General features: G+C 57.5%; 59 protein-coding genes (1 of these 59 cut by a window edge). 10 read left to right on the top strand and 49 right to left on the bottom strand.

Translation table 11 applies throughout. The features are described 5' to 3' along the window. Positions 1–366: the 3' portion of an Rcs stress response system protein RcsF gene (gene rcsF, locus ACB042_RS00295; RefSeq protein WP_013723982.1), read on the top strand. The gene continues 6 nt to the left of window position 1, outside the view; 366 of the gene's 372 nt are visible here — the last part of the coding sequence; its start codon lies off the left edge, out of view; the stop codon is at positions 364–366. A gap of 9 nt (positions 367–375) precedes the next feature. Beyond that, positions 376–762, top strand: a complete 387-nt coding sequence (locus ACB042_RS00290; protein ID WP_005338205.1) for a DUF488 domain-containing protein — start codon at positions 376–378, stop codon at positions 760–762. A 159-nt stretch (positions 763–921) separates the two neighbouring features. On the opposite strand, the gene ACB042_RS00285 is transcribed toward ACB042_RS00290, so the two are convergent. Continuing rightward, positions 922–1,920 (bottom strand): NAD-dependent epimerase/dehydratase family protein, encoded by a 999-nt coding sequence (locus ACB042_RS00285; protein ID WP_371177535.1) that lies wholly within the window; start codon positions 1,918–1,920, stop codon positions 922–924. Positions 1,921–2,133: 213 nt separating this feature from the next. On the opposite strand from ACB042_RS00285, the gene tsaA reads away from it, so the two are divergent. Next, a complete protein-coding gene (tsaA, locus tag ACB042_RS00280; RefSeq protein ID WP_236316489.1) occupies positions 2,134–2,838 on the top strand; it encodes a tRNA (N6-threonylcarbamoyladenosine(37)-N6)-methyltransferase TrmO in 705 nt (234 codons plus the stop codon). A 288-nt stretch (positions 2,839–3,126) separates the two neighbouring features. After that, positions 3,127–3,675, top strand: coding sequence for a cytochrome b (locus tag ACB042_RS00275; RefSeq protein ID WP_371177534.1), 549 nt, complete (start codon positions 3,127–3,129; stop codon positions 3,673–3,675). Positions 3,676–3,762: 87 nt separating this feature from the next. On the opposite strand, the gene ACB042_RS00270 is transcribed toward ACB042_RS00275, so the two are convergent. After that, positions 3,763–4,443 (bottom strand): polymer-forming cytoskeletal protein, encoded by a 681-nt coding sequence (locus ACB042_RS00270; protein ID WP_201938331.1) that lies wholly within the window; start codon positions 4,441–4,443, stop codon positions 3,763–3,765. A gap of 199 nt (positions 4,444–4,642) precedes the next feature. Here ACB042_RS00270 and ACB042_RS00265 point away from each other — a divergent pair, with 199 nt between their 5' ends. From ACB042_RS00265 to ACB042_RS00255, 3 genes are all read left to right on the top strand, one after another. After that, positions 4,643–5,317, top strand: a complete 675-nt coding sequence (locus ACB042_RS00265; RefSeq protein ID WP_041201856.1) for a response regulator transcription factor — start codon at positions 4,643–4,645, stop codon at positions 5,315–5,317. Then, on the top strand, positions 5,317–6,702 hold the full coding sequence (locus ACB042_RS00260) for an ATP-binding protein (protein ID WP_371177533.1): 1,386 nt from the start codon (positions 5,317–5,319) through the stop codon (positions 6,700–6,702). Before ACB042_RS00265 ends, ACB042_RS00260 begins: the two co-directional genes overlap by 1 nt. A gap of 246 nt (positions 6,703–6,948) precedes the next feature. Then, positions 6,949–8,160 (top strand): RsmB/NOP family class I SAM-dependent RNA methyltransferase, encoded by a 1,212-nt coding sequence (locus tag ACB042_RS00255; protein WP_257690382.1) that lies wholly within the window; start codon positions 6,949–6,951, stop codon positions 8,158–8,160. Positions 8,161–8,266: 106 nt separating this feature from the next. Here ACB042_RS00255 and ACB042_RS00250 read toward each other — a convergent pair whose 3' ends face one another. The 6 genes from ACB042_RS00250 to ACB042_RS00225 form a co-directional block, all read right to left on the bottom strand. Next, on the bottom strand, positions 8,267–8,656 hold the full coding sequence (locus ACB042_RS00250; RefSeq protein ID WP_108541336.1) for a RidA family protein: 390 nt from the start codon (positions 8,654–8,656) through the stop codon (positions 8,267–8,269). A gap of 69 nt (positions 8,657–8,725) precedes the next feature. Continuing rightward, on the bottom strand, positions 8,726–11,020 hold the full coding sequence (gene pflB / locus ACB042_RS00245) for a formate C-acetyltransferase (RefSeq protein ID WP_371177532.1): 2,295 nt from the start codon (positions 11,018–11,020) through the stop codon (positions 8,726–8,728). A 44-nt stretch (positions 11,021–11,064) separates the two neighbouring features. Beyond that, a complete protein-coding gene (gene tdcD, locus ACB042_RS00240; RefSeq protein WP_371177531.1) occupies positions 11,065–12,423 on the bottom strand; it encodes a propionate kinase in 1,359 nt (452 codons plus the stop codon). Positions 12,424–12,473: 50 nt separating this feature from the next. After that, a complete protein-coding gene (gene tdcC / locus ACB042_RS00235; protein WP_371177530.1) occupies positions 12,474–13,805 on the bottom strand; it encodes a threonine/serine transporter TdcC in 1,332 nt (443 codons plus the stop codon). Between the two features lie 11 nt (positions 13,806–13,816). Beyond that, on the bottom strand, positions 13,817–14,821 hold the full coding sequence (gene tdcB / locus ACB042_RS00230) for a bifunctional threonine ammonia-lyase/L-serine ammonia-lyase TdcB (RefSeq protein ID WP_252655378.1): 1,005 nt from the start codon (positions 14,819–14,821) through the stop codon (positions 13,817–13,819). Between the two features lie 359 nt (positions 14,822–15,180). Beyond that, positions 15,181–15,525: a Grx4 family monothiol glutaredoxin gene (locus tag ACB042_RS00225; RefSeq protein ID WP_005353650.1), complete on the bottom strand. Its 345-nt coding sequence runs from the start codon at positions 15,523–15,525 to the stop codon at positions 15,181–15,183. A gap of 288 nt (positions 15,526–15,813) precedes the next feature. Here ACB042_RS00225 and sodB point away from each other — a divergent pair, with 288 nt between their 5' ends. Then, on the top strand, positions 15,814–16,398 hold the full coding sequence (sodB, locus tag ACB042_RS00220) for a superoxide dismutase [Fe] (protein WP_005334664.1): 585 nt from the start codon (positions 15,814–15,816) through the stop codon (positions 16,396–16,398). A gap of 112 nt (positions 16,399–16,510) precedes the next feature. Here sodB and ACB042_RS00215 read toward each other — a convergent pair whose 3' ends face one another. From ACB042_RS00215 to fliE, 39 genes are all read right to left on the bottom strand, one after another. Then, complete coding sequence (locus ACB042_RS00215; protein ID WP_323887839.1) at positions 16,511–17,323, bottom strand: VacJ family lipoprotein; 813 nt, start codon at positions 17,321–17,323, stop codon at positions 16,511–16,513. 85 nt (positions 17,324–17,408) lie between these two features. Then, positions 17,409–18,677, bottom strand: a complete 1,269-nt coding sequence (gene ccmI, locus ACB042_RS00210) for a c-type cytochrome biogenesis protein CcmI (protein ID WP_371177529.1) — start codon at positions 18,675–18,677, stop codon at positions 17,409–17,411. Continuing rightward, positions 18,674–19,153: a cytochrome c-type biogenesis protein gene (locus ACB042_RS00205; protein WP_017788562.1), complete on the bottom strand. Its 480-nt coding sequence runs from the start codon at positions 19,151–19,153 to the stop codon at positions 18,674–18,676. The genes ccmI and ACB042_RS00205 overlap by 4 nt, the downstream gene beginning before the upstream one ends. Before the next feature lie 11 nt (positions 19,154–19,164). After that, positions 19,165–19,695 carry a DsbE family thiol:disulfide interchange protein gene (locus ACB042_RS00200; protein WP_005353655.1) on the bottom strand — a complete coding sequence of 177 codons (531 nt, stop codon included), beginning with the start codon at positions 19,693–19,695 and terminating at the stop codon, positions 19,165–19,167. Beyond that, complete coding sequence (locus ACB042_RS00195; protein WP_371177528.1) at positions 19,692–21,647, bottom strand: heme lyase CcmF/NrfE family subunit; 1,956 nt, start codon at positions 21,645–21,647, stop codon at positions 19,692–19,694. Before ACB042_RS00195 ends, ACB042_RS00200 begins: the two co-directional genes overlap by 4 nt. A gap of 82 nt (positions 21,648–21,729) precedes the next feature. Further along, the gene (ccmE, locus tag ACB042_RS00190) at positions 21,730–22,221 is read right to left on the bottom strand and encodes a cytochrome c maturation protein CcmE (protein WP_005334685.1); all 492 of its coding nucleotides are present in this window, start codon (positions 22,219–22,221) and stop codon (positions 21,730–21,732) included. Next, the gene (gene ccmD, locus ACB042_RS00185) at positions 22,218–22,424 is read right to left on the bottom strand and encodes a heme exporter protein CcmD (RefSeq protein ID WP_005353657.1); all 207 of its coding nucleotides are present in this window, start codon (positions 22,422–22,424) and stop codon (positions 22,218–22,220) included. The genes ccmE and ccmD overlap by 4 nt, the downstream gene beginning before the upstream one ends. A gap of 2 nt (positions 22,425–22,426) precedes the next feature. Beyond that, complete coding sequence (locus ACB042_RS00180) at positions 22,427–23,167, bottom strand: heme ABC transporter permease (RefSeq protein ID WP_005334687.1); 741 nt, start codon at positions 23,165–23,167, stop codon at positions 22,427–22,429. 170 nt (positions 23,168–23,337) lie between these two features. Then, complete coding sequence (ccmB, locus tag ACB042_RS00175) at positions 23,338–24,006, bottom strand: heme exporter protein CcmB (protein WP_144712268.1); 669 nt, start codon at positions 24,004–24,006, stop codon at positions 23,338–23,340. A 4-nt stretch (positions 24,007–24,010) separates the two neighbouring features. After that, entirely contained in the window at positions 24,011–24,655 is a 645-nt protein-coding gene (ccmA, locus tag ACB042_RS00170; RefSeq protein ID WP_144712266.1) for a cytochrome c biogenesis heme-transporting ATPase CcmA, read from the bottom strand. A 198-nt stretch (positions 24,656–24,853) separates the two neighbouring features. Next, the gene (locus ACB042_RS00165; RefSeq protein ID WP_186301831.1) at positions 24,854–25,231 is read right to left on the bottom strand and encodes a DUF2802 domain-containing protein; all 378 of its coding nucleotides are present in this window, start codon (positions 25,229–25,231) and stop codon (positions 24,854–24,856) included. Between the two features lie 28 nt (positions 25,232–25,259). Beyond that, the gene (locus ACB042_RS00160) at positions 25,260–25,748 is read right to left on the bottom strand and encodes a chemotaxis protein CheW (RefSeq protein ID WP_005298836.1); all 489 of its coding nucleotides are present in this window, start codon (positions 25,746–25,748) and stop codon (positions 25,260–25,262) included. A 69-nt stretch (positions 25,749–25,817) separates the two neighbouring features. Continuing rightward, entirely contained in the window at positions 25,818–26,690 is an 873-nt protein-coding gene (locus ACB042_RS00155) for a chemotaxis protein CheW (protein ID WP_144712264.1), read from the bottom strand. Beyond that, complete coding sequence (locus tag ACB042_RS00150; protein WP_005334696.1) at positions 26,687–27,481, bottom strand: ParA family protein; 795 nt, start codon at positions 27,479–27,481, stop codon at positions 26,687–26,689. The genes ACB042_RS00155 and ACB042_RS00150 overlap by 4 nt, the downstream gene beginning before the upstream one ends. Before the next feature lie 4 nt (positions 27,482–27,485). Beyond that, entirely contained in the window at positions 27,486–28,406 is a 921-nt protein-coding gene (locus ACB042_RS00145; RefSeq protein WP_144712262.1) for a flagellar motor protein MotB, read from the bottom strand. A gap of 2 nt (positions 28,407–28,408) precedes the next feature. Then, positions 28,409–29,146: a flagellar motor protein gene (locus ACB042_RS00140; protein ID WP_064340925.1), complete on the bottom strand. Its 738-nt coding sequence runs from the start codon at positions 29,144–29,146 to the stop codon at positions 28,409–28,411. A 2-nt stretch (positions 29,147–29,148) separates the two neighbouring features. Further along, positions 29,149–30,264, bottom strand: a complete 1,116-nt coding sequence (locus ACB042_RS00135) for a chemotaxis response regulator protein-glutamate methylesterase (protein WP_107683674.1) — start codon at positions 30,262–30,264, stop codon at positions 29,149–29,151. 32 nt (positions 30,265–30,296) lie between these two features. Further along, the gene (locus ACB042_RS00130) at positions 30,297–32,516 is read right to left on the bottom strand and encodes a chemotaxis protein CheA (RefSeq protein ID WP_371177527.1); all 2,220 of its coding nucleotides are present in this window, start codon (positions 32,514–32,516) and stop codon (positions 30,297–30,299) included. An 11-nt stretch (positions 32,517–32,527) separates the two neighbouring features. Further along, complete coding sequence (locus tag ACB042_RS00125) at positions 32,528–33,268, bottom strand: protein phosphatase CheZ (RefSeq protein ID WP_005353668.1); 741 nt, start codon at positions 33,266–33,268, stop codon at positions 32,528–32,530. Positions 33,269–33,280: 12 nt separating this feature from the next. Next, positions 33,281–33,664 carry a chemotaxis response regulator CheY gene (gene cheY / locus ACB042_RS00120; protein WP_013723552.1) on the bottom strand — a complete coding sequence of 128 codons (384 nt, stop codon included), beginning with the start codon at positions 33,662–33,664 and terminating at the stop codon, positions 33,281–33,283. Positions 33,665–33,775: 111 nt separating this feature from the next. Continuing rightward, positions 33,776–34,495: an RNA polymerase sigma factor FliA gene (locus ACB042_RS00115; RefSeq protein WP_019444723.1), complete on the bottom strand. Its 720-nt coding sequence runs from the start codon at positions 34,493–34,495 to the stop codon at positions 33,776–33,778. Continuing rightward, entirely contained in the window at positions 34,488–35,330 is an 843-nt protein-coding gene (locus tag ACB042_RS00110; RefSeq protein ID WP_370510289.1) for a MinD/ParA family protein, read from the bottom strand. Before ACB042_RS00110 ends, ACB042_RS00115 begins: the two co-directional genes overlap by 8 nt. A gap of 34 nt (positions 35,331–35,364) precedes the next feature. Next, the gene (flhF, locus tag ACB042_RS00105) at positions 35,365–36,789 is read right to left on the bottom strand and encodes a flagellar biosynthesis protein FlhF (protein ID WP_371177526.1); all 1,425 of its coding nucleotides are present in this window, start codon (positions 36,787–36,789) and stop codon (positions 35,365–35,367) included. Positions 36,790–36,805: 16 nt separating this feature from the next. Continuing rightward, a complete protein-coding gene (gene flhA / locus ACB042_RS00100; RefSeq protein WP_371177525.1) occupies positions 36,806–38,908 on the bottom strand; it encodes a flagellar biosynthesis protein FlhA in 2,103 nt (700 codons plus the stop codon). 108 nt (positions 38,909–39,016) lie between these two features. Next, on the bottom strand, positions 39,017–40,147 hold the full coding sequence (flhB, locus tag ACB042_RS00095) for a flagellar biosynthesis protein FlhB (RefSeq protein WP_144712254.1): 1,131 nt from the start codon (positions 40,145–40,147) through the stop codon (positions 39,017–39,019). After that, positions 40,140–40,937 carry a flagellar biosynthetic protein FliR gene (fliR, locus tag ACB042_RS00090; RefSeq protein WP_064339691.1) on the bottom strand — a complete coding sequence of 266 codons (798 nt, stop codon included), beginning with the start codon at positions 40,935–40,937 and terminating at the stop codon, positions 40,140–40,142. Before fliR ends, flhB begins: the two co-directional genes overlap by 8 nt. Next, positions 40,934–41,203 carry a flagellar biosynthesis protein FliQ gene (gene fliQ / locus ACB042_RS00085; protein ID WP_076491417.1) on the bottom strand — a complete coding sequence of 90 codons (270 nt, stop codon included), beginning with the start codon at positions 41,201–41,203 and terminating at the stop codon, positions 40,934–40,936. The genes fliR and fliQ overlap by 4 nt, the downstream gene beginning before the upstream one ends. A 27-nt stretch (positions 41,204–41,230) precedes the next feature. Next, positions 41,231–42,004, bottom strand: a complete 774-nt coding sequence (gene fliP, locus ACB042_RS00080) for a flagellar type III secretion system pore protein FliP (RefSeq protein WP_075114865.1) — start codon at positions 42,002–42,004, stop codon at positions 41,231–41,233. After that, on the bottom strand, positions 41,991–42,371 hold the full coding sequence (gene fliO, locus ACB042_RS00075) for a flagellar biosynthetic protein FliO (RefSeq protein WP_144712252.1): 381 nt from the start codon (positions 42,369–42,371) through the stop codon (positions 41,991–41,993). Before fliO ends, fliP begins: the two co-directional genes overlap by 14 nt. Continuing rightward, positions 42,368–42,760, bottom strand: a complete 393-nt coding sequence (gene fliN / locus ACB042_RS00070) for a flagellar motor switch protein FliN (RefSeq protein ID WP_005298791.1) — start codon at positions 42,758–42,760, stop codon at positions 42,368–42,370. The genes fliO and fliN overlap by 4 nt, the downstream gene beginning before the upstream one ends. A 49-nt stretch (positions 42,761–42,809) precedes the next feature. Next, positions 42,810–43,880, bottom strand: a complete 1,071-nt coding sequence (gene fliM / locus ACB042_RS00065) for a flagellar motor switch protein FliM (RefSeq protein WP_005334736.1) — start codon at positions 43,878–43,880, stop codon at positions 42,810–42,812. 7 nt (positions 43,881–43,887) lie between these two features. Then, the gene (gene fliL / locus ACB042_RS00060; protein ID WP_040065335.1) at positions 43,888–44,403 is read right to left on the bottom strand and encodes a flagellar basal body-associated protein FliL; all 516 of its coding nucleotides are present in this window, start codon (positions 44,401–44,403) and stop codon (positions 43,888–43,890) included. A 57-nt stretch (positions 44,404–44,460) separates the two neighbouring features. After that, positions 44,461–46,377 (bottom strand): flagellar hook-length control protein FliK, encoded by a 1,917-nt coding sequence (locus ACB042_RS00055; RefSeq protein ID WP_371177524.1) that lies wholly within the window; start codon positions 46,375–46,377, stop codon positions 44,461–44,463. A 67-nt stretch (positions 46,378–46,444) separates the two neighbouring features. After that, positions 46,445–46,885, bottom strand: a complete 441-nt coding sequence (fliJ, locus tag ACB042_RS00050) for a flagellar export protein FliJ (protein ID WP_005334746.1) — start codon at positions 46,883–46,885, stop codon at positions 46,445–46,447. A gap of 27 nt (positions 46,886–46,912) precedes the next feature. After that, positions 46,913–48,244: a flagellar protein export ATPase FliI gene (gene fliI, locus ACB042_RS00045; RefSeq protein ID WP_005334747.1), complete on the bottom strand. Its 1,332-nt coding sequence runs from the start codon at positions 48,242–48,244 to the stop codon at positions 46,913–46,915. Positions 48,245–48,296: 52 nt separating this feature from the next. Next, positions 48,297–49,121: a flagellar assembly protein FliH gene (fliH, locus tag ACB042_RS00040; RefSeq protein WP_005353684.1), complete on the bottom strand. Its 825-nt coding sequence runs from the start codon at positions 49,119–49,121 to the stop codon at positions 48,297–48,299. Positions 49,122–49,189: 68 nt separating this feature from the next. Continuing rightward, entirely contained in the window at positions 49,190–50,251 is a 1,062-nt protein-coding gene (gene fliG / locus ACB042_RS00035; RefSeq protein WP_005334749.1) for a flagellar motor switch protein FliG, read from the bottom strand. Next, positions 50,244–51,953 (bottom strand): flagellar basal-body MS-ring/collar protein FliF, encoded by a 1,710-nt coding sequence (gene fliF / locus ACB042_RS00030; protein ID WP_005334750.1) that lies wholly within the window; start codon positions 51,951–51,953, stop codon positions 50,244–50,246. Before fliF ends, fliG begins: the two co-directional genes overlap by 8 nt. Before the next feature lie 62 nt (positions 51,954–52,015). After that, positions 52,016–52,333 (bottom strand): flagellar hook-basal body complex protein FliE, encoded by a 318-nt coding sequence (gene fliE / locus ACB042_RS00025; RefSeq protein WP_005353687.1) that lies wholly within the window; start codon positions 52,331–52,333, stop codon positions 52,016–52,018. Positions 52,334–52,487: 154 nt separating this feature from the next. Here fliE and ACB042_RS00020 point away from each other — a divergent pair, with 154 nt between their 5' ends. Beyond that, positions 52,488–53,399 (top strand): GyrI-like domain-containing protein, encoded by a 912-nt coding sequence (locus ACB042_RS00020; RefSeq protein ID WP_371177523.1) that lies wholly within the window; start codon positions 52,488–52,490, stop codon positions 53,397–53,399. A 65-nt stretch (positions 53,400–53,464) separates the two neighbouring features. After that, entirely contained in the window at positions 53,465–55,216 is a 1,752-nt protein-coding gene (locus tag ACB042_RS00015) for an amidohydrolase (protein ID WP_371177522.1), read from the top strand. 91 nt (positions 55,217–55,307) lie between these two features. Here the strand turns inward: ACB042_RS00015 and ACB042_RS00010 are convergent, their stop codons facing one another. Further along, a complete protein-coding gene (locus tag ACB042_RS00010) occupies positions 55,308–56,093 on the bottom strand; it encodes a hypothetical protein (protein ID WP_005353696.1) in 786 nt (261 codons plus the stop codon). Between the two features lie 199 nt (positions 56,094–56,292). Beyond that, on the bottom strand, positions 56,293–57,142 hold an 850-nt coding region (locus ACB042_RS00005; RefSeq protein ID WP_371177521.1), incomplete at its 5' end, for an IS3 family transposase.

Genomic DNA, 57,142 nt, shown 5'->3' with positions numbered 1-57,142 from the left:
CGCCTGATCCTGATGATGCCCCTGATTGCCTCCGGCTGTGCCAACTACGCCTTCAACAGCAATCTGGATAAAGAGAACTTCGACGAATACTTCAAACCCGGTAGCGTGCGCATCTATGAACAAGATGAGCTGGCTGACCTCAACTACCTCTACCTCGGCACCATCGAGGGTGAATCCTGCCAGGCCGATGCCAACCAGCCAGTGCCCAATGCCGGTGAAGCGCGCACCCTGGCCCGCCGCCGCGCAGCCGACATGGGCGGCAACGGCGTCACCATCGACAAATGCGCCGAATTCAGCGACACCCCGGGCTGCCTGAAACAGGTGATCTGCTACGGGCAAGCGCTGAAAGTGGCCGAAGAGAAGTAACTCGCTGTCATGGCCCTCGCTATCGTTCGCCTTGGCAGCCCGCGCCTGCCCGATGAGGGGCTGCGGATCGGCACGGTGCGCCGCCCGCCCCGCGGCGTACCCAAGAGCGAATTTGCCAGCCAGCATTGGTACGATGTCTGGTTTCCCAACCTTGCCCCCAGCAGCGAGACCATGAAGCTGGGGCAGGCAGCCGAGACACCCGCCCAGTGGGCGGCGTTTGGCAAACAGTACAAGGCCGAGATGGCGCAACCTGCCGCCAGGCATGATCTGGCGCTGCTGGCCGCCCTCTCCCACACCACCAACCTCTCGGTGGGCTGCTACTGCGAGCAGGAGTCCCGCTGCCATCGCACCATTTTGAAAGAGCTGCTGGTAGCCGCGGGGGCCGCCATCCGCTAACTAGGTGATCGACAGCGATGGGACGGGGAATCGCGTCAGCCTCTATTCGGCAACCATCAGGCATGGATAGAGAGAGAGGGCATCCCGCGGGATGCCCTCTCTCGTTGTATTCACACCTGCCGCGCCACGCTCGGTAGCAGCGTCACGATGCTCCCTCTCCTATTGCAGACTGGGCTCCAGCAACTGCTGCCGTAGCGAGGTCTCCTGTGCCTCAGTCATGGCATTCGCCGCTACCCCGGCGGCAGGCTCGATGGCCAACCAGTGGGCAAGGTCGGCGGCGGTCTCTTCCAGCGGCCGGAAATTCAACCCGTGGACGATGGCCGCCTCGGCGCTTATAGAGCCGTAACCGGCAAACTCCGCCTGCGCGCAGGGCAGCAGGGTGGGATAGCTCTGCCAGGGCTCGATTCCGGCTGCCATCAGGGTGGGCCAGGGCAACCATTCGGGCTGGATGGGGCGGGCGGGCTGCAACCGGGCGCTCAGCCGCTCCAGCCAGTCGCAGAGGGTAATGCCGGGTTTGAGCAGGTTGAAGATGCCCGATAGCTGCTGCTCGGCCGCGCGCAACACAAACTCGGCGCAGTCGCGCACATCGAGATACTGCAAGCGATCCTCGCCACTGCCCGGCAGCAACCAGGGCCCGCCCTGCTGCACCCGCTTAATCCACCAGGCCATGCGACCGGTAGGATCATGGGGGCCGCACAACACGCCCGGGCGCAGGATGCAAAGCCGCTCACCCCAGCGGGCGCGATACTCCTGCTCGCACAACACCTTGAGCGGGCCATAGTCAGTGGGCATTTCACCTTCGGGGATAGCATGCAGCGGCGCCGACTCATCCATCCCGGGCATTGAGAAATCGCGATAGACGCTGATGGTGGAGATAAAGATCAGCCGCGCGCAGCACCCGAGCAAAGCTGCCGAGAGGCTCGCAGCCTGCTCGGGGCGATAGCAGCAGGTATCGATGACGAGATCCCACTGCAACCCGGCCCCTTGCAGGGCGCTCAGGCTCTTGTCCCTGTCGCCGGTGAGCTGCACCAGATCGCGCCAGTCCGGATGCTGGTGCAGGCCGCGATTGAACAGAGTCACTTCATGGCCCCAATCCAGCGCCAGCGCGGTGAGGTGACGCCCCAAAAAGCCGGTGCCACCGATAATCAGCAGTTTCATCCCTCTCCCTCCCCCTTCGGCGCGAGTGCGCACATTTCATCCTGACACGCCTGTTGCCTCCACCCTACGCAACTCGGCGCGCGGGCACAGCCCCCGACTGGCCGGGATGGGACAGGGATCACGGCAGCGCCGCAGAAAAGGGCGTAATGAGGCCAAACCTGCGTTTTGGGGCCGTCTGTGCTAAATTGCCGGGGTTTTCAGTCAGGATCCGCCATGAAGTTCGAAATCGACACCCTCGGGATCATCCGCTCTCCCTACAAGGAGAAGTTCGCCATCCCCCGCCAGCCCGGACTGGTCAAATCGGCCCGCGCCCGCCTCGAGCTGCTCCCCCCTTACGATCAGCCGGATGTGCTGCGCGGCATCGAGCAGTTCTCCCATCTGTGGCTAAGCTTCGTCTTTCACCAGACCATGGCGCAGGGCTGGCACCCAACGGTGCGCCCGCCGCGCCTTGGCGGCAACGAGCGGGTCGGCGTCTTTGCCACTCGCTCCACCTTCCGCCCCAATCCGCTAGGGCTCTCGGTGGTCGAGCTGCACGGGGTCGGTCGCGAGCGTGGCAAGCTGTGGCTGGAGCTGGGGGCGGTGGATCTGCTCGATGGCACCCCCATCGTCGATATCAAGCCCTACATTCCCTATGCCGACAGCCTGCCGGATGCCCGTGGCGGCTTTGCCCCCGACGCCCCCACCCCGCCGCTAGCGGTGAGCTTCAGTGTCGAGGCCGAGCAGCAGTTGCAACCCTGGCTCAAGGCCCATCCCGAGCTGCGCCAGCTGGTGAGTGAAGTGCTGGCGCAAGATCCGCGCCCCGCCTACAAGAAGGGCAAGCCCGATGAGAAGGAGTACGGGGTGCGGCTGTTTGACTGCAACGTCCGTTTTCGCATCAACGAACCCGCGTGTCTGGTAGTGGCCATCGAGCCCGCCTGAACCTGGGCGGGCCGACATCACTGATGCTATTTCACGCCTTCTTCACGTCACAAGGGGCTTAATGAGCCTGTAAATTGTGTGGCATTGATCAGACTATCCACCCGGTTGCCAGTGATACCATGCAGACAGCAGAGGGCATCTCCTCTCTGACTGAGTCCAGCCGCAGGCTGCCGGTTGATGGCAAGCATGGTAGCTCTGCTATTGCCGCCAAAGGAGCTGGCCTCGCCCCGACACGTTTGAGTGCGGGGATGCCACACGGATGTGACAGCACTTCGAAGGAACAAACCTATGCTGATGAACAGTGAACAACGTTATGGCACCCTGAATATCGGGCTGCACTGGCTGACCCTGTGGGCCATGATCGCCGTCTACGCCCTGATCGAATTTCGCGATATTTTCCCCAAAGGGGACCCTGGCCGGGATCTGATGAAGGAGTGGCACTTTATGCTGGGGCTGCTTATCTTCGCCCTGGTCTTTGTCAGACTGGCCCTGCGCTGGATTAGCCCGACACCGCGTATCGTGCCCGAGCTCTCCCCGATCATGCACCAGCTGGCAAAACTGGCCCACCTCGCCCTCTACGGTTTTCTCATTCTCACCCCGCTGTTTGGCTGGCTGCTGCTGAGCGCCGCGGGCAAGCCCATCCCCTTCTTCGGGCTTGAGCTGCCTGCCCTGCTTTCCCCCAGTCCAGACCTCAAGGGGCTGATCAAGGAGGTGCACGAGACGCTGGGCAATATCGGTTACGCCCTGATCGGCCTGCACACGGTGGCGGCCCTCTATCACCACCATATTCTCAAAGACAACACCCTCACCAATATGCTGCCGCCGCGCCGCAGCTAACCGGTAACGGGGAAATGCAGAGGGGGCCATCGTGGCCCCCTCTCTGTTTTCCTGAACAACCGTCATCTGCACCGCTGGCAAACGACATCACGCCTGCTTGGCCAGCTCCTCGGTCGGCTTGCCTTTCGGCTCGTGCGGCAGCTTTTTCACATTGCTCTTGCTCTCCGGCTGCTTGCTCCCGGACGCACTGTTTTCAGACAAGGCTTGCAACACAGGATCGGCCTTGCCGGCCACGGTGGGCTGGGACTGGCCAACAAAGTTGCCGCCTTTGCAGATGGAGAGACTGCCCCCCTTGAAGACCCCCTGCATCTTGCCGCTCTCCAGGATCTCCACCTCGGCGGAGGTACAGGTGCCTTCCAGCAGACCATTGATGATCACGTGGGGCGCACTCACCTCCCCCTCAACGCTACCACCCTCCATGATGCGCAGCACACCACCGATGAGCTGGATGGTGCCATTGACCTGACCGCGCACCTCCAGATCCCCCTCCACCTGCAACTCGCCCTTGAAGCGGGCACCGGCTGCAATCACAGTGGCACCGGCCGACCCAGTAGCCGCACCACCTTTGTTTCTTCCAAACATCCGTACTCTCTCCACCAACCACACAAGCAGAACCAGCGGCATCGGCGCCACTGGCCACAGAAAACAGGGCGACCCCAGCACGTAGAGCAGCAAGGCTGCCCCCCAGCAGAGCCAGACAATATAGAGGAGGTCGCTGCGCTCACGCTGTTGCAGTCGCGCCAGCAGCCTTCCGGCCATCTCTCTCATCGCATCAAACCTTTCGCAACATGACTGCCGACCAGCAGGCCATCGACAACCCGGACCATGGTTAAACGACCAGTTGGCGCGAACTCTGAAGTCCCGCTGATTCAGTCCCGATACAGCCGGGATGCATTAGGATTCGAATTGACTCGAAGCGACATACACTTTCTAATTGACAGCCTGGATCCCTATGACCGCTCACATCATGAAAATTCTGTTGGTCGAAGACGACAAGCTGCTCAATCACCACCTCTCCTCTCTGCTGACCGAAGCCGACAATCAGGTCTACAGCACCGACCAGGCCGGGATTGCACTGCACTACGCCGCCGACTATCCCATTGATGTGGCCATCATCGACCTCGGTCTGCCCGATATGGACGGCCTGCAACTGATCCGGCAACTGCGTGAACGGCAGATCCCCTTCCCCATCATTGTGCTGACCGCCCGTGGCAACTGGCAGGACAAGGTCGAAGGACTGGAAGCAGGTGCTGATGACTATCTGGTCAAACCGTTCCAGAAAGATGAGCTGCTGGCCCGACTCAATGCGCTGGTGCGCCGCAGCGCCGGCTTTATCTCGCCCAGGGTGAAGGCCGGTGATTACGAGCTGGATCTCTCCCGCAAGGAGCTGACTATCGCCGGTGAAGTAGCGGTGCTCACCAGCTTTGAATACCTCATTCTGGAGTACCTGATGCGCAACGCCCGTCAGGTGGTCTCCAAGCAGCAACTGCTCGACCAGCTCTACGGCGACGGCGAAGGGGACCCCAACACCATCGAGGTGATGGTGAGCCGCCTGCGCAAGAAGCTGGATCCGGAGGGGACGATTCAACCCATCTCCACCATCCGGCGTCAGGGTTACATCTTCAACCTCTCCTGTAACTGATGCAGTTTCATCTGCCGCGCCCCATCAAGATGATCCGCAGCTCACTGCACATCAAACTGCTGCTCAGCTCGCTGCTGGTCATCGCGCTGATCATGGGGTTTGCCGTCTACGCCCTCTATCTGGGCCACGTCGAGGAGCAGACCCAGAAGGCCAGCGCCCGGATGCAGGAGAACCTGGCCAAGCTGTTTTCCTCCACCGAGCCGGATGACAAGGGGTCGAACGTCGAGCTGGGGCGGATATCCCGTGGTGCGGGGGATCGCAACCTCGATACCCTGATCTGCCGCGCCGATGGCGATCTGGTCTGGTCGAGCCTCCATATGCCGGAGGTGATCAAGGCCAAACAGACCATCTGCGGCGATCTGATGAAGTATCTGGGGGGGATGGATCTCGACTACTTCTTCAAGAAGCACACCATCAAGAACGGCGAGAGCTACTTCGTCTACAGCCTGCGGTTTATCCGCAATCCCGGCAGCGGCACCACCGCCTACTACGTGGTGATGATCGACTCGGCCAAACGCTATCACGAAGAGTCCCGCACCTATCTCTACCAGACTGCCAAACAGGCGCTGCTCGCCTATATGCTGCTGGCCGGGCTGCTGCTGCTCACCACCTTCTGGAGCCTCAGCTCCCTGCGCACCATCGCCCGTCAGATCGACGAGATTCGGGCCGGCAAGCGCGATGACCTCTCGAGCGATTTTGAGCGGGAGCTGGCCCCGCTGACCGACTCCATCAACCAGCTGCTGGAGAACGAACGCCAGCAGACCCAGCGCTACCAGCACGCCCTCAACGATCTCGCCCACAGCCTGAAAACCAGGCTGGCGCTGATCCAGATCACCACCCGCGAAGTGAAGCTGGGGCGGGAGATCCATGACAACATCAACGAGCAGATCCTCACCATGGATCAGATGATCCAGTATCAGCTCAGACGGGCCGTGACCGGCCGCCAGCGCCTTGCCAGCAAAGGCACCGAGCCGGTGCCGCTGATTGAAAAACTGCTGGCCAGCCTGACCAAGGTCTATCGCCACAAGAAGCTGCAAACCCACTTCAAGTTCGACGATGACGCCCTCTTTCACGGCGAACAGGGCGACCTGATGGAGCTGATGGGTAACCTGCTCGACAACGCCTGCAAGTTTGCCATCAGCGAAGTGAAGGTGACGGTGCGCCGTCATCTCGAGCGGCTGCGCATCGAAGTGGAAGATGATGGCCCGGGTATCGATCCGGCCAAATCGGAACAGATCTTCCAGCGCGGCGTGCGGGCTGACAGCTCGCCGGGTCAGGGCATAGGTCTGGCGGTGGTGACCGAAATCGTCCACAGCTACGGCGGCCAGATCCGGGTCGATGAATCCCCCATCGGCGGCGCCCGCTTTACCCTGGACTTGCCCTGATCGGCATTGCCCTGCTCAGCCTCGCCAGTGATGGCCCTACCACAAGGCCCCAACCTCGAGAGCCTTGTGGTAGGGCAAACAAAAACACATTGCGGGCTCGCAAGAACAATCCCCCATCTATCATTCCAGCATGGGGAGTGTTGCGCCAACCCCGTCTAACCCCTATCATTGCGCGGATTTGTCAATTTTAGAACTGCTCCTCTTCACAAAGGTGCGGTTCATCTTTATCTGGCCAAGGTTAATCTCATGCTCAAATCCCCACTGTTGCCCCGTTTCGGGGATCTGGTCGTTGCCATTGTTGACGATGTGCTCGGTCAGGGTCTTACCCTCGACCGCGCTTACGCCCGTCACTTCTCCGGCATCGAACTCAAACCGCAAGAACAGGCAAGGATTGCCCTGGTCACCGGCGACCTGCTGCGCCGTCTCAGCCTCTATTGTTTCCTCACCGGTATTCAGGTGCGTCAGGCCGAAAAGAATGTCTGGCCGCTGCTTCACAGCTGGCACGCATTCCACAAAATTGCCCAGCCCAACCACCCGACCCTGGATCGCTTCAATGAAGAAGCATTCCGCCGCCGTCTGACCGAGGCGAAGAAGAACTCGGTATTGATGGATGGTTGCCCGAGCTGGCTGGAGAAACTGGGCAGCGAGCAGCTGGGTGAAGCCTGGCCTGCCGAGCGTGCAGCCCTGGCCTGGATGCCCAAGCGTTACCTGCGGGTCAACACCCTCAAGTGCACCCGTGATGAGCTGCAGGCCATGCTGGCCAAAGAGCAGGTCACCACCATTCCGGTTGAAGGTGTGGAGACTGCCCTGCAGGTCACCTCCGACGCCGCCTTGTTCCGTACCAAGGCCTTTGCCGATGGTTGCTTCGAACAGCAGGACGCAGGCTCCCAGCTGGTTGCTGCTGCGCTGGAAGTTGCCCCAGGCATGCGCGTTATCGACGCCTGTGCCGGTGCCGGTGGCAAGACCCTGCATATCGCCGCCATGATGCAGGGCAAAGGCCGTCTGCTGGCAATGGATGTGGAAGAGTGGAAGCTGGAGAACCTCAAGCAACGCGCCCGTCGCGCCGGTGCCCACAACGTGGAGACCCGGGTCATCACCAGCAGCAAGACCGTCAAGCGCCTCAAAGAGAGCGCCGACCGCGTACTGCTGGACGTGCCCTGCTCCGGTCTGGGCGTACTCAAGCGCAATCCGGATGCCAAGTGGCGTGATACCGCCGAGCGTCTGCCGGTGCTGGTCGCGCTGCAAGAAGAGATCCTGCAGCGTTACAGCCAGATGGTGAAAGTGGGTGGTCTGCTGGTTTATGCAACCTGCTCCATCCTGCCCGAGGAGAACCGCCAGCAGGTGGACAAGTTCCTCGCCGCCAACGAAAACTTCCGTCTGCGTGACGATCACACCGTGAGCCCGTCCGAGACCGGCTTCGACGGCTTCTACATGGCTCGTATCGAACGGATTGCCTGATCCAGAATGACCTGCTCCTTGCGCCCTTATCGCGCACGGCGGGTTCGATGAAAAAAGAGCGGCAGCCCTCGGGCTGCCGCTCTTTTTATTGATAAGGATCGCCGCGTCAGGACTCCAGCGCAGCAATCGCCTCTATCTCGATCTTCACATCCTTCGGCAAGCGGGCCACTTCCACGCAAGAGCGCGCCGGATACATGGCATCGTGCTCGGTGAAGAAGTCGTTGTAGACCTGATTCACCGCAGCAAAGTCGTTCAGATCCGAGACAAACACCGTGGTCTTGAAGATGTTGCGCACCTCGCCGCCTGCTGCCTCGACAATCGCCTGTACGTTTTGCAGGGAGCGCAGGGTCTGCGCTTCGATCCCCTCCGCAACGTCGCCGCTCACCGGGTCCAGCGGGATCTGACCGGAGGTGTATAGGATGTTGCCAATCCGGGTGGCCTGCACATAGGGGCCGATGGCGCCCGGCGCCGCCTTGGTAGTGATAACCTGTCGCATCTGTTACTTCCTCGTGCTGACAAACAAAAAGTAGGCCCGGAGCAAGCCTGCTCACCCCGGGCATGAGAGTTACATCATGTTGGTGAAGGTTCTGGAGATGACGTCCTGCTGCTGCTCGCGGGTCAGGGCGTTGAAGCGCACCGCATAGCCGGAGACCCGGATGGTCAGGCTGGGGTACTTGTCCGGATTGTCGATGGCATCCAGCAGCATCTCGCGATTCATCACATTGACGTTGAGGTGCTGACCCCCTTCCACATCCCGCTCATGATGGAAGTAGCCATCCATCAGCCCCACCAGATTGCTCTCGCGATTGGCCGGATCCTTGCCGAGCGCCCCCGGCACGATGGAGAAGGTGTAGGAGATCCCGTCCTTGGCGTATTTGAACGGCAGCTTGGCCACCGAGGCCAGCGAAGCGACCGCTCCCTTGCGATCCCGACCGTGCATCGGGTTGGCCCCCGGTGCAAAGGGCGCACCGGCACGGCGGCCATCCGGGGTGTTGCCGGTCTTCTGGCCATAGACCACGTTGGAGGTGATGGTCAGGATCGACTGGGTCGGTACCGCATTGCGGTAGGTCGGCAGCGCCTGGATCTTCTTCATAAAGCGCTCGACCAGATCGCAGGCGATGGAGTCGGCCCGCTCGTCGTTGTTGCCGTACTGGGGATACTCCCCCTCAATCACGAAATCGACCGCCAGCCCGTCAGCATCGCGCACCGGCTTGACCCGGGCGTACTTGATGGCCGCCAGCGAATCGACCGCCACCGACAGACCGGCAATGCCGCAGGCCATGGTGCGATAGACGTCGCGATCGTGCAGCGCCATCAGCGAGGCTTCGTAGCTGTACTTGTCGTGCATGTAGTGAATAAGGTTGAGCGCGCTGATGTACTGCACCGCCAGCCAATCCATAAAGCTGTCGAGGCTGGCCATGACGGTGTCGTAATCCAGCACCTCGTCCATGATGGGCGCCACTTTCGGGCCAACCTGAATCTTCAGCTTCTCGTCCACCCCGCCGTTGATGCAGTAGAGCAGGGTCTTGGCGAGGTTGGCGCGAGCACCGAAGAACTGCATCTGCTTGCCGATCACCATGGGGCTCACACAGCAGGCGATGGCATAGTCATCGCTCTCGAAGTCGGTGCGCATCAGGTCATCGTTTTCATACTGCAGGGATGAGGTATCGATGGAGACGCGGGCCGCATAGGTCTTGAAGGCCCGCGGCAGCCCTTCCGCCCAAAGGATGGTGAGGTTGGGCTCGGGCGCCGGCCCCATGGTCTTGAGGGTGTGGAGGTAACGGAAAGAGTTCTTGGTCACCAGAGTACGACCATCCAGCCCCATGCCACCAATCACCTCGGTGGCCCAAATGGGGTCGCCGGAGAAGAGGGAGTCAAACTCGGGGGTATGCAGGAAACGTACCATGCGGATCTTCATGATGAAGTGATCAACCAGCTCCTGGGCATCCTGCTCGCTGATAAGCCCCGCCTTAAGATCCCGCTCGATATAGATGTCGAGGAAGGTGGCAGTACGACCGAGGGACATGGCCCCGCCATTTTGCGACTTCACCGCCGCCAGATAGGCAAAGTAGAGCCACTGCACTGCCTGCTGCGCCGTGCGTGCCGGCCCGGAGATGTCAAAGCCGTAGCTGGCCGCCATCTGCTTGATCTGCACCAGTGCCCGCTTGTGCTCGGCCAGCTCCTCGCGCTGGCGGATCACCTGCTCCAGCTGCTCTCCCCGCTCAAGCGCCGGTTGCAGATCGGCAAACTGCAGCTCCCGCTCACGGATTAGATAATCTATGCCATAGAGCGCGACCCGACGATAATCTCCGATAATGCGACCACGGCCGTAACCATCCGGCAAACCGGTCAAAATTCCTGATTTTCGGCAGCGCAACATCTCGGGAGAGTAGACGTCGAACACTCCCTGGTTATGGGTTTTGCGCAATTCGCTGAAGGTATATTCAAATTCGGGATCCATCTCCCGGCCATATGCTTCAAAAGAGCTGCGGATCATATTTACGCCGCCAAATGGATGCAGTGCTCTTTTAAGGGGCTTGTCGGTTTGCAGGCCAACGATTTTTTCCAGCCCCTGCTCGATATAACCCGGCCCGTGGGCGGTGATTGTGGTGGCAATATTGGTATCAAAATCAACAGGCGCGTGGGTGGCATTCTCGATGCGGATCCCCTCCATCACCTTGTTCCATAAAGTGGTGGTCGCTTCGGTGGCATCTGCTAAAAACTGTTCGTCACCTTCATAGGGGGTGTAGTTCTGCTGGATAAAATCACGGACGTTGATCTCGTGCTTCCAGTTTTCACCGGCAAACCCTTGCCATGCCTGACGGAATTTATCCTGATCCAATTGCATATCAACTTTCATCAAATAAACCTCATTCACTACTCATGACACTACAGTGGAAGATGTCAGACGCACTCGGCCTGACGAACCTGCTGCCCCAGACGAATGGCATCCAGCGCGATCATTTTCTCTTCATTGGTGGGAATAACTGCCGCCATCACCATGGACTCTGCCGCCGAAATTACCCGGCAGCCCTCGCTATTGGGACGCTGGTTAAACGGCTCGCTGATCGCTACGCCAAATACCTGAAGCCGTTCGCATACCAGCTTTCTGATAAAGGCCGAGTTCTCGCCGATCCCGCCGGTGAAAATAACGGCATCCAGCCGGCGCAATGAGGTGGCATGGCCGCCGATATGGCGGGCAATTCGATGGACAAAAGCGTGAATGGCCAATTTTGCCCCGGAATGTCCTTCATGATAGGCAGCTTCCAATACCCGCATATCGGAGGAGAGCCCCGAAATACCCAGCAGGCCGGACTGCTTGTTCAATACCCGCTCGATATCCTCGATGGATTGCCCCGTCTTGCTGGCGATATAGGCCAGCGCGCCAAAATCGATATCGCCGCTGCGGCTGCCCATGATCAGGCCCTCCAGCGGCGTCATCCCCATTGAGGTATCGACGCTCTTGCCATCCTGCACCGCGCAAATAGAGGCGCCATTGCCCAGATGAGCGATGACCAGACCGGCATGTTGCTCATCCAGCCCCATAAATACGCAAGCCTGCTCGGCAACATAGCGATGGGAGGTGCCATGGAAACCATAGCGACGTACGCCGTAATCCTGCAAATATTGGTAAGGCAGCCCATAGATATAGGCTTCCGGCTTCAGGGTCTGGTGAAAACCGGTATCAAATACCGCAATTTGGGGTTGTGTGGGAAATAGCTGACGAGCCGCCATCACACCACTCAAATTGGCGTGATTGTGCAGGGGAGCCAAAGGTGACACCTGCTTGATTTTGGCCAATACATGTTCATCAATGATCACGGCTTCACTAAATTCACTACCACCATGAGCAATTCGATGACCAACCAGTGCAATGGCATCCAGCAGATCCCGTTTTTTCAATTCAGCCGCAATGGCAGCCAATGCACAGGTGTGGTTATTTTCAGGTAATGACATAGCGGGCTCTTTACCCACTTGCAATTGGGGATGGGCTGTATCAATACCATCAGCCATACCGGATATCACCACCTCGCAGGTTTTACTGTCCAGTACCGAGAATTTGACCGACGAAGAGCCGCAATTGATAACCAGAACCAACGAATCAAACTTCATTACATCGCCTCGATATTTATGATGTCGAGTCACTGCAGTCAGAACATATTTACCACTGAGTGTGGTGGCCAAATCACGGATAGCCTTGCCCTGGGCCCACATAATTGGGCCAACCAAGAACAGGTTATTGCGCACTTCTGACTGCGCCATGCAGACCCCGCCAGGGGGCCTGAATGACTGATGACGTGCAGAAAAGGTTTTCAGAACAGCTTGGAAACTATATTCAGGATGGTCAGTACACCGATGATGGTGACAAACAGGTTGCTGGCCTGACCTTTATATTTTGCAAGTGCCGGTGTCTTGCTCACCGCATACATCGGCAGCAGACAGAGCAGGGAAGCGATGATTGGCGCCCCCATTGCCTCAATCAGGTCGAGGATGTTGGGGTTCACATAAGCGACCAGCCAGGTCGAACCCATGATGAACAACATACTGACCATGTTGAGTTTTTTACTGGAAACCTTGCTCTTGTCACCCTGGTAGCCAAAGCGGAGGATAAGGCCGTTCAACCCTTCCAGCGTCCCCAGATAGTGGCCAAAGAAGGATTTGAAGATGGCAACCAGCGCAATGATGGACGCCGCATACTCCAAAGTGGTGGCAAACGCAGACTTGCTGCCCGTCATTGAAGAGAAGTGGTTGGCCAGATAGGAGAGCACCGGAATGTTCTGGGCTTTGGCTTCCGCCATATTTTGCGGTGACAGGGTAAAGAGGCAGCTGAAGGCAAAGAACATCACCACGGCCACCATCAGCATGCTGGCACCGGAGATAATCTTCGAGCAGCGCTTCTCGGTAAAATCACGCCCGAACTCCTGCTCATACTCTTCCCGTTTGGAGACGATGAAAGAGGAGACAATCGGCGAGAAGTTGAAGGAGAAGACCATGATGGAGATCCCCAGCCAGACGGTAACCAGAATACCATCGTGACCAAACATCGATATCTCGCTCAGATTGACCTGATCAAAGACGGCACTGTTCCAGTACGGGACGAGGGAGAGAGAGATAACGATCAGACTGGCAATAAAGGGAAAGACCAGATAGCTCATCACCTTGACCATCAGATCTTTACCGAAGTAGATCACGAATACCATCAACATCAACAATGCCAGTGCAACCACACCTCGATTAAGCGGAACCAACTGTAGTTGATGCTCCCAAAATGCCATAAAGGTATTGGTGATCGTCACACCATATATCCACAGCAGTGGGCAGATGGCAAAGAAATAGAGGAAGGTAATTACCACTCCACCCATCTTGCCAAAATGTTCTTCAACGGTCTCGGTAATATTTGCCGATGGATTACTGCCAGAAAGACATAATCTGGCCAACGCCCTGTGGCAATAAAATGCAATGGGGTAAGCCAGCACCAGCATGATTAATATTGGGATCAGGCCACCATATCCGGCCCGGATTGGAAAGAACAAGACCCCCGCCCCGATAGCAGTACCGAACAGACCTAATCCCCATGTGGTATCCGATTTACGCCATGCACGCGTATTCTCTTTACTGCCGGTGACAACACTGTCTAATATCATGACTGCATTCCTTACAGGCTAAATTGACGAATATTGTTCTGTTCGATAATTTCGGCGATCCGGGTCAGATCAATATTGCCACCCGAAATAATGCTGACGGTCTTTTTACCTTCGACATAATGTTTCAGCTTGCCACTGAGCAGCGCTGCCGAGGCCAGAGCTCCCGCCCCTTCGGTAATCACCTTGTTGCGCTGAATAAGGTCAACCATGCTATGACGAATATCATCCTCGGTGACCAGTACAATATCATCCACCAATTGTTTGACGATTTCTAAGGTCAGTGAACCAGGTCTTGCCACATCACAGCCATCGGCAAGCGTGCTGCTGGTTCTATGATTGGTCATGGTACCGGCATAGAAAGAGGCCGCCATACCGTGCACATTCTCGGATTGCACACCAATCACCTTGATGGTCGGATTAATAGATTTGATAGCCATGGCAACACCGGCAATCAAACCACCGCCACCGATCGGTACTATGATGTTATCGACATCATACAAATCTTCGATAATTTCCAGGCCAATGGTGCCCTGGCCGGCAATCACTTTTGCATCGTCGAAGGGGGGGATAAATACGCGGCCTTCCATCTCCACGATTTCGCTGACTTTGGCAATGGTGTCATTGAAGCTATTTCCATGGAGGATCACTTTGGCTGAATAGTCACTGGTTGCAGCAATTTTTGATTTGGGGGCGCAGCAAGGCATGACCACCTTGGCATCAATTCCCAGCATAGCACTGGAGAGTGATACACCTTGGGCATGATTACCCGCCGAGCAGGCGACAACACCTTTTTGTCGGTCTTCCAGACTTAATGAACTGAGCTTGTTGAAGGCGCCACGAATTTTAAAAGATCCTGTACGTTGCATGTTTTCAAGTTTGAGGTAAACCTCGCCATGACAACGTTCGCTGATGTAGTTAGAGGGTAGTTGCGCGGTCTTGTATATATGATTGGTCAGTCTTTTTTTGGCTTCAGTAATATCATGAAGACCAATGGGCAGATTGCTATACATCTTCATCGCAAATCTCTTTTTATTTATTAATTTGTAGGGTTTTATTTCACAGGGCGAAGCGATACTAGGTTCTATCACTTGCAATTAATGTGAGCATAAACACAAAAAAATCTACAAAGAGACTGCGTTACGGTGAAATTATCAAAAAATGTGATGACAGCAACACTTGAATCTCAACGGATTAAAAAAAGTAATCACATATTGGCGAAGAATATAATTAACAACTCCAAAACAAAGCCGTAAAGATTAGATTTTTCAGGGCAATTGCGTTGCTTTTTGCAACCGGCAATCAGTTGCTTGCCTGCCAGAACCGGGACAATAAAAAAGGGAGCCTATAAGGCTCCCTCTCGACAACACAGAACCGATTACTCGGCTGCAGCATCATCTTTCTTGTACTTGGCAGCAGTCTCTTTGATCAGAGCCTGCAACTCGCCAGCCTGGAACATCTCGATCATGATGTCACAGCCACCGATCAGCTCACCCTCAACCCACAGTTGGGGGAAGGTCGGCCAGTTGGCGAATTTTGGCAATTCGGCGCGGATATCCGGATTTTGCAGGATATCAACGTAGGCAAACGGCTCGCCGCAGGACATCAGAGCCTGGGAGGCCTGGGCAGAGAAGCCACAGCTGGGTAGCTTGGGGGAGCCCTTCATGTAGATGATGATGGGGTTGTCAGCCAGCTGCTGCTTAATCTTTTCAATAGTTTCCATAGGTGCCTCACTAGAGCGATTTCGGCGGCCATTCTACTGCAATCTTGCCCGAGCACAAACTGACAAAGGGGTGACCCGGCTCGAATTGTGCAAAGAACCCACACAGGATTGATCGCGATCATGGCGCCAATCAAGAGTTGTTAGGCCATCTTTGATACTGCTACAATCCCTTGGCTTTGGGCTACCCAGCCCCATCATTTTAAAAACAACTCTTTTCACATATAGAAAAGAGTACGCAATGTCTTGCAACCGTCGCCTTCGCACGGTCCAGCCAATGGAGAGTAGAAAATGGCATTCGAACTTCCCGCTCTGCCCTATGCAATCAACGCTCTGGAACCGCACATCTCCCAGGAAACTCTGGAATATCACCACGGCAAGCACCACAACACCTACGTGGTCAACCTGAACAATCTGGTGCCGGGTACCGAGTTTGAAGGCAAGTCTCTGGAAGAGATCATCAAGACCTCCAACGGCGGCATCTTCAACAACGCCGCCCAGATCTGGAACCACACCTTCTACTGGCACTGCCTCTCCCCGAATGGTGGTGGCGAGCCGACTGGCGCCCTGGCTGATGCCATCAACAAGGCATTCGGCTCCTTCGCCGAGTTCAAAGATGCCTTCACCAAATCAGCCATCGGCAACTTCGGTTCCAGCTGGACCTGGCTGGTGAAGAAAGCTGACGGCTCTCTGGCTATCGTCAACACCTCCAACGCTGGCTGCCCGCTGACTGAAGCCGGTACCACCCCGCTGCTGACCGTTGACCTGTGGGAGCACGCCTACTACATCGACTTCCGCAACCTGCGTCCGAAGTACATGGAAACCTTCTGGGCTCTGGTTAACTGGGAATTCGTGGCCAAGAATCTGGCTGCCTAATCAGCCTCGCTTGCCAAAACGCCCCGCACTGCGGGGCGTTTTTTTATCTCGATATGGCTGCGAAAATGAATAAGGCGCCCGCAGGCGCCTTTTACATATCGAGATGACCCGCTTACTGGTCCAGCTCGTCCATGTATTCATCCAGATTGGCATCGTCGGCCTGCTCTTGCTGAGACGCTTTCAGCTCGGTCTGCTTGCCCGTCACCTTGCCCTGGTTATATTGCAGGTAGAAGTCCTTGGTCAGCGCATAAGGATCGAGGGAGTTGTCGATGATCCGCTCCTGATCGATAAGCTTGGCACGTGTGCCCAAGCCATCCAGTGCCCAGTGTGCAACCTTCATCGGGAAGGTTAACAGGGCATAGGGGAAGTAGAAGCTGTCAATCGCATCACCAACCAGCTCCCGGGTGGTGGTCGGGCCGTAGACAGGCACCATGATGTAGGCACCATTACCGATATCGGCCCTGCCCAGCACTGTGTCCATCTCCAGTTTGTTACGCTCGAGGCCTGCATGTTTGGCCACATCGAAGATACCCAGCAGACCGACCGTGGTGTTGAGGGTAAAGCGCCCCAGGTTGGTGCCCGCCCCCTTCAAATCACCGGTGATCAGATGGTTCACCATGCTGCTTGGCTCATCAAAGTTGGCAACAAAGTTGGCAATGCCATCCTTTACCCCTACCGGAATGTAGCGGGCATAGGCATGTACCACAGGACGTGCCACATAGGGTTCCAGCACATCATAGTTGACCGCCCACATGGCCCGGTTGGCCCCTTGGAAGGGATCGCGCGGATCGGCCGCCGTACTGGTGGCACCCGGATTATTCATGCCGGGATTGAGATCCAGACTCTCTGGGCTAGGCTTGGGTGGACCACCGGCACAGCCAGCCAGCAAGAGGGCTGCCAGTATGGCCCCTGAACGAAGATACATATGATTGTCCTGACGTTTTATTTTGATTTATCAGAAGTATAGATAACCCGGCTCCTATCCAGGGGCCGGGTTATCCAAAGGCATATTAGAGGGCGTGATCTATGCGGATGTCAATCGGAGCAGCAGGGATCTCGGCCGTCTTGACCGGCACGGATACCCCTTCGAAGGCTCCTTCCTTGTTCATCACATTGCCACCGCGCGAGAGACGTGCCTTGAACTGCAGCTCCGGATAGGCCGCCAGTTTGCTACCTTCCATCATGGCATCGCCATCCCCGAGTGACAGGGTAACAGGCAGGGTTGGCCCTGCAATACGCTTCACGGCGATGGGCATGGGCGGCCCGTTGGGCACCACGGCAAAGACGAAGAGATGGGCATCTTCCGGCATCTGAATGCCCGCCGCCAACGTGACCTGGATGGGGAATTCCCCCTCCTTCACCGCCAGCGGTTGTCCCTCAACTGCGCCCGCTTTGGCTGCGCCTGAATTCGTCACCTCGATGCCGCGCTGCTTGAGCTGCGCGCGGGCGTACTCCATGGAGCGCTCGACCATCACGTAACGGGGGGTACCTTTCTCCATCAGTGGCAACATCGCCTGCCAGCGAGCCAGCGCGGTCTGGAAGTCCTCTTTTTGCAGCGCCATAAAGGCATAGACGGAACGCGCTTCGATATTGTCCGGATCCTGCGCGATAGCAGCCTGCAACAGGGCATCCGCTTGCGCCTCATCCCCCGTCATCATCAGCGCCTGCGCGTAGGGCACCGCCACCAGCGACTTCTGGGGAGCCAGCGTGTAGGCCCGCTCCAGCGCCTCGCTGGCCATCTCGGGATCATTGCCATCCAGCGCCAAGCGTCCCAGCAGCAGCCAACCGCGGTAGTCGTTCGGTTCATCCTTGAGGCGGGTACGCAGTGCCAGCGTGAAATCCAGCAGATCCTGCTCGGTCACCTGGGCATCCCGCTCCACCAGAATGCGGTTGCTCAGCTCGCCAAGACGGCTGCTGGCATCTTGCCAGCGACTCACCTCTTGCCAGGAGCCCAACTTGTAGTAGAGCCCCAGACTCACCACCAACAGCACCAGTACACCCGGGATCCAGATCAGACTCTTGCCACTGCGGGCAGTCTGCTCCACATCGGGAATATCATCCAAGAGGCTTCGTTGCAGCTCGACCAGCGAGTCGGACTCCTCAGCCAAGACACCCTGCTCGCGCTCTTCGCCAATTTCCAGCAGCCGCTGGCGATAGAGCTGTTTGTTGAGCGCCGAGCGACTGATGCTCTGTTTGCCTTCACCACGCCACAGCGGCACGACGAGCGCCAGACTCACCAGCACCAGCAAGCCCGCAATAACTATCCAAAAAGCGGTCATTGTTTCTCTTCCTCTTTGAGCAGCTCGGCCAGTCGGCGCTGCTCCTCCTCGCTCAAGGCGTTATCCAGTTGTTTTTTCACCGCAGGGGGCCGGCGGCTGCGCATCACGACCACGGCGCCACCGATCAGGATCACCAGCAGCGGGCCGAGCCAGAGGATCAGGGTGGAGGCCATTAGGGGCGGGTTATAGAGGATAAAGTTGCCGTAGCGGGCCACCATGTAATCCACTATCTCCTCTTTATCCTTACCCTCGCGCACCATCTGGTAGGTCTTGTCGCGCAAGTCCTTGGCCAGCCCCGCATTGGAGTCGGCGATATCCTGGTTCTGGCACTTGGGGCAACGCAGCTCCTTGGTCAGTTCGCGAAAGACCTGCTCCTGATTGTCGTTGTCGAAGGTGTAGACATCGATAGCGGCCATGGCGGGCGCTTGCACCACCCATCCCAGCAACAGCAGCAGGGAAGCAATAAATACTCTCATCAGGACTCCCCTCACTTCATGGCATCAAAGATGGGTTTGAGGGTCGACGCCCAGTTCTCGGGGTTGATATCCCCCACGTGGCGATACCGGATGATCCCCTTGCTGTCGATAAAGAAGGTCTCCGGCGCGCCGTATACCCCGAGATCTAGCCCCAGCATGCCGTCCGGATCATAGAGGTTGACCTGATAGGGGTTGCCCAGCTCCGCCAGCCATTTGATCGCCTTGTCGCGCTCATCCTTGTAGTTCATGCCGATGATGGGAATACCCTGCCCCGCCAGCTGTTTGAGGTAGGTGTGCTCGCCATAGCAGGTCGGGCACCAGGTGGCCCAGACGTTGAGCAGCATGGGGCGACCGGTCAGGATACTGCGATCGTGCTGCTTGTTCAGATCGTAAATGTCCTGCAGGGTGAACACCGGCACCTCTTTGCCCACCATCACGGACTCAAGCTTGGTGGGATCGGAGTAGAGCCCTTTGAACAGGAACACCGCCCCCAGCAAAAAGACGATAAAGGGGATTAAAAACAACCAGGTCTTTTTGTTCATGCCTTGGCCTCCTCCTCACGACGGCCGAAACGGTAACGCTTGTCCAGCATCGCCAGCACGCCACCAATGGCCATAAAAACGCCGCCGAACCAGATCCAGCGCACGAACGGCTTGTAGTAGATCCGCACCGCCCAGGCACCGTTGTCGAGCTGTTCCCCCAGCGCCGCATAGAGATCGCGGGTGATACCGGCATCGATGGCCGCTTCGGTCATCGGCATCCGGGTCACCTTGTACATCCGCTTCTCGGGCTTGAGCAGGGCGACCTGCTTGCCATTGCGGTGCACTTCCAGCACGCCCTTGAAGCCATCGTAGTTGGGGCCGTTCTTCTCCTTGATCCCGGCAAAGACGAACTCGTAATCGGCAAAGTGCACCCGATCACCCGCCTGCATCCGCAGATCCTTCTCGATGCTGTAGTTCTGGGTGCAGGCGATACCTATGATGCTGACTGCCAGCCCCACATGGCCAAGGATCATGGCCCAGTGGCTGTTGCCAAGCTTGCGCACACCGACCGCAAAGCTGTGCTTGTGGGTCGCTCGCGCCCAGGTCTCCTGCACGCTGGTGACGATGATCCAGGCCCCCAGACCAATCCCTACCGCCGCCCACGGCTTGAAGGTTTCGGCAAAGAGCAGCGGCAACAGCAAGGCTGCGGCCAGACTCAGCACCAGTGCCACGAGCACCTTGCTTTTGAGTTCTCCCAGCTCCTGACGACTCCAGCGAAATAGCGGGCCAACCCCCAGCAGCAGGGCAAACGGGATGATCAGCCAACTGTAGATGTGGTTGAAGAAGGGTGTGCCGATAGAGATGCTCCCCAGCCCCAGCTCCTTGTGCACCAGCGGCAACAAGGTGCCGAGCAGCACGGTCAGCAGACCTGCAACCAGCATGATGTTGTTGCAAAGCAGCAGGGTCTCGCGGCTCCACAGCTCGTGTTTGCCGTGGCTCTTCACCTGCGAGCCTTTAAAGGCAAACAGCAGCAAGGATGAACCGATCACCGCCAGCAGGAAGCCGAGAATAAACAGACCGCGGGTCGGGTCGGAGGCAAACGCATGGACCGACACCAGCACGCCGGAGCGTACCAGGAAGGTACCCAGCAGGCTCAACGAGAAGGCTGACAGGGCCAGCAGCACGGTCCACGCCTTGAAGGTGGCGCGCTTCTCGCTCACCGCCAGCGAGTGCAGCAGAGCGGTACCCGCGAGCCAGGGCATGAAGGAGGCGTTTTCTACCGGATCCCAGAACCACCAACCGCCCCAACCGAGCTCGTAGTAGGCCCACCAGGAGCCGAGCACGATGCCAAGGGTCAGGAATACCCAGGCCGCCATGGTCCAGGGGCGCGACCAGCGAGCCCAGGTCGCATCGAGACGTCCGGTCATCAGCGAAGCAATGGCAAAGGCAAACGCCACCGAGAAGCCCACATAACCCATGTAGAGCATCGGCGGATGGAAGATGAGACCCGGATCCTGCAGCAGCGGATTGAGGTCACGACCATCTACCGGGAAATAGGGCAAGGTGCGGGTGAAGGGATCGGAGGTGAACAGCACGAAGGCGGTGAAGCCGACCGAGATCAGACCCAGCACGCCGAGTACCCGCGCGACAGCATCGAGCGGCAGACGGCGGCTGAACATGGCTACCGCCGCAGTCCAGCCCCCTAAGGTCAGAACCCACAGCAGCAGGGAGCCTTCGTGGGCGCCCCACACCGCCGAGATGCGATAGGCGAGCGGCAGCAGGCTGTTGGAGTTAGTGGCCACATACTGCACGGTGAAGTCGTTATCGATAAAGGCCCAGGTCAGGCAGAAAAACGACAGCAGCAGCAGCAAGAACTGGGCATAGGCGAGCGGACGGGCCGCCGACATCATGCCAAGACGCCCCCAACTAGCGCCAAGCAGCGGATAGCTACCCAGCAGCAGGGCGGTGGCAAAGGCCAGGATCAGCGCAAACTGACCTAATTCCGGGATCATGAAGGCATTCCTTTCAATTGAACGGTGACAACAGCCGCACCACGCACGGCAGGCAAAGCGGAAAAGGCAAACACCAGAGGGATCACTGCTTGGCTCCCTTCAACTGTGCCTCGGTATACTCCGGCTTGAAGTGCATGCCGTTGGTGGCATCGGCCACTTCCGGCGGCATGTAGTTCTCATCGTGCTTGGCCAGCACCTCGAATGCCTCTACGGTCGTGGCATCCTTGAGGGTGCCCTGGGCAACAATCCCCTGCCCTTCACGGAACAGATCCGGCAGGATGCCGTCAAACTCGACCTTCACCAGATGACCGCCGTTATCCACCAGCTTGAAGGCAACCTTGAGGCTCTGTGGATCCCGCTGTACCGATCCCGGCACGACCAATCCACCGATGCGCAGGCGCTGCCCCTCTTCCGGCTTGATCTTGTCCGGCCCCTTCCCCTCCACCAGCTCGCTCGGGGTGTAGAAGAGGTCGATATTCTGACTGAGGGCGTAGAGCACCAGCCCGCTGACGGTCGCCAGACCCAGGGTGATGGCAAGAATGATGGTGAGGCGTTTTTTGCGTCTCGGGTTCATAGGGTGTTCTCCATCTGCTGGGCCGCCTTGCGACGGGCCTCACGCGCCTGCTTGCTGCGCAACTCGGCGAGCAGGCTGCGGGTTTTCATGCGGGTAGAAATGATGATGCCGACCAGACACACCAGCGTCAGGCCAAAAGAGAGCCAGACATAGAAGGCGTAACCGCCCATCGCCATAAAATCACTGAAAGAGGCAAAGTGCATGCTTACTTCTCCTGCTCTGCAATCTCTTTGACCCAGGGGCGATGCCACTCCCGCATCAGGAGTTCATTGCGAAAACGCATCAGGGTCAGAGCCCCGAGAAATGCGGCAAACGCCAGGATCATGATCAGCAGCGGCCAAAGCATCTCGGGTGAAATGGAGGGTTTGTCAAATTTGGTGATGGTGGCCCCCTGATGCAGGGTATTCCACCACTCCACCGAGTAGTGAATGATGGGCAGGTTGATCACCCCAACCAGTGCCAGAATGCCGGCCGCACGGCCAGCGACCACCTTGTCGCTGAAGGCGTTGTAGAGAGCAATCACGCCGAGGTAGAGAAACAGCAGGATCAGTTCAGAGGTGAGCCGTGCATCCCACACCCACCAGGTTCCCCACATGGGTTTGCCCCAGGCGGCACCGGTAAAGAGGGCAATAAAGGTAAATACGGCGCCGACCGGCGCAATGGCTGCAACCGTCATGTCCGCCATCCGCAATTGCCACACCAGGCCGATAAAAGCGGCCACCGCCATGGTGGAGTAGGCTCCCATGGAGAGAATGGCGGAAGGCACGTGGATATAGATGATCCGGAACGAATCTCCCTGCTGGTAATCCGCTGGCGCAAACGCGAGGCCCCAGACAGTACCGATCACAAACGAGAGCAGACTAATCACCGCAAACCAGGGCAACAGCGTGCCTGCCAGCTGATAGGCACGCTCCGGTTTGGCATAAGGGTGCAACCATTTCCACATAGCTCACAAAACCTTTTTGTTATTAATCGTTTGGCGAGGCCTACCATACCGACCGCAGGGCAGCATCAAATACCCCGAAAGCAATAAGCGGCACTCTCCTTGATCCATCGCAACATTATTTTTTGCAAAAAGACTCCGTTCGGAGCCAAATCCGGTTCAGCTCACGGCCATCAGTTGAGGCTGACCCGCAACGCCGCCGACACAGCCAGCGGCGTCAGTGTCAAAGCCCCCACCAGCATGGCGGCCAGAATGGCAAGCTGTCCGCCATAGGGCAAGCTCATCCCCGCGGCATCGATGGCTGAGGTGGCAAAAATCAGTACCGGAATATAGAGCGGCAGGATCAGCAGACTGAGCAGAACCCCGCCTTTGCGCAGTCCCACCGTCAACGCAACCCCGACCGCGCCGAGCAGACTCAATACAGGAGTGCCCAGTGCCAGCGTTGCGACGACCGCCAGATAGGTGTTCATATCCAGCGACAGCAAAATCGCCAGCAAGGGAGAGATCAGCAGCAGCGGCAAGCCGGTCAGCAGCCAGTGAGCGACCACTTTCGCCAGCGCCAGCAAGCCCAGCGGGTGCGGCATCAGCATCATCTGCTCCAGCGCGCCATCGGCAAAGTCGTCGCGAAACAGCCGCTCCAGCGACAACATGGCCGCCAATAGCGCCCCCACCCAGATAATCCCCGGGGCAATACGGGCCAGCAGTTTGGGCTCCGGGCCAATCCCTAACGGAAACAGGGTGATGACGATGAGGAAAAACCAGAGCGGATTGAGAATATCGGAACGCTGGCGCAGAGCCATCAGCAGTTCACGGTGAATAAGGTGCATAACAGCGCGCAACATGTCGTTACTCCTGCAATGTCGAGGCGAAGGGGGTCAACGAGATAGTCTTCAGCCGTCCCTGCATCAGGGTCAGATCCTGATGGGTGGTGAGGATCACCATGCCGCCCCGCTCGGCGTGGGCCAGAAAGAGCTGTTCGAGCACCTTGACCCCTTGCTTGTCGATGGCTGTAAAGGGCTCATCGAGGATCCAGAGTGCCGGTTTCTGTGACAGCCAGAGTCTGGCCAGGGCCACCCGGCGTTGCTGGCCGGCAGAGAGTTGTCCGGTCGGGTTCTCTTCAAATCCGGCCAGCCCTACCCGGGCCAATATCTGCCACAAGTTAGTCTCTATTTGCTGCGGGTAATGCAACTGCTGGTAGAACTTCAGGTTTTCAAAAGGGGTCAGCGCCGCTTTGACACCGGGCTGATGGCCGAGATAGAGCAGATTGGCATGATACTCATCACGACAGTGACGAATATTCTCCCCATCCCAGCACACCTCACCGGCAAACGGCTGCGACAGCCCAGTCAACAACCGCAATAGGCTGGTCTTGCCAACACCGTTGGGCCCTTCAATTTGCACCAGATCGCCGGGCGCAACAGAGAAAGAGAGGTGTTCAAACAGAGTGCGATCTTCGCGCACGCAGCTCAGATTGTTAACTTGAAGCAGCATGGGGATTTTTTCAGAGAAAATGAAGCGGTCTGCATCTTAACACAGTATTGGAATACGTCTTTTCAAAGATGCAACAATTGAACTGACTGGCGACCGGGATCACAAAGAAAATATGGTAGAAACCGCCTGCTCAACGCAGCTGGGGGACAAGCGGCTGCACGCCATAAAATTCAGGAAGGCAATTGCCTTCCTGAATCATCAAGAGCGACCTTTTCGCAACGATATCAAGAGCTCGGCCTCTGCCTTTGGCAACTCGCACTCACTCATGACTTCATCAAGATCGGCGCCCAGTTCGACCATCTTGGCCGCTCGGCTGTAAAGCCTGCGTTCGGGATCCTGCATGGTCAGCTCTTGCTGGCGCTCATTGACCTGCTGCATCGCCACTTCCACCGACTGCAGACGCTGCCCCATGCCAATGGCACCGGTATGGAGCTCCATCATCTGCTTGCGCAAGCTTTCCAACTGACCTTGCAGGGTTGCCACACTGGCCTCGGACTCCTGCTTGCTGCGCTTGCTCTTGAACCAGATATAAGAGGCAAACGCCAAGGCAATCAGGGCCCCCCCCAAGGCAACCATCTCGATTATCAAAACATCACCTTACTTATCAGAGGGAACCGATATCTTCCCACTCTTCATCGGAGAGCAGCTTGTTCAAGTCAACCAGGATCAGCAGTTGCCCATCGCGGTTGCTCACCCCCTGAATAAACTTGGCGCTCTCTTCAGTACCGACCGCAGGTGCCGCATCGATTTCAGAAGAACGCAGATAAACCACTTCCGCCACGCTGTCGACCATGATGCCGATCACCTGCTTCTCTGCCTCGATGATCACAATCCGGGAGTTTTCACTCACATCACCGGAAGGCAGACCGAAACGGGAACGGGTATCGATGACAGTCACCACATTGCCACGCAGGTTGATGATCCCCAGTACGTACTCAGGCGCACCCGGCACCGGTGCAATTTCGGTGTAGCGCAACACCTCCTGAACCTGCATCACATTGATGCCGTAGGTTTCGTTTTCCAGTTGGAAGGTTACCCATTGCAGCACTTCATCTTCGGCCAGATTCTGTGCAATATTGCGCTTTTCTGTCATGCTTTTATTCCTTTTATGAAAACGTCTACTGCTAAAACTAGCAATAAAACAGCTCGATTGCAGAAGTTATCAGCGACCTTCTATGTTAACCCCACGCTCCAGCAACAGGAGCAATTCGCGGACGTGTAACAGGGCACACATTTTTTCTTTAACCATGCCCGCCAACCAGGGGCGCTTGCCCTCCTGATGGCGCCATTTCACCTGGTCACGGTGTAACAATTCAGTCCCTTTGAGATGGTGGCAGGCTAATCCCCACGGCGATTCACCAAGCATAATCAGATACTTGTAATCATCCATCTCGAGATGCTGACCCGGCATGACCCACTGGGCAGTATCGACCACATTCATCTTCTGCTCGCGAGAGGTCATGATCCCCTTGTACCAGCCCGGCTGGCCAAACAGGGAGGTGATCTCGCCCAGCTGATGAATACCACCCAGCTCGGTCAACGGGACCGCAAACGTCACACCCGCGACTTCAAAGAAAAGGGCCTGAAACTCTTTGCCGGTATCGATATTTTCCCAGGCGACCGGTTCACTGGCCTCTACCGGAGCAACCTCCAGCGCTGTCTCGGTCAGGATAGTAGTATGGGGCTCCGCAACCTCGGGGAGCAGCACCTCCGCAGGCCACTCAGGCTCCACCGGCAACAGTGACTCCTCCGCCACAATCTCCAGCGGAGTGGTGAGTGTTATCTCCTGGGTGAAGGCATCATTTTCGAACTGGACTTGTCCCACCTGAGCCAATAGCTCACCAAGTTGGACAAGCCGTGGATCGCTTTCGAGGTAAGGTGCGGCGACTACCTCAGGGACGCTTTGGGGCTGACGTTGCAACTGTAAAACAGGGGCGGATTGAGCCTCTTCCACCTCATCCAGCACCAGTGGCTCATCGAGCAGCAGGGAGTGGAAATAGTCATCCATCGCCCGAACTTGAATGGTATCTCTCATGCCGTCACCTCATGAACCCGTTGCCGCTCAAGGGCATCAAGATGGTTGAGCAGCGTTTCATATGCATAGGTTCCACGACTCCCGGGAGAATAGATAGACGGGGGGATATGCAGCAAGCTGGCATCCCGAAACTTGGTATCAATAGGGATCACCGCATTCCACACTGAATCTCCATACTGATCCTTGATCGACTTCAAGGTCATCAGAGAGGCACGGGTGCGCTTGTCGAACATGGTCGGGATCACGGTATAACGGAACTTGTCACGCTTGGAACGCTGCATGATCTCGAATGTTTTCATCATCCGCTCCAACCCCTTGAGGGCCAGAAATTCGGTCTGGACAGGCACCAGAATGCGATCGCAGGCAGCCAGCGCGTTGACCATCATCACTCCCAGCACTGGCGGGCAATCGATCAGCACGTAATCATATTGATCCTGAATGCGCAGCAGTGCCCGTTTCAGTACCAGTCCCATCCCCTCACGATTGCCCATCACCCGATCAAGAGTTGCCAAGGTAATAGATGCTGGCAGCAAGTTGATATTTTCGAACTTGGTCTTGAGCGTCAGTTTATTGACAAGCTCGGCTGTCGGTTTGACAGCTTGAAACAACTCATAGAGGGTTCCATCCAGGCGATCTGAATCAAAATCAAGATATGCAGTCAGCGAAGCATGGGGGTCGGTATCAATCAACAGCACCCGCTGGCCACGCTGGGCCAGGATCCCCGCAAGCGAGACCACTGTGGTGGTTTTACCCACACCACCTTTCTGGTTGGCAACCGTCCAAACAATCACTGTATCAATCCTGCCTTGTTGTTATGCGTATGCCACCACCGGGCAAGGTGATCACCTTTATCTCCCCCGCATCCACCGCCTGTTGTACAGCAGGAACCGGTTCAGCAACTACCGTAGGCGTTGCAACCACAGGTGCTGGCGGCACCCAGGCAAATTTGGAGATAGCGACCACAACCTTGCGATTCTGCAGTCTGCCCTGCTCGCTGCCGTTGTCAGCAAAGGGGGAAAACTCGCCATATGCCTCGAACGCCAGACGCTGGGGGGCGATCCCATCTGCAATCAAACCATTGAGTACCGCTTCGGCCCGAGCAGCAGAAAGCGCCCAGTTAGAACGATAAATTTCATTATTTATCTGTTGGTTATCGGTATAACCCCGAACCCTTACATAGTTATCGACCGGTTTGAGAATACTTGAAAGAGTATTAATGACCGGTGCAGCGTTTGGTCCCAAAAAGGCACTGCCGCTGCCAAACAGCAAGCCGGAACTGAGTTCAACCGTCAGCCAGTTCTCATCTTGCGTCAGTTTGACGATACCGGCATCCACCAGCGAGCCCATGCTCTGTTGCAACTGCATATCGAGTTTTGCAAGTGTCGCGCCATCTTGCAGCACTGGCACACCAGAAATGGGAGCAAGTGAAGGAGAGGGGGATGCTGGGCTTTCCAGCAACGATGGAGAGGCAGATACCGGGTTATCCAGCAGGGAATTATCCTGCCCTTCGAGCAAGCCATTGCCGCCAGACTGCATGACACTGAACGCCTGGCTCATACCATCAATCACCGCGCGATACTTGTCCTTATTCACCAGCGCAACAGAGTAGAGCACCACGAACAAGGCAAAGATCAGCGTCATATAATCGGCATAGGAGACCAGCCAACGGTCAAGATGCTCGCGACCCTGCAAGTGCAACCGATAGCGCTTGCGCATGGCTACTCTCCTTTCAAATAGGCCCTGAGCCGGCGTTCAACCTGCAAGCCGTTTTCACCATGGGCGATAGCCAGCAGCCCTTCCAGGGTCATCTCCTGAAAGAGTGCATAGTGATAGTGAAATGCGCGTAGCCGGTTGGCGATAGGCAGGTAGATGAGGTTGGCAAACCCCACTCCATAGATGGTTGCCACAAATGCCACTGCGATACCCGCCCCCAGTGCTGAGGGGTCTTCGAGATGAAACATGGCCTGGATCAGGCCCAGCACGGCACCGATGATCCCGATGGTCGGACTGTACCCCCCCATGGCTTCAAATACCCTGGCGGCATGTTCATTGCGCTCCTGTTCGATATCGATGTCCGCTTCCAGCAGCATACGGATATCCTCTGTGGAGACCCCATCGACAATCATGCCAAGCCCTTGACGGGTAAAGTTGTCCTCCTCCTGCTCGGCCTGATTTTCAAGGGCAAGCAGCCCTTGCTGGCGCGCAAAAACGGCCCATGACTGCAACCGTTCGGCCTGCGTCGCAAGATCTTGGCGGGGAGGGATAAAAATCCATAACAGCTGGCGCAACGCCAGCAGGATGTACTTGGCTGGAGTCTGCAACGTGACGGCGCCGACGGTACCACCCAGCACGATCAAAAAAGCGGGGCCGTCCACCAGCGTCAACAGGGAGCCGCCATGCCACAGTTGGGCAATGGCAATAGCCCCCAATGCCAGGAGCAGACCGAGCAAGCCCATGATTAGCGCCCCAACTCAACCAGAATACGCTGGGCCACCTTGTCCAGAGGGAGTGATTCGCTGGCAATCCCCGCTTTGGCTACTGCTTGGGGCATACCATATACCACGCAGGAAGCCTCATCCTGAGCCCAGATGGTTGATCCCTGCTCTTTCAGCAGTCTGGCGCCATCACGGCCATCTGCGCCCATACCGGTCAGCACAATCGCCAGTACCTTGTCGGCATAGGTTTTGGCCGCAGAGGCAAAGGTGATGTCCACACAAGGCTTGTAATTTACCTTGTCGTTGCCATCCACGATGCGAATGCGAGCCCCTGCACCACGACCTTCCAGCAGCATCTGTTTGCCACCGGGAGCAAGGTAGGCATGCCCGGGTTTAAGCACATCGCCATCTTCCGCTTCCTTGACGCCAATCTGACATAACCCGTTGAGACGGGCAGCAAACGCGGCAGTAAAAGTGGCTGGCATATGCTGGATAAGCAGGATGGGATGAGGAAAATCCCCCGGCAACTTGGTCAGCACATTTTGCAAAGCAACAGGTCCGCCGGTAGAAGTACCGATCGCCACCAACTGATAACTCTTGCCACTGCGCTTGAATGAAGCACTTGGCACAGTACGTTGCAGGTCAGGCTGACGATCTGAAGTTCTGGGCACAGTGCTGCCCAGAGGAGCACGAGCAACCGGTTCAGGTGCTTTGGGGCGAGCAGCGGATGTCATCAGGAAGCGCTTGCGGGAGATCTCCTTCACCCGTTGTTGCAACAGTCTGACCGCTTCATCTTTGTCTCTGGCAATGTCCTCAAACTTCTTGGGCAAGAAGTCTAGGGCACCGGCGTCCAGCGCATCCAGCGTAGCCTTGGCCCCTTCATGGGTCAGGGAGGAGAACATCAGAATGGGGGTTGGGCACTTGGCCATGATCTCCCGCACCGCACTGATGCCATCCATCACGGGCATCTCTATGTCCATGGTGATCACATCAGGGCGCAGTGACAGCGCCTTGTCCACCGCCTCACGTCCATTCTGGGCCGTATCAATCACCGTCAGCATGGGATCCTGATTGATGATCTCGCTCACCCGACGGCGAAAGAAGCTCGAATCGTCGACAACTAATACCTTGACTGCCATTGTTGTTTTTCTAACTCCTTGGGCCTGAGCTATTAATGTCTACGCGCATATGCTTTGAGCAGACTCGGCACATCCAAAATAAGAGCAATTCCGCCATCACTGGTAATGGTCGCACCGGCCATGCCAGGGGTACCTTGCAGCAGGTTATCGAGTGGCTTGATCACCACCTCTTCCTGACCAATCAAGCTATCTACCACAAACCCGATTTGCTGAGAGCCAATCTGCACGATCACCACATGTCCGGTATCCTGACGTGAACGCTTGTTGGCGCCACGAATCAACCATTTATGCAGATAGAAGAGCGGTATCGCCTTCTCGCGTACAATGATGGTGAGCTGACCATCAACCATGTTGGCCTTTTTCAGATCAAGATGGAAAATCTCGTTCACACAACCAAGGGGAAGTGCGAAGGTCTGCTCACCCACTTCAACCATCAGAGTCGGCAGAATGGCTAGCGTCAACGGAACCTTGATTTCGAGACGGGTACCTTTCCCCCAAGTGGAATCTATGTGCACTGACCCATTGAGGCTGACAATGCTGGTTTTAACCACATCCATTCCGACACCACGACCAGAGATATCGGAGATCTCGGCCTTGGTTGAAAAGCCCGGAGCAAAGATCAGGTTATAGGCATCGTTGTCGCTCATGCGAGCGGCAGTATCTGCATCCAGAACACCGCGACTGATTGCGATGGACTTGAGTTTCTCAGGATCCATCCCTGCCCCATCATCCTCGATGCAAAGCAGAATATGGTCACCTTGCTGGGAGGCGCTAAGGGTTATAGTCCCTTGCCGCGGCTTGCCCGCTTTCTCCCGCACATCTGGCATTTCGACCCCGTGATCGCAGGAGTTGCGAACAAGGTGAACCAGAGGATCGGCGAGCGCCTCCACCAGGTTTTTATCCAGATCTGTCTCTTCCCCCACCATCACCAGCTCAATCTCTTTCTTGAGGGTTCTGGCCAGATCTCGCACCACGCGCGGGAAACGACCAAATACCTTCTTGATTGGCTGCATGCGGGTTTTCATCACCGCACCTTGCAGGTCAGCCGTTACCACATCCAGATTGGCAACCGCCTTTGACATCTCTTCATCATTACTGGCAATACCCAAGCTCACCAGCCGGTTACGAACCAGTACCAACTCACCTACCATGTTCATGATGACATCGAGGGTCTTGGTATCCACCCGCACCGTCGTATCGCTTTGCACGGCACTATTTTCTGCTGGCGCAGGCGCCGCCTTGGCGGCAGGCACTGGTGCCTTGGCTGCTTCAGCGGGTTTTGCGGGGGCTGCCGGTGCTGGTTTGGCAACAGGAGTGGCCGGTTTGGGCGGAGTCACCGCAGCAGGTGCCGCAGGTGCCGCAGGTGCCGCAGGTGCCGCAGGTGCCGCAGGTGCCGCAGGTGCCGCAGGTGCCATAGTACTCTGAGGCCCTTGACCACGACCATGCAATTCATCAAGCAGGCGTTCAAACTCATCATCATCGATAAGCTCGTCCACCTCTTTTTGCACCGACTTCAGAGGATTCACCTCTGGCGCCCCCATGTGCTGTCCCTGGCCATGGAGCTGGTCCAGCAAGGCCTCAAACTCATCATCGGTGATATCGCCAGAGCCACCCGCTATCGGGACTGCTGCAGCCGTCTTGGTCGGTGCCCCCCCCACGCCGTGGAGCTCGTCCAGTAGACGTTCAAATTCGTCTGCAGAAATTTCATCGATCGAGCCGCCGCCATTGACAGGAGCAGGCTCGCTGCTGATGGCTGTGGGTTCAACAACTTCTGGAGCAACTTCTTCAACAACTACCGGTGCTGCAGGTTCAGATTCTACAACCGCAGCCGCACTCGTAGCAGTGCGCAGTTGCTCTTCCCCTTCCGGCTTGCACAACTCATGGAGGTCATGAAGCAAATCATCTGACGCAGGGCTGGGTGCTTCGCGATTTTGAACCTGGGCGAACATGACATTGATGGCGTCCAGCGCTTGCAGGATCACATCCATCAACTCCGCTGTAACGGTTCGCTTGCCATTACGCAAGATATCGAACACGTTTTCCGCACCGTGGCATACATCCACCAGTTCACCGAGCGACAGAAAACCTGCCCCCCCTTTCACGGTATGGAAACCGCGAAAGATGGCATTCAACAGGTTCTTGTCATCGGGCCGCTTTTCCAAGTCGACCAGTTGTTCAGACAACTGTTCCAATATTTCGGATGCTTCGACCAGAAAGTCTTGCAGTATGTCTTCATCAACTTCGAAGGCCATGCGTCACTCCATTAGAATCCCAAGCTAGACAGCAGATCGTCCACATCATCCTGACCATTGACCACATCGGCACGAGCCTCGGGGTTCATGATAGGGCCCTCTGCTTCAATCCCGTTGACAGGAATACTACGAGTTGAATGCTCAGCAGAAGCCTCACCAAACATGGTCAGCATTTCTATTAATTTTGTTTCAACTTCCTGAACAAGCTTGATGACCTTGCGGATCATCTGCCCTGTCAAATCCTGAAAATCTTGTGCCATCAGAATTTCTGTCAGCAGTTGCCGTAATTTATCGGCATCAGACTCTGAAGCCTTAATAAAATCATCAAGTTGGTGACATAAGGATTTGAACTGCCCCACGCTCATGTCACGAGACATCAGGGCATTCCAGTTCGGCATCACCAGCTGGATATTGTCATTCAGGCGATCCGCTATCGGCAAACTGGCTTCCACCGCATCCATTGTGCGATTGGCCGCTTTGTCGGTCATATCGATAACGTAGCTCAAGCGTTCCCGAGCATCGGGAATATCATGAGTAGCCAAATCGGGAATACGGGGATCGAGGCGAAATTCTTGAAGTGAATCATGCAGTTGTCGGGTCAGCTGACCTACTTTTTCAAACAGATCGGCTGCGTTGGGGGCACATACTTCGGCAAGCAGTTCATCGGCCAGCTCAAATTCGCCTTGCTCCAGATGAGCAACAAGCATCCTTGCCTGGTCGAGCGAAATCATTGCTCTCGTTTTGGCCATCATCCCTGCAGCTCCTTAGCCAATTCGTTCGAAAATTTTGTCGAGTTTTTCTTTGAGCGTTGCTGCGGTGAAGGGCTTGACGATGTAACCGTTGACGCCAGCTTGGGCGGCTTCAATGATCTGCTCACGTTTGGCTTCAGCGGTTACCATCAGTACCGGCAGATGCTTGAGCTTCTCATCGACACGGATGGCTTTAAGCAGGTCAATACCTTGCATGCCAGGCATGTTCCAGTCGGTAACTACAAACTGAAAGTCACCATTTTTCAGCATCGGCAGCGCTGTATTGCCGTCATCCGCCTCATGGGTATTGTTGAATCCCAAGTCGCGCAGCAAGTTCTTGATAATCCGGCGCATCGTTGAAAAATCGTCAACAATGAGGATTTTCATGTTCTTGTCCAAAATTCCCTCCTAAATAGCCACCAGAGTGGCTCACTTACATGATGCTAAAAACGGGTTGTGTCGTGCGGATTATGCCTTAGAGTTTCATCTCAGTGTAGCCAGTACAAACACTTATAGATGCCAATCTCTCAAACGAGCACGCAATCTGTGCATTGCCTGACTGTGGATCTGGCTCACACGCGACTCGCTGACATTCAAAACCTCGCCAATTTCACGCAAATTCAGCTCTTCATCGTAGTAAAGAGAGAGAACCAAAGCTTCTCTCTCCGGTAGACGACCAATTTGCTCGGATAATTGAATCTGAAATCGCTCGGCAGCCAATTCATCGAATCCCGAGCCTGAAGGGGCGTCATCGGGGTTGCCGATCACATCCTCGCTGACCCCCAAATCTTCGATGCCGATAATTTTTCCGCAGGAGACGTCTTGCAGCATCGCATGGTAATCAGCGATGGAGACACCCATCTCGGCAGCAACCTCGGTATCTCGCGCGTCACGCCCGTGAGTCTGCTCGACATTCTCGATCGCCTCTGCAATAGCGCGACTGTTGCGATGCACAGAGCGGGGTACCCAATCACCACGCCGGATCTCATCCAGCATGGCGCCTCGGATGCGGATCCCGGCATACGTCTCGAAGCTGGCCCCCTTGCTACCGTCAAAATTGCGGGAAGCTTCAAGCAGCCCAATCATACCTGCCTGGATCAGGTCATCCAGCAAGACACTGCTGGGCAGGCGAGCCAACAAATGCTGGGCAATTCGCTTGACCAGGGGAGCATGACGCTCCACCAGCACGTAGGAATCCTGATGACGCAAGTACGCTTGGGCTTTATTCACGGGAACCTTCCTGTGTTGTGGCCGGTTTCTGCAACAAATTTTCCAGGAAAAACTCCAGATGGCCGCCCGGCTGGTTGGGAACCGGCCAGCTCGCCGCCTTGTTGGCAAGGGCCCGGAACGCCAGTGCGGCCGGTGACTTGGGAAACGCCTCGACAATCAGCTTCTGCTTGCGCACGGCGGCACGCAGATTGGTGTCATAGGGTACACAGGCGACCAGCTCCAGGGAGGTATCGAGGAAACGATCCGTGACCCGGGTCAGTTTGGCAAAGAGCTCCTGCCCTTCGCGCAGACTGCGCACCATATTGGCCACCACCTTGAAACGAAACACACCGTGATCTTTTGAGAGGATCTTGATGAGGGCATAGGCATCGGTGATGGAGGTCGGCTCATCGCAGACCACCACCATGATGTCCTGAGCGGCTCGGGTGAAGCTCAGCACCATGTCGGAGATCCCCGCGGCCGTATCCACCAGCAGGATGTCGACCTGGGTCTTCATCTCGCTGAAGGCACGGATAAGCTCGGCATGCTGCACCGGAGAAAGCTCGACCATGGACTGGGTGCCTGAGGTCGCAGGCACGATCATCATGCCGTAGGGACCTTCGACGATGATATCGTCGATGGTGCATTCACCCGCCAGGACATGAGAGAGGTTGCGATGAACCCGCAGCCCCAGCATGACGTCGACGTTGGCCAGACCCAGGTCGGCATCCAGCACCATCACCCGCTTGCCTTGGGCGGCCATGGCTCCGGCCACGTTCAGGGTCACGTTGGTCTTGCCCACGCCACCTTTACCACCGGAAACGGCGATTACTTTTACTCGATTGTTTTGACGCATTTTGCGCAGACCACTCGCCTGATCCATATACATGTTACTCATAAAACTCCGAATCTTCGGCCTCGCCAAAGCCTGCGCCCCAGAAATAGGGCTCCTCTGTTTCTCGCTCCAGCGAGCCCATGGCAGCCCCGACGAGCTGCGCCGCATTGGCAACCTGAATATCTTCCGGAACCCTTTGTCCGTCAGTGATATAGCTGATGGGCAATGAATTCTGGATACACACGTTAATCACTTCGCCCAGATTCAGACTTTCATCCAATTTGGTAAGTATGCAGCCGCTAAGCGGAATACGCCGGAAATGGTCCACCGCCTCCTGCATCACCCGACGCTGGGACGTTGCCGACATCACCAGATAACTGCGGATCCGCACCTTGGCATTCTTGACCAGGGTATCGAGCTGCTCGGTCAACCGGATATCCCGCTGACCCACCCCGGCCGTATCGATAAGTACCAACCGACGATGGCGGAACTGATAAAGGGCATTGGCCAGCTCTTCGGCATCACGCACCTGACGTACCGGGCAACCCATGATGCGGCCATAGGTCTGCAGCTGTTCATGGGCACCAATCCGGTAATTGTCGGTGGTGATCAATGCCACCTGCTCGGCGCCATACTTCATGGCGAAACGGGCCGCCAGCTTGGCGATGGTGGTGGTTTTGCCCACCCCGGTCGGGCCAAGCAGCGCCACCGCGCCGCCCTGACGCATGATCTCGTCCTCGCTGATCTTGAGCTGGGCCGTCAGCACTTCGGCCAACTGGGCCATCGCCTGATGGATGGACATATCTTCGGGGATCAGTCCCGCCAGTTGATCGGCAAACGCATCGTCAAAGCCCAGTTTCTTGAGCTCCTTGATCAGCAGGGCCCGCATCGGTTCGCGGCGCTCCACCTCTTGCCACATCAGCCCGGAGATCTGGTGCTCCAGCAGTTTGCGGATGCTGGCCATCTCCTTGCGCATCCCTTCCATCTCCTGATCCCGCTGGGCAGGTTGAGGGGCGCGCTGGCCGGACGCAACTCGAGCTTTGGGCTTGGCAGGTTCCGGAGCAGCGCCCCACTGCCCCTGCTCGGCCAATGTTCTGGGCGCTGCATTGACAGCGGCCAGCCCGGCCGATTTGGTATTGCCTATTGGCGCCCCATTGCCCGGCTTGAGCTTCTGCTGGCGCGCCAACAAGGCGGCCAGGGTATCGGCATAATGTTCGTTCTGCTCCTTCGCCGGCGCCGGCTCGGGGCGGATCATCTGCCGTGCAGCAGACGAAATATTGACGCTCTCATCGTTCAGCTGACGGCGAACCGGCGCATCTTTGGGCCCCGGGACCTGGGATTGATAATCGACTGCGGCGACTATCTCTACCCCTCCGGTGACCTTCTTGTTGGACATGATGACGGCGTCAGGCCCGAGAGTCTCCTTGACCTCGGCCAGAGCCGTTCGCATATCCTTGGCAAAAAACCGCTTAATCTTCACCCGTCGTCTCCGCTAACTAGTTCTGCCCTACCGCACTGACGATGCGGATCTGCTTGTCGTCGGGCACTTCCTGATAAGACAGAACGCGCAATCCAGGAATGGCATTCTTGACAAATTTCGCCAGGGTATTGCGCAAGATCCCCGATGTCAGAAGCACGGCCGGTTGGCCTTCCAATTCTTGTCGTTGAGTGGCTTCCACCAGCGAACGCTGCATCCGCTCTGCCAGACCCGGTTCAATACCGGCACCATCACCGCCACCAGCCTGCAGGGATTGATGCAATATACGTTCCAATTCCGGCGCCAAGGTAATCACCGGCAGCTCGGGATCGGGGCCTGCAATCTCTTGCACAATCAGGCGACGCAGGGCAATCCGGCAAGCGGCCGTGAGCACTTCCGGATCCGGACTGCGCGGCGCGTATTCAACCAGGGTCTGCAGGATAGTGCGCATATCGCGGATTGGCACGCCTTCATTGAGCAAATTCTGCAATACCTTCACAAGGTTACCCATGCTGATCACTTCCGGCACCAACCCTTCGACCAGCTTGCTCTGATGTTTGCCAATCATGTCGAGCAGCTGTTGTACTTCGTCATGGCCCAGCAGCAGAGCCGCATGGTTGGTCAGGATCTGGCTCAGATGGGTAGCCACCACGGTCGCGGTATCCACCACCGTATACCCCAGCGTCTGTGCCTGAGATACCATCTCCTTGGCAACCCAGACCGCTTCCAGTCCGAAGGCGGGATCCCGGGTCGCTATCCCCTGGATCTGGCCGAACACCTGCCCCGGATTGATGGCCATCTCCTTATCATGGTAGACATTGGCCTCGCCGGTACTGACCCCCATCAAGGTGATGCGGTATTGGTTTGGCGCCAGATCCAGGTTGTCGCGAATGTGGACGGCCGGGACCAGAAAGCCCAGCTCTTGCGAGAGTTTCTTGCGCACCCCTTTGATCCGGTTGAGCAGCTCACCACCCTGATTGCGATCCACCAGCGGGATCAGCTGATAACCCACTTCCAGCCCGATGATGTCCACCGGCATCACATCGTCCCAGCTCAGCTCTTTCTGCTCATGAGGCTGCTCGGCTGTGGCAGGCAACAGCTCACCCTTGGCCGCTTTGGCGGCTGCCAGTTTCTCGCGGCGCAGCAACCACCAGGCGCCAGCGGCGGCAAGAGCCCCCAGACTCAGGAAGGCGAAATGCGGCATCCCCGGCACCAGCCCCATCATCAACAGAATACCGGCCGAGATGATCAGCGCCTTGGGATTGTCAAATAGCTGGCCTAGTACTGCAGTACCCATGTCCTGATCGGTATTCTGACGGGTCACTATGATGGCGGCTGCAATTGAGAGCAGCAGGGAGGGGATCTGCGCCACCAGACCGTCACCGATGGCCAACAGGGTATAGATCTCGGCAGACTCGCCGAAGGTCAGCTGGTGCTGCATCATCCCGATGATGAAGCCGCCGATGATGTTGATAAAGAGGATCATTACGCCTGCAACCGCGTCCCCTTTGACAAACTTGGAGGCACCGTCCATGGAGCCGTAGAAGTCAGCTTCCTGGGTCACATCCTGTCGACGATTCTTCGCCTCTTCCTGATTGATGAGACCGGCGTTCAAATCGGCATCGATAGCCATCTGTTTGCCCGGCATCGCATCAAGGGTAAAACGGGCACTCACTTCTGCGATCCGCCCGGCCCCCTTGGTGATCACCACAAAGTTTATGATCATCAGGATGGTGAAAACGATGATGCCGACCGCATAGTTGCCGCCGATCACCACGTTACCGAATGCCTCGATCACATGACCGGCCGCCGCACTACCATTGTGACCTTCCAGCAACACCACCCGGGTCGAGGCAACGTTCAACGCTAACCGCAGCAAGGTAGCGAGCAGCAGTACGGTCGGGAAGGCAGCAAATTCGAGGGGGCGGCGAGTATAGACGGATACCAGCAGCACCACGATGGAGAGAGCAATGTTGAAGGAGAAGAGCACATCCAGCATCAACGGCGGGATGGGCAACACCACCATGCCGAGCGCGGCCAATACCAGCAGAGGGGTTCCAAGGCCTTTGCCCAAAACTCCCCGGTACTCTTTGAACTGGCCCAATACTGCCTTGAATTCCATCGCGCTTCTCAAATTTCAACCTGCTGGTGCCAGATTAAAGCAAACATCAAGCCAACAATACAAGGCTTTGAAATTCAATGGATTTATTTTGACTACGTCAGAACTTTGTCATTTGCGATATTCCGTCGGGATGGGGAGATCTTTAGCCAGCGGCTGGGGACGGCGCCCCTGACCACGACGGAATTTCTTGAGCTGGAAGACATAGGCGAGCACCTGGGCAACCGCCGCAAACAGCCCTTCCGGGATCTCGTGGCCCAGCTCGGTTGAGTGGTAAATAGCCCGGGTCAAAGCTGGTGACGGCATGATGGGGATCTCGTACTCTCTGGCGATCTCCCTGATCTTCATTGCAATTTCATCGGTGCCCTTGGCCACGACCTTGGGCGCGGCACCGGGTTTGCCCGCATCATACTTGAGCGCTACCGAGTAATGGGTCGGGTTGGTGATCACCACATCGGCCTTGGGTACATCCCCCATCATCCGGCGCATCGCCATCTGCATCTGCAACTGACGGATCTTGCCCTTTACCTCGGGCTTGCCTTCGCTGTCCTTGAACTCGTCCTTGACCTCCTGTTTGGTCATCTTGAGCTGACGCATGTGGTTCCACTGCTGGAACGGCACATCGATGGCCACGATGGGGAGCAGGGCACAGCAGAGGATGATCAACATCCAGAGAAACAGCTCCAGCGCATCGATAATGCCGCCGGGAAATCCCTCCATGGAGAGGTTGAGCAGGTGATTGAACTGGCTGGATAACATCCACCAGGCAAACAGGGTGATGAACACCACCTTGGCGATAGATTTGACCAGCTCGATCAGCGACTGCACCCCGAACATCCGCTTGAGGCCGCTGAGCGGACTCAGTTTACTGAACTTGGGCATCATGGCTTCGGTGGAGAAGTTCATTCCTCCCATCAGGGTGTTGCCGATAAAGGCGGCAATCGCCACCAGAGCGAACAACAGCCCCAGCGGAAGCACCAGTTCCCCCAGCAGCGCCGGCACCATGGCGATCATGGCATTGGGATCAAAAGCCTGCTCCCTGTCCAGGGTAAAGCCCATGGTAACGACCTTGACCATGGCGGTCGCCAGCGAGCCCTTGAACATCAACAGGCCAAATACCGCCGAGAGCAGAACACAGGCGGTCCCCAACTCTTTTGAACGTGCAATCTGCCCTTTTTCACGGGCCTGTTGCAGTCGTTTGCCCGTGGGTTGTTCGGTACGTTCCTGGTCGGTATCAGCCATGAGCGCCCCCGAAGCACTGGGTGTTGATCAGCTCGCAGCTGACCTCCTGCACCCGCTCCCACATGATGTCGAAGTGGCCGAGGAACCCGCCGATAGTGAGCCAGAGGATCAGCAGACCTGACATCATGCTGACCGCAAAACCGATACTGAAAATGTTGAGCTGCGGCGCCGCCCGGGTCATGACGCCAAAGGCGAAGTTGATTAGGAGCAAGGCGACGATGGCAGAAAGGGCCATCACCAGTGAAGCCTGATACATCACACCGAGAAAACCGATCAGGGTACGGATGGCCGGTAAAGTGAGCCCTGAGTCCGACACCGGCAAGGTCTCAAAACTGAGGATCACCAGCCGCAGCATCACCAGATGACCATCCAGCGCCAGAAACACCAGGGTCGCCAGCATCAGATAAAACTGACCCACCACTGGTGCCGACTGGCCATTCATCGGGTCCACCAAGGTGGCAAAACCGAGGCTGGTCTGCATGGCGATGACCTGACCGGCCATCACGAAGCTCTCCATCAGAAACTGGGTCATCAGGCCGAGGGCAATTCCGATCAGCAGTTGCTGGCCCAATACCAGAAAGCTGCCGGCAGAGAAGAGCTCGATAGGGGGCATTTTCGGAAGCAGCGGGGCAATCAGAAAGGTGATAGCAAGAGCCAGCCCCATCCGTACCCGCGCAGGAGCAAGGCGGCTGCCGAACACCGCCATCACCATCAGCAGACTGCTCACCCGCGCCAGCGGCCAGAGGATGGAAGACAACCACTCCATGATCAGAGCGGTTGTGTAGGTCATCCCACCACCTCGGGGATTTGATTCACCATCAGTATGAAGAAGTCCATCAGACTCTGCAGACCCCAGTGAGCACCAGCACCCAGCGCAAACAGTGTCACGATGAGACGAGGCAGAAAGCTCAGGGTCTGTTCGTTGATGGAGGTGGCCGCCTGAAAAATGGCTACCACCAGCCCGATAGCGAGGCTGGGCAGAATCACGGCCGTCACCATAATGGTAACTAGCCAGAGCGCCTCGCGAAAGACGTCGATAAAGGTTTCAGGACTCATGTTCGGGGGCTCCTTGCACTAGACCGACTAACCGGCACCCAGTCCGAAACTGTTGGCCAATGACCCCAGAATGAGGTTCCAGCCATCCACCATCACGAACAGCATCAGCTTGAAAGGCAGCGAAACGATCATCGGCGAGAGCATCATCATCCCCATCGCCATCAGAATACTGGCGACCACCAGATCGATGACCAGGAACGGCAGGAACAGCATAAAACCAATCTGGAAGGCGGTTTTCAGCTCGCTGGTGACAAACGCCGGGATCAGCACCCGTAGCGGCACATCGGCAGGTTTCTCCACCTGCACGTTGGCGATCTCCATAAAGGTGTTGAGATCCTTGATCCGGGTCTGGGCCAGCATGAACTGATGGATGGGCAACTCGGCCCGCTCCAGCGCATCCTTTGCCTGAATGGTCTCGGCCAAGTAGGGCTGCAATGCCTCATCATTGATACGATCCAGTACCGGCGACATGATGAAAAACGACATGAACAGTGCAATACCAATCAACACCTGGTTGGAGGGACTCTGCTGCAGACCGATCGCCTGACGCAATATGCCCAGCACAATGATAATGCGGGTAAACGAGGTCATCATGATCACCATGGCCGGCAAGAAGGAGAGCGCGGTCATCAGCGCCAGCACTTGCAGGGTCAGGCTGTACTCCTGAGAGCCATCCCCCATGGTCTTGACGGTCACCGCCGACATGGCGTCCTGTGCCAGTGCAGGCCAGGAGCAAAACAGTGGTATCAGCAGGCTGACCAGCAGCCCCGTTTTCAGCCATAAGCCGTTAGCTTTTTTCATGCTTGCCTATCAATTTGCCAAGCTGCTGGGAAAACGCCTGCGGCTGGTTTTCGTCCAGCGGCTCCTCCAGCCGGTAGAGAAAGTTGACCTGCTGCGGTGTTACGCCGACCAGCAGTTGCTGTTCGCCCACCTTGACCACCAGCAGCTTCTCTTTGTAACCCACCGGCAACGAGGCGATGACCCGCATCTGGCCGCCACCCATGGCGGTCGCCAGCTTGCTCTTCTTGAGCAGAAAGCCCAGCACCAGAATGAGACCGATCACCATCAGACTGGAGAGCAACCAGGAGCTCAGACTAGGCACGTTGGCAGATGCCGCTGTCTCGGCAAAGGCCGGAACAGGCAGCAATAACAACAGGAGGAGCATCATTTGAGCTTCTTGATCCGTTCAATCTGGCTGATGACGTCAGTCAGGCGGATACCGAACTTGTCGTTCACCACCACCACCTCGCCATGAGCGATCAGGGTACCGTTGACCAATACATCCAGCGGCTCGCCTGCAACCCGATCCAGCTCCACCACCGAGCCTTGGTTCAGCTGCAACAGGTTGCGGATGCTGATCTGGCTGCGGCCCACCTCCATGGCGATAGTGACCGGAATATCGAGAATGGTGTCGAGCTTGCGACGCTCCTCGGCACTGATGGGGGCATCATCTTTCAACTCTTCCAGCGGGGCTGGCTTGGCTTCCGCCGTCACCTGCTCCTCCAGAGCCGCAGCCCAGGCATCAGCCATCAGATCCTCTTCCTCAGTTCCGCTCATCTTGTTTCCTTATGCTACTTCGTGACCGTTTACCGTAATAAACCGTCAATTATCGCTGTTGATCTTCGATACTGCGCTCGAGCTCTTCCAGCTCGGCCTCGCCATCAATTCGTACCCCGCCCCGGGTCACCAGATGCATCTCCGTCTTGACCCCTTCCGGACGTTTGAGCTTGTCGGTGATCTTGAGCGCCACATTATCCTTGGTGCGGCCCATCTTGGCGTGGAAAGTGGGCAAGTCCTCGACAAAAACCAGCAGATTTTCCGGCATATCGACCGGAATGATATCGCCGGGTCGCAGCTCCATCAGTTCACGCAGGGTGAGTTCGGTCTCCAGCAGCTTGGCCCGCAGCTCCACCTTGACGTCCATGATCTCGTCACGCAGCGCCTTGCTCCAACGTACGTCGGTATCCCCCTTGTCGCTCTGCACACCGGCGTCCAGCAGCTCACGGATCGGCTCCAGCATGGAATAAGGCATCGCCACGTGGAAGTCGCCGCCGCCACCATCGAGCTCGATGTGGAACGAGCTGACCACGATCACTTCGGTCGGGCTGACGATGTTGGCCATTGCCGGGTTCACTTCGGAGTCGAGATACTCGAACCCCACGTCCATCACCGGCGCCCAGGCATCCTTGTAATCCTCAAACACCAGTTTGAGCAGCATCTGGATAATGCGCCGTTCGGTCGGGGTAAATTCGCGCCCTTCAATCTTGGCGTGATAACGGCCATCGCCACCGAAGAAGTTCTCCACCAGGATGAAGACCAGTCGAGCCTCCATGGTGATGAGTGCCGTCCCCTTGAGCGGGCGGAAGCGCACCATGTTGAGACTGGTCGGCACAAACAGGGTATGAACATACTCGCCAAACTTGAGCATCTGCACCCCGTTGATGGAGACCTCGGCGGTACGACGCATCATGTTGAACAGGCTGATCCGCATATGGCGGGCGAAACGTTCATTCACCAGCTCCAGCGTCGGCATGCGACCACGGACGATGCGGTCCTGGGAGGAGAAGTCAAACTGGGCTACGCCGGGGTCTCCAGCGCCGCCTATCTCTTCCTCTTCGACATCATCGACACCGTGCAAGAGGGCATCAATTTCGTCCTGACTTAACAGATCGCTCACGCTTCACCTACTGCATTACAAAGCCGGTAAACAGCACTTGTTCGATAACGGGGGAAGAGACCAGGTCCTTGAGCACCCGACGGCACTCTTCCAGTGAATCCTTGCGCAGCTTCTCCTTGCCTTCAAAGGTCATCAGCTGTTCGGCACTGGCTGCACTGAATACCCGCAGCAAGGTGCCTTCAATCAGGGGAATATTCTGTTTGGCCAGCGTCTCGTCGGCGGTACCGCGCACCATCAGCTGGATCTTGATCTGCACCAGTCGATCTCGCTGGGCACCTGCGACGTTGAAAACAAAGGGACGCGGCATACCGACATAGAGGGAAGGTTTAGGCGCTTCCTCCTTGGGTGTGGCCTCGGCTCCTTCCGCCGCTTCAGCGGGCGGTTTATCGGAGCCGGAGAGCATCAGGAAGGCGCCAACACCACCACCGCCCAGCAAAATAACCGCCAGGGCAATGATAATGATCAGCTTCTTTTTCTTGCCCGCAGCCGGGTCTTTTAGCGTCAACTCGTTATCGTCAGCCATCCCTTGTCCACCCTAGTCTCAAACTTGTTCGATATCATAAACTTACTCGGGATTGCATCAAGCATAGAAATCAATTCCGGAACCGTTTGTCGATTCCACCAGCAAACTGGGGTTGGAAGTGGTAAGTTCCCCTTCAACCAGCCCGTTACCGGACCGCGGCTGACCACTACTCTGCCCCTGCTGACCCTGCCCGTTAAAAGTGGGCTGGCCCTGTTGCTGCTGTTGTTGCGACTGCTGCTGCACCTGCGTCTGACCAAGCTGGATCCCCTGCCCTGCCAGCATGTCACGCAGCCGGGGCATCGCCTGCTCCAGCATCTCGCGGGTCTGTCCATGTTGTACCACAAAATGGACGTTGGCCTGGCTGTCGGCCCCCATCTGGATCTGGATCTTCATCTTGCCAAGGCCGAGGGGGTCGAGCTGAATTTCCGCCTGTTGCAGTTTTTCGGCCAGCATCACATTGACCTTCTGGTGCAATTCGGCGGGCGCTTCCTGACTGGCCAGTTTCAAATGGGGTAAATTCTGCGGCTCACGGCGCAGCGTCGTCTCAGCGGCGGGCGCCCGGCTATCGGCTACCTGTGGCTGAGTCTGGCTGTTCTGGCCATGCTGAACGGTCTGGCTCGGGCTACTCTCACTGCTAGATGTCGTCGCAACCAGGCTCTTCTCCGCCTCACCGGTCTTCGGTTTTACCTCAAGCGAAACCGCTTTGCGCACCTCGTCGGTGCCGGTCACTTCCATCTGCTTGATGCCGGCTGAAATGGTCGACAGCGGTGCTTGCGGTCCCTGAGATTCGGCCTGTGCCAACACCTGCTGCGGCGCCACCATCACGGGGGCAGCAGCGTTATCGGTCGGAGTCGTCGCATTTGTCGTTACGCTGCTCTGGGCTGCGGCACTTTGCGCCGTCGCCACCTGCGCCGAACCTTGATTAGCGGCGGTGGCTGGCTGCTGGCTACCCTCGGCGGCCCCCTTTTCTGCCCCCTTGCCAGTTGCACCACTGCCCTCAGCCGTGGCTGTAGCTGTAGCTGTGCCAGCCTCAGGCTGCTTGAGCCCCTCATTGAAGGCCTTGAGCGCGGCCCCCTGAGTCGCGGCTTGCGTCGCCTGCCCCTTGTTAGTCAAAGCATTGCTGACGGCGAGATCGGATTTGCTGTCGCCAGCCTCTTTTGCAGCGAGTGACTCAGCGGATTTGGCGGTGTTTGCCGACTCATCGACCGGCAGCACCTTGGCCAGCTGGGCCATTCGCTCTGCCCCTGTGAGGGGCTTGGTGTGCTTGCCATCAGCCCCGAGGGTTTCGCCCTTGGCAGAGGCTTTCTCCCCGGCCTGCCCATCCGCAGTAGTGGCGGCATCTTCACCTTCAGAGGAGAGAACGGCAGAAGAGGCATCGCCCTTCGCCACCACTCGCGCCACTGAGGAGGATACGGTGGTTTCTGAAGTCGAATTGGCGGTCGTCGCCAGCGGCGACTGCGCCCCGGTCTGACCGGCAAGCTGGCTGGCAATTCTGGCAGCGGCGGGAGTCTGCTCGCCTTCATCAAGTGCAATCCCCTCCTGCTCACCCTCTTGCGGCAACGGATTGCCGTCTACCGCAGTGGCGCTCTGTTGGGCCGCCACCGCCAGCTGGGGAGTCACTAGCGAGGTATCAAGCTTGAGGGAGTCTTGCAGGCGCAGCAGAAAGTCGGTAGCAGGGACCTCCTCCACCTTGTTGTCGGCGTCTGGATCCTCCTCCTTGCCGGTCTCCTCTTTGGGAGAGGCGCTCTCGGTCGCCAAAGATTTGGCTGATCGGACATGGTTACCGCCCTGAGTGGCCTCGGCGGCGCCCTGTTCGCTGTTCCGGGCCTTGGCAATCAGGGTGGCGAAATCACCCTTGCTGTCGCTGCCGGTTCCCCCATCGATACTTTTGCTCTCGACGGAACCGCTCAGAGGCGCTTTGTCCAACCCGTTGGCCGGAGCCGAAGGCGTTTGTGTCAACAGTGTCTGCATCATGATGGGATCCCTGAATTCTGGTGGCCCCCAAAGAGATGGCCGCCGACAATGTCCATATCAAAGCAAGTTACAGGCCAGATTGATGAAAGCGTCGCAACATGGCGTACTCATCCAGCATCTTCTGCTCCTGACGCTGGGCTTTCTGCTGCTCGCGGCTCGCCTGCTTCTCCAGCAACAGCTCTACCGCCTTGCGCCGCTGCTGGGCCGCCAGCCACTCTTCACGGCGCTGTTCCAGCGCCTGACGCACCTGCAACACCCCTTCGTACTGCTGGGTCGCTGCCTGTTCGAGCTTGTTGATAAAGGCGTGATACTGGGTATTTTGCTGGGGCGAAATCCCCTGCAGGCCGCGATCGGTCCACTGCTGGTGATAGATCTGGCGGTACTGGTTGAGGGCATTTTGCTGATCCATGAACAGCTTGAGATCCTGCTGCGCCTTCACCAACGCCAGCGCACACTGCTGCTCCGCCTCCACCAGCCGATCGGCCAACAATACCAACCCTTTACTCATCGTCGACCTCTCTGTTACCGACCATCATCAGCGCATCAATGGCATCGCCACCATCTGCAAGGCTTGCAGGCCATCATCGTAGTGAATGACCTCGCGCATCCCCTGCTGCAAGAACTGATCCAGATAGGGTTTTTGAATGATGGCGCGGTCAATGCGCGGATCGGAACCCTGACTGTAGGCACCGATGGTGATGAGATCCCGGTTCTGCTGATAGAGGGAGTAGAACTGCTTGAGGGTGCGCGCCAGATCCATATGTTCCGGCGAGGTCACCATGGGCATAACCCGGCTGATGGACTTCTCGATATCGATAGCCGGATAGTGGCCCGCATCGGCCAGCTCGCGCGACAACACTATGTGGCCATCGAGGATCGCCCGCGCCGCATCGGCAATGGGATCTTGCAGGTCATCCCCCTCGGTCAGGACGGTGAAGAAGGCGGTAATGGAGCCCTGGCCGTCACTGCCGTTGCCCGCCCGCTCCACCAGCGCCGGTAATTTGGCAAATACCGACGGTGGATAGCCCTTGGTCGCCGGCGGCTCGCCCACCGCCAGCGCGATCTCACGCTGGGCCTGGGCATAACGGGTAAGAGAGTCCATCAAGAGCAACACGTTGAGCCCCTGATCGCGGAAATACTCGGCGATGGCCAGCGCCGTTTCACACCCCTTGAGCCGCATCAGCGGCGAGGCGTCGGCGGGAGCCGCCACCACCACGGAGCGGGCTCGCCCCTCCTCTCCCAGAATGTCTTCGATAAACTCTTTTACTTCCCGACCCCGTTCACCGATGAGGCCGACCACCACCACATCCGCCACCGAGCCGCGGGTCATCATGCCAAGCAGCACCGATTTGCCGACACCGGAACCGGCAAACAGCCCCATCCGCTGGCCCTGTCCCACCGTCAGCACGGCATTGATGGCGCGCACTCCCACGTCCATCGGCTGATGGATCGGACGGCGAGAGAGCGGGTTGATGCGATGCTGGGCAAACTGCACGGTCTGGGAGGAGAGAATGGGGCCGAGCCCATCGAGTGGCTGGCCGATGCCGTCGATGACCCGACCGAGAAGATTCATACCGACCGGAATACCGTGCTCTTCGGTGATGGGCACCACCCGGGCACCGGGGATCACCCCCTTGAGCTGCTCGCTCGGCATCAGATAGAGGCGATCGCCAGAAAAACCGACCACTTCAGCCTCCAGCGTCCCATCAAGGGTATCGATGCGGCAGAGGGCACCGATGGCGGCGCGGCAGCCAATGGCTTCGAGGGTCAGCCCCACCACCCGGGTCAATTTACCGGCGACCGGCGGTTTGGGGGCGCTGTCGCGTACCTTGTACCCTTGCAACCGGTTCAGTAGCGAGCCGCTCATCTGGCCTCCTGAGAGCTAAAAAGTGCAGCCGGACGGCAACGTCCGGCATCGGTTATGGGCGTGAATCCTGCGAAGCCGGTTTCTGCGACGCATTGTCCCGCAAGAAGTTGCGCAGCAACTGATCGATGCGCCCGGAGAGAGTCAGATCGATGCTGGAGAGCTCGGTCGCCAGTTGCAGATCGCCGGGGGAGAGAGTGGGATCGCTTTGCAATCGCCAGTGGCGCTTGGCGCACTCTTCGGCGCCAAATGCCTGCTCGATGCGTGCGATATCATCGGGATGCAACATCAGAGTCACCCCCTGTTCGGCGGCGGGCAGCAAGGCCAGCCCCTCTTTAAGCGCCTCCAGCAGAATGCGGGGGGAGGTCTCCGCTTCGTGACGAATCAGCGCACGAGCCAGTTGCATCACCAGCGAGACCAGCTGCTGCTCCACCGCCTGATCCAGCTCGTTAAGCGGATTGGCAAGGCGGGCGGCGAGCCCCTGCCAGTGGGCGATCTCCTGCTCCACCAGCTCGCGCCCCATAGCCAGCCCCTCCTCGCGCCCCTGTTCGAGACCGGCAGAGTGGCCCTGTTGCAATCCTTCCAGCTTGCCCTCTTCCATACCCTTGGCATAACCGGACTCGCGCCCCTCAGCCATTCCCTCTTCCCAGGCGGCCTGACGGATCGCTTCAAGCTCTTCGGCGGTGATGCTGGGGGTCGGCTCCTGTTCGGGCTCCGGCTCCACCACCTCCTCTTCCTGCTGATACCAGTCAGGGGCCAGGCCAAGAGCATTGGTAGGCGCTCCCGCCTCTACCTCTACCTCCATCTCGGGCCAGCCCCAGGTCTCAACCCGGGCATCATCGCCCTCGGGGCGCACATAACCACGCAGTTTGTTGTTCATGCTTTGCGCGGCTCCTCACCACTGCCTGATGCGGGGTTGGCATCGCAATTCTGTTTATGGGCCATGGCTTAGAGGAACTCCTCGCCGCCACCGGCACCCAGCATGATTTCGCCGGCATCCGCCAGACGACGGGCGATGGAGAGGATCTCTTTCTGGGCTGCTTCCACTTCGGAGACCCGGATCGGCCCCATGGCCTCCAGATCGTCTGCCAGCATTTCGGCCGCCCGTTTGGACATGTTCTTGAAGATCTTCTCGCGCATCTGATCGTCGGAGCCCTTGAGGGCACGTTGCAGCAGATCCCCAGGCACTTCCCGCAGCATGGTCTGGATGCCGCGATCGTCCACATCGATGAGGTTTTCGAACACGAACATCAAATCCTGGATCTGCTGGCTCATCTCTTCGTCCGACTCGCGGATGGAGTCCATCAACTGGCCTTCGATATTGGTATCCAGATAGTTCATGATGTTGGCGGCAGCCTTCAGGCCGCCCATCTTGGCTGCCTGGGCACCGGCCGCACCGGCGAACTGTTTCTCCATGATGTCGTTCAACTCTTGCAGCGCCGCCGGTTGTACCTCTTCGAGGTTGGCGATACGCATCACCAGATCGAGGCGCACCTGCTCCGGGAACTGGCTCAGGATCTCGGCGGATTGCTCCGGCTCCAGATAGGAGAGCACGATAGTCTGGATCTGCGGGTGTTCGTTCTGGATGATGCTGGCCACCTGACGGGCATCCATCCACTTGAGCGAATCGAGGCCACGGGCGCCGGAACCGAGAATGATCTGGTCCACCAGATTGCTCGCCTTGTCCTCGCCAAGGGCCGCCACCAACGCCTTGCGCACGAAGTCTTCGCTGCCGATACCGATGTTGGTGTACTTCTGGATATCGTCGATGAATTGACGGTGCACCGCTGCCACCCGATCGTGACTGAAGTCGGACATGGAGGCCATCGACATACCGAGCCGCTGCACCTGCTTGGGCTCGAGATGACGGAAGATCTGGGCGGCATCCTCTTCATTGAGGCTAAGCATCAGCACCGCAGCCATCTCCATCCCCGACATCTGGTCGAGGATCTGGCGCTGACTGTCGGTGATGTCATTGCCGGTGACTTGACTCTTCTTTTCTTCAGGCATCTTTGTTCGTTACCCATTCTTTAATGACCTGAGCGGCCAGATCCGGCTCGTTCGCCACCAGCGCACGTACCGCCTTGAGCAAGTCTTCGTCACGGTGCAGATCCGGCAGTTTCAGCTGGCCATCGCGTACACCAAATACCTGATCGTTCTCGACTTGTGCTGACAGCAGACTCAACTCGTCGTCGCCACCCAGTACGGTGTGGTTGTCGAAATCCACTTCCCCTTCCGGTTTGGCATCCGGATAGAGCAGTCGCTTGAGCATGGGGCGAACCACGGTGACGATCAAGACGATGATCACCAGTACCGAGGCGGCAATCCGCACCGCACGCCAGAACCAGGGCTGATCGTAGAGCGGCACTTCGGCCACGGTATCCAGTTCTGGGCGATTGAACGGAATCGCGACCACCTCAAGGGTATCACCACGGGTCACATCAAAGCCAAGGCCACCGCTCAGCAAACGGCGCAATGTATCGAGTTCTGCCTGGGTGCGCGCCTCACGGGTCACTGCCCCGTCGGCACCGGGTACCGCTTTGTAATCCACGGCAACCGAGACGGTCATGCGGCGAATGCCCCCCATCTGGCGACGGGTATGGCTGACGGTGGTATCCAGCTCGAAGTTGCGAGTCGCCTCTTTGCGGGAACGGCCAGAAGCGGCAGCGCTGGCACCATCACCACCGGTCGCCTCCTCGGGAATATTGGAGGCGGCAGGGGGCTGGTTGGAGAGTGCACCAGGCACACCACCGTTACTACCGCTGGCGCTGTTCTCTTCCATGGTCATCTCGGAGCGCACTGCAGGCAAGTCAGGGTTGTAAGTCTTGCGGGTCTGCTCCTGCTGGGAGAAGTCGAGGGAGAGATCCACTTCCGCCGTATAGTTGTCGGCCCCCAGCACCGGGATCAGGATGGCGTCAATTTTTTGTTTGTACTCCAGCTCCTGCTTCTGCTGCATGGCAAACTCTTTGCGAGTCTGGGCCGAGATCGGGTCTTGCGAGCCGGAGTTGAGCAGGCGGCCATTCTGGTCGGTGACGGTGACGCGGGTCGGCTCAAGGCCATGTACGGCGGAGGCGACCATATCGACGATGGAGTCCACCTCCCCCTGCCCCAGCGCCGCCCCCTTCAGGTTGAGTACCACGGTGGCACTGGGTTTGCGTTCGTTGCGGGCAAACACGTTGTCTTTCGGGATAGCCAACAGCACCTGGGCCTTGGCCACATTCTGGAACTGCTCGATGGCGCTCGCCAGCTGGCGCTCGCGGCTCAGCTTCAGACGTTCACTCTCCATCCGCTGGCTGACGCCGAAACTGGAATCTTTGAGCAGGATATCTTCACCACCGATGTTGCTATCGGTGGCATTGGCAAGACCGGCACGGGTCAGGGCCAGTTGGATAGTGGGGTAGCTTTCGGCGTTGACCAGCACGCTCTTGCCATCCACCTCATAGGGGATCTTCTGCTGATCGAGAAAGTCGAGAGTCTTCACCAGCTCCTGGGTGGTGTAGGTGCCGAGGGGACGCATGTCCGGCTCCTTGCCCCACAGCAGGATAAACACCGCAATGGCCAGACAGATGGCAAGCCCCAGGATCAGGGTGATTTGCCGCAGCACATCGGTGTTGGACAGGAAGCCCAGCGCCGAACTCTTCTGCTCATTTTCATCGAGGGCGGCGGTGCCCTCATCGTTTATCAGCAGATCGCCGTTTTGGTCAGTAGCCACGATTTATGTCCTTATTGCTGACATGTTCATGATGTTCAGTCGTCATGGTGTATTGGCGTCGCTTATACCGGCATGTTCATGATGGTCTTGTAGGCATCGACCATCTTGTTGCGCACCTGTACCGTGGCTTCAAAGGCGATAGACGATTTTTGGCCCGCGATCATCACCTCGGCCAGATCCACCGACTTGTCACCCATATCGAAACGGGTACGCAGATCATTGGCGGCCCCTTGCAGCTCGTTGACGTTGCCAAGCGCCTGTTGCAGCAGCAGACCAAAGTCGGAGGTTACCTGACGACCGGGCTGTGCCAGCGGCGTTGCGCCTGCTTCGATCTTGAGCGCCTGCATCTCTTGCATCAGGCTGCTTGCACTAATTTCCATTTTCCATCCCCAGACAATTCATTGACGCTGGCATGCAACAAGCAATTAGAGTGCCAATGCGTTAAAAGCGCGATGCGGATGAGTGGCCAGACCAGGCTGGACTAGTTCGACAACGGCAGATGGCTCTGATTAAATCCGACTCTGACGCCCACTTTTGCTGGCTGGCAAGGAGTCCGCTCTGGATTATCGCAAACCCGTGTTCAAGGCGATGGACTACATCAGCCACCATCTGGATGACAATCCGGGCCTGGATGAGGTCGCAGCAGCGGCGGCCATCTCCACCTTCCACTTCCATCGTATTTTCAAGACGATGGTCGGCGAGACCATTGCCGGATTTACCCGGCGCCTGCGTATGGAGCGCGCTGCCCGTCGCTTGTTAGCCTCCCCCCAGAGCGACATCACCACCCTCGCACTGGCCGCCGGGTTCTCCAGCTCCCAGAATTTCGCCAAGGCCTTTCGCCTGCACTTCGCCATGAGCCCCTCGGAATACCGCCAGCAGCAGGGGGGAAACTGGAAAAGCAAGATTGGAAACGATCCCCTTCCCTTTGACACCTATGATGGCCTGGTCATGCACCCGGTCACCGAACACCCGGGTCTGTTGCAGGGGGCTAGCGTCAGGCAGATGCCCGCCCGGCGCGTGGCGTACATGCGCCGCCTGGGCCCCTATGGCAAAGAGACCTGCGAGCAAGCTCATCGGGATTTGCTCGAGCTGTTCGCCTCAGACGAGGCGATGACACCGGCGGGTACCCTGAGTCTCTATTGGGATATCCCCGATATCACCGATGAGACCCGTTGCCGTACTGACGTCTGCATCGAGCTGGGGCCAGAGATCCCCGCAGGACGCCAGTTAACCACCCAGACCATCGCAGCGGGCCCCTATGCGGTTTGTCAGTTTATCGCTCGCGGCGATCAACTGGTTGACTGCTGGGAGACGGCGTTTCGCTGGGTAGTGGGTCAAGGGCTGAACTGCGACGATCGCCCGTGTTACGAGCAATACCACGCAGGCACGGACTCCGACCGGGAGCATTACGTGTTTGATATCTGTATCCCGCTGATCAACCGATAAGCCGATACCTCATTTCCTTTACCCACTTCGGTGCCTTCGGGCACCGAAGCGACGGAGTCATGCCCATGAATATCAAAACGCTGTTTCTAGCCAGCCTGCTGGTAACGCTTCCCGCTGCCGCCAATGCCCAGTCACAGAGCCAGACGCTGATCTTTGGCGGCACCATCTACAGTGGTGATCCGGCGAACCCTCACCCGGAAGCGGTCGGCATTGAAGGTAAAAAGATAGTGGCAGTCGGCAGCTATCAGGAGGTCAGTGCCCGCCTCGGCAGCCATGCCAAGCGTCTTGATCTGAAAGGAAAGTACCTGATGCCGGGGCTCATCGACAGCCATGTTCATGCGGCATTTGCCGGTTTTCAGGGGATGACGGTTAACTTTCCCGATGCCATGAATGAGGTTGAGCAGCTGCAGCAATTTCTGGCCCGCAGCAAGGATGATCCCCGCCTGACACTGGGCGATGTAGAGCTATACAGCAATGTCTCCCTCGACTACTGGCATCAGCTTCCCCTGCTCGATCAGGTGTTCAATGGCCCGCAATACCAGCAAATACCCGTAGTACTGGCCGGTTCGGATGCCCACACCGGTTGGGCCAATCAGGCCATGCTGCGCAAGGCTGGCATTGATGCCGACACCCTTGCCGGTCGTTATGCTCCGCTGAAAGGCAATTTTGGCCTCACCCCATCCGGCATGCTCAATGGCTTTGCCTCGGAAGGCGGCTGGGATGCCATCCTCAAGGCGCTGCCCCCCGTCAGCGACGAGACGATTGCCAGTGCTATCATGACCGCCGCCAAACAGCTCAATCAGGTGGGCATTACCGCCTGGATGGACCCTATCAGCAACATTCGCCCCCTCGCCCCCATCTTCAACGCCGAGCCGGATCGCCGAGATACCGGCCTGCTGCCGGCGTACAGCATGCTCTCCCGGGAAGGAAAGCTGACCGGACATGTATCCGCACTGGCACTGGTGGGGATACATGCATCACCCGCCATCATTGATGACGTATTGGCGCTGCAACAGCAGTTTCAAGATGCCCCGGACGTGAAACTGGTGGGGATAAAGATCCTGCAAGATGGTGTCATCGAGTATCCATCCCAGACCGCCAAGTTGAGCGAGCCCTACCTCAACCGTCCCGGTTACAGCGGCAAGGACGATCTGGACAAACAGCGTTTCAACGAGCTGATCCGCACCGCGGATGCCCATCAACTTATCACTCACTTTCATGCCATCGGCGATCGGGCCGTCCGTGAATCCCTCGATGCCATCGCCTATGCCCGGGCCCACAATCAGGATCACCGCCTGCTGCACAGCATCACCCATCTGGAGGTGGTGAGCCCGGCCAGCATTGCCCGTTTCAAACCGCTCAATGTGGCCGCATCGATGCAACTGTTGTGGGCCGGTAAAAACGTGGCGACCACCCTGCTGCTTGAAGGAAAAGTGCCCCCGGCACTGCTAGCCCGCCTCTATCCGGCAGGCAGCTTGCTGCAAAGCGGCGCCATTATTGCCGGTGCCAGTGACTGGCCGGTCTCCAGCCCCAACCCTTTCCTCGCCATGTATACCGCGATCACCCGCCAAGGTGAGCTTGGCTTGCTGCCCCCCGCCAGCGAGCAGATCAGCCGTCAGGCCATCTTGCAGGCCTATACCCTCAACGCAGCCAAGGTAATTGGACGGGAGAAAGAGATTGGCTCCATCAGCGCGGGCAAGAGTGCTGACCTGATCTTGCTGGATCGCAATCTGGAACAGGTAGCAAGCGAAGAGCTCAAGGAGACCAAGGTGCTCTGGACCATGTTCAAGGGCAAGCAGGTCTATTCAGCCCACTGACACCGAGAGAACAAACAGGCTCGCACTGCGGGCCTGTTGGCAAGCTCACAACAAGCGCATGGCGTGCAGTGAGCAACCGATAACGGCGGGATTAGCGGCTCGTTTCAGTCAAGTCCTTGTCAATCCAGTACTTGGAGCCGGAGATATTGGCATCGAGCAGCAGGCCCTTCTCACCAATCTGGTAGATGGCCATGCCGCCATTGTATTTGGCGGTAAGCTCGGCGCTCTCCTTGCCGGCCACCACGCCCACTTCGGAAGTGGCCTCCCAACCCTGGGTCACGAAGGCATCGAATCTGGCCTTGTCTTCAAACAGGATCACCTGCTGATAGAACTTGCCACCAATCCCGGCCGCCAGACCCGCACCAAACATCTTCATATAGGTGTGCTTGCCGGTTTTGCGATTGACTGCCACCCCGGCCCCCTGATTGGTATGCAGCATCAGGGAGAACTTGCGCGAATCGAACACTGCATAGCCATAAGCCTTGTCAAACAACAACTTGGCTGATGGCTGCTCGTTGAACAACCGGATCAGCGCAGTGTCGGCCATGGTATTGAGCGCGATCCTCGCCTCTTTCGCCGTCTTGGGGTTGAGCATCTCGTTGAGCTCCTTGTCGGCCGCCTTCAGCCACTCCTTGCCGGTCGCGATGCTCTTGTCGGTCCAGACCCCGGCGGTATTGAAGGCATCCTCCCCCCAGGCCGAGATGGAAGCCCAGCTCTTTTTGGAAAAATCGCTGACATCCTGCCACACCTCCTTGCTGGTCTCACTCACTGCCGCTCCCAGATCGGACGCTGCGGCCTTGAGCTTGGCCCAATCGGCATAACAGGGTGAGAAGGCCAGACTCAGTGACAGGGCCAGCAACCAGTTACGCTTGTTCATTTTTTCACTCCCGTATTGTCGAGTGTCTGGGTTACCTGGGGCGATCACCAACAACAGGCTACCCGCTGAAAATCACCCCCGCATTATCGGAAGGGGAATCCGGTTAAGCAATCATTGAGTCCTGTTTATACCGCCACAGCCCGACAGCGGTGTCTAGTCCTGAAATAGGTTTACACATTTTCAACTAGCATTTCTCTACTCAGAACCCCCTATGTACTGCATCGGGGGTTCTGTATTTCAACGCATGATGCGGCCGCTCCGCGTTGTAAATATCCACTGCTTCACGCACCATTTCCCGCGCTTGCTTCAAATCCTGCGGGCTTTGCAACAATAACTCTCCTTTCAAAATCCCGTTCACCCGCTCCGCCAACGCATTCTGGTAACAGTCATACCCATCCGTCATCGAGCATTTCACCCCGTACCGTTCATGTAATGACTGATACAGCCCCGAGCAATACTGCACGCCGCGGTCCGAGTGATGGATTAGCTCCCCGCTGCCACGCCGTTGCTTCAGTGCTTTCTTGAACGCCATCGCCATCGCCACCGACTCCGCGTGCATCCCTTCGTGCACGTGATGGCCCACTATCTTGCGTGAGTACGCATCCGTCACCAGGCTCAGGTACAGCGGCCCGCTCCTGGCTGGCAGATAGGTGATATCTGCGACCCAGACCTGCTCCGGTGCCACCGGCGTGACCTGCTCTGGTCCCGCCTTGAGCAAGTTGGGATGACGGTAGAAACGGTGAAAACTGTGAGTGGTCTTGTGATACGCCCGTCTGGGCAGCACCAGCAGGCGGTGCTCGGCCAATATCTGAAACAGCCTGTCCCGCCCGACCTTGAGCCCGTCATAATCCTGACCCTGCAGCAGATAATGCAGCTTGCGGGTGCCGACCCGCGGTTGTCGCAGTCGAACCTGACGCACGAAGCACACCACCTGCAATCCTTGTGCATGGCGCTCGTCGGCGACCCGATTGCGCTTGTAGTAAGCCTGCCGGCTTATCCCCAGAAACAGGCAAGCCCTGACAATGGTCAGCCTCTCGACTTGCCGCTGC

The sequence above is a fragment of the Aeromonas sp. S13(2024) genome (genome assembly GCF_041402405.1).
Taxonomy (GTDB): Bacteria; Pseudomonadota; Gammaproteobacteria; order Enterobacterales; family Aeromonadaceae; genus Aeromonas; species Aeromonas veronii.
This window is presented reverse-complemented; position numbering and strand designations above follow the sequence as displayed.

Coding starts and splice junctions, on each gene's coding strand:
- ACB042_RS00290 (WP_005338205.1), top strand. CDS start 376: ATGGCCCTCGCTATCGTTCGCCTTGGCAGCCCGCGCCTGCCCGATGAG.
- ACB042_RS00285 (WP_371177535.1), bottom strand. CDS start 1,920: ATGAAACTGCTGATTATCGGTGGCACCGGCTTTTTGGGGCGTCACCTC.
- tsaA (WP_236316489.1), top strand. CDS start 2,134: ATGAAGTTCGAAATCGACACCCTCGGGATCATCCGCTCTCCCTACAAG.
- ACB042_RS00275 (WP_371177534.1), top strand. CDS start 3,127: ATGCTGATGAACAGTGAACAACGTTATGGCACCCTGAATATCGGGCTG.
- ACB042_RS00270 (WP_201938331.1), bottom strand. CDS start 4,443: ATGAGAGAGATGGCCGGAAGGCTGCTGGCGCGACTGCAACAGCGTGAG.
- ACB042_RS00265 (WP_041201856.1), top strand. CDS start 4,643: ATGAAAATTCTGTTGGTCGAAGACGACAAGCTGCTCAATCACCACCTC.
- ACB042_RS00260 (WP_371177533.1), top strand. CDS start 5,317: ATGCAGTTTCATCTGCCGCGCCCCATCAAGATGATCCGCAGCTCACTG.
- ACB042_RS00255 (WP_257690382.1), top strand. CDS start 6,949: ATGCTCAAATCCCCACTGTTGCCCCGTTTCGGGGATCTGGTCGTTGCC.
- ACB042_RS00250 (WP_108541336.1), bottom strand. CDS start 8,656: ATGCGACAGGTTATCACTACCAAGGCGGCGCCGGGCGCCATCGGCCCC.
- pflB (WP_371177532.1), bottom strand. CDS start 11,020: ATGAAAGTTGATATGCAATTGGATCAGGATAAATTCCGTCAGGCATGG.
- tdcD (WP_371177531.1), bottom strand. CDS start 12,423: ATGGCGCAGTCAGAAGTGCGCAATAACCTGTTCTTGGTTGGCCCAATT.
- tdcC (WP_371177530.1), bottom strand. CDS start 13,805: ATGATATTAGACAGTGTTGTCACCGGCAGTAAAGAGAATACGCGTGCA.
- tdcB (WP_252655378.1), bottom strand. CDS start 14,821: ATGAAGATGTATAGCAATCTGCCCATTGGTCTTCATGATATTACTGAA.
- ACB042_RS00225 (WP_005353650.1), bottom strand. CDS start 15,525: ATGGAAACTATTGAAAAGATTAAGCAGCAGCTGGCTGACAACCCCATC.
- sodB (WP_005334664.1), top strand. CDS start 15,814: ATGGCATTCGAACTTCCCGCTCTGCCCTATGCAATCAACGCTCTGGAA.
- ACB042_RS00215 (WP_323887839.1), bottom strand. CDS start 17,323: ATGTATCTTCGTTCAGGGGCCATACTGGCAGCCCTCTTGCTGGCTGGC.
- ccmI (WP_371177529.1), bottom strand. CDS start 18,677: ATGACCGCTTTTTGGATAGTTATTGCGGGCTTGCTGGTGCTGGTGAGT.
- ACB042_RS00205 (WP_017788562.1), bottom strand. CDS start 19,153: ATGAGAGTATTTATTGCTTCCCTGCTGCTGTTGCTGGGATGGGTGGTG.
- ACB042_RS00200 (WP_005353655.1), bottom strand. CDS start 19,695: ATGAACAAAAAGACCTGGTTGTTTTTAATCCCCTTTATCGTCTTTTTG.
- ACB042_RS00195 (WP_371177528.1), bottom strand. CDS start 21,647: ATGATCCCGGAATTAGGTCAGTTTGCGCTGATCCTGGCCTTTGCCACC.
- ccmE (WP_005334685.1), bottom strand. CDS start 22,221: ATGAACCCGAGACGCAAAAAACGCCTCACCATCATTCTTGCCATCACC.
- ccmD (WP_005353657.1), bottom strand. CDS start 22,424: ATGCACTTTGCCTCTTTCAGTGATTTTATGGCGATGGGCGGTTACGCC.
- ACB042_RS00180 (WP_005334687.1), bottom strand. CDS start 23,167: ATGTGGAAATGGTTGCACCCTTATGCCAAACCGGAGCGTGCCTATCAG.
- ccmB (WP_144712268.1), bottom strand. CDS start 24,006: ATGTTGCGCGCTGTTATGCACCTTATTCACCGTGAACTGCTGATGGCT.
- ccmA (WP_144712266.1), bottom strand. CDS start 24,655: ATGCTGCTTCAAGTTAACAATCTGAGCTGCGTGCGCGAAGATCGCACT.
- ACB042_RS00165 (WP_186301831.1), bottom strand. CDS start 25,231: ATGGTTGCCTTGGGGGGGGCCCTGATTGCCTTGGCGTTTGCCTCTTAT.
- ACB042_RS00160 (WP_005298836.1), bottom strand. CDS start 25,748: ATGACAGAAAAGCGCAATATTGCACAGAATCTGGCCGAAGATGAAGTG.
- ACB042_RS00155 (WP_144712264.1), bottom strand. CDS start 26,690: ATGAGAGATACCATTCAAGTTCGGGCGATGGATGACTATTTCCACTCC.
- ACB042_RS00145 (WP_144712262.1), bottom strand. CDS start 28,406: ATGCGCAAGCGCTATCGGTTGCACTTGCAGGGTCGCGAGCATCTTGAC.
- ACB042_RS00140 (WP_064340925.1), bottom strand. CDS start 29,146: ATGGGCTTGCTCGGTCTGCTCCTGGCATTGGGGGCTATTGCCATTGCC.
- ACB042_RS00135 (WP_107683674.1), bottom strand. CDS start 30,264: ATGGCAGTCAAGGTATTAGTTGTCGACGATTCGAGCTTCTTTCGCCGT.
- ACB042_RS00130 (WP_371177527.1), bottom strand. CDS start 32,516: ATGGCCTTCGAAGTTGATGAAGACATACTGCAAGACTTTCTGGTCGAA.
- ACB042_RS00125 (WP_005353668.1), bottom strand. CDS start 33,268: ATGATGGCCAAAACGAGAGCAATGATTTCGCTCGACCAGGCAAGGATG.
- ACB042_RS00110 (WP_370510289.1), bottom strand. CDS start 35,330: ATGCGTCAAAACAATCGAGTAAAAGTAATCGCCGTTTCCGGTGGTAAA.
- flhA (WP_371177525.1), bottom strand. CDS start 38,908: ATGGAATTCAAGGCAGTATTGGGCCAGTTCAAAGAGTACCGGGGAGTT.
- flhB (WP_144712254.1), bottom strand. CDS start 40,147: ATGGCTGATACCGACCAGGAACGTACCGAACAACCCACGGGCAAACGA.
- fliR (WP_064339691.1), bottom strand. CDS start 40,937: ATGACCTACACAACCGCTCTGATCATGGAGTGGTTGTCTTCCATCCTC.
- fliQ (WP_076491417.1), bottom strand. CDS start 41,203: ATGAGTCCTGAAACCTTTATCGACGTCTTTCGCGAGGCGCTCTGGCTA.
- fliP (WP_075114865.1), bottom strand. CDS start 42,004: ATGAAAAAAGCTAACGGCTTATGGCTGAAAACGGGGCTGCTGGTCAGC.
- fliO (WP_144712252.1), bottom strand. CDS start 42,371: ATGATGCTCCTCCTGTTGTTATTGCTGCCTGTTCCGGCCTTTGCCGAG.
- fliN (WP_005298791.1), bottom strand. CDS start 42,760: ATGAGCGGAACTGAGGAAGAGGATCTGATGGCTGATGCCTGGGCTGCG.
- fliL (WP_040065335.1), bottom strand. CDS start 44,403: ATGGCTGACGATAACGAGTTGACGCTAAAAGACCCGGCTGCGGGCAAG.
- ACB042_RS00055 (WP_371177524.1), bottom strand. CDS start 46,377: ATGATGCAGACACTGTTGACACAAACGCCTTCGGCTCCGGCCAACGGG.
- fliJ (WP_005334746.1), bottom strand. CDS start 46,885: ATGAGTAAAGGGTTGGTATTGTTGGCCGATCGGCTGGTGGAGGCGGAG.
- fliI (WP_005334747.1), bottom strand. CDS start 48,244: ATGAGCGGCTCGCTACTGAACCGGTTGCAAGGGTACAAGGTACGCGAC.
- fliH (WP_005353684.1), bottom strand. CDS start 49,121: ATGAACAACAAACTGCGTGGTTATGTGCGCCCCGAGGGCGATGATGCC.
- fliG (WP_005334749.1), bottom strand. CDS start 50,251: ATGCCTGAAGAAAAGAAGAGTCAAGTCACCGGCAATGACATCACCGAC.
- fliE (WP_005353687.1), bottom strand. CDS start 52,333: ATGGAAATTAGTGCAAGCAGCCTGATGCAAGAGATGCAGGCGCTCAAG.
- ACB042_RS00015 (WP_371177522.1), top strand. CDS start 53,465: ATGAATATCAAAACGCTGTTTCTAGCCAGCCTGCTGGTAACGCTTCCC.
- ACB042_RS00010 (WP_005353696.1), bottom strand. CDS start 56,093: ATGAACAAGCGTAACTGGTTGCTGGCCCTGTCACTGAGTCTGGCCTTC.